The 55,203-nt window shown below is 69.3% G+C and carries 56 protein-coding genes, 1 pseudogene and 1 riboswitch (1 of these 58 only partly in view); of the genes and pseudogenes, 21 read left to right on the plus strand and 36 right to left on the minus strand.

Features of this window, described 5'->3' with window-relative positions; genetic code table 11:
• Positions 1–86: 86 nt before the first annotated feature.
• Complete coding sequence (locus tag E7T09_RS21235; RefSeq protein WP_136391213.1) at positions 87–887, minus strand: polyphosphate kinase 2 family protein; 801 nt, start codon at positions 885–887, stop codon at positions 87–89.
• Complete coding sequence (locus E7T09_RS21240) at positions 884–2,215, minus strand: pyruvate carboxyltransferase (RefSeq protein WP_136391214.1); 1,332 nt, start codon at positions 2,213–2,215, stop codon at positions 884–886. The genes E7T09_RS21235 and E7T09_RS21240 overlap by 4 nt, the downstream gene beginning before the upstream one ends.
• Positions 2,216–2,283: 68 nt before the next feature.
• Between E7T09_RS21240 and E7T09_RS21245 the strand changes: the two genes are divergently transcribed.
• A complete protein-coding gene (locus tag E7T09_RS21245) occupies positions 2,284–3,489 on the plus strand; it encodes a citrate/2-methylcitrate synthase (RefSeq protein ID WP_136391215.1) in 1,206 nt (401 codons plus the stop codon).
• 8 nt (positions 3,490–3,497) lie between these two features.
• Here E7T09_RS21245 and E7T09_RS21250 read toward each other — a convergent pair whose 3' ends face one another.
• Positions 3,498–4,712 carry an MFS transporter gene (locus tag E7T09_RS21250; protein ID WP_136391216.1) on the minus strand — a complete coding sequence of 405 codons (1,215 nt, stop codon included), beginning with the start codon at positions 4,710–4,712 and terminating at the stop codon, positions 3,498–3,500.
• 84 nt (positions 4,713–4,796) lie between these two features.
• Here E7T09_RS21250 and E7T09_RS21255 point away from each other — a divergent pair, with 84 nt between their 5' ends.
• Together E7T09_RS21255 and E7T09_RS21260 are read left to right on the plus strand one after the other, a co-directional pair.
• On the plus strand, positions 4,797–5,882 hold the full coding sequence (locus tag E7T09_RS21255) for a substrate-binding domain-containing protein (protein WP_136391217.1): 1,086 nt from the start codon (positions 4,797–4,799) through the stop codon (positions 5,880–5,882).
• Positions 5,883–6,008: 126 nt separating this feature from the next.
• Positions 6,009–7,199, plus strand: coding sequence for a diguanylate cyclase (locus E7T09_RS21260; protein WP_136391218.1), 1,191 nt, complete (start codon positions 6,009–6,011; stop codon positions 7,197–7,199).
• An 11-nt stretch (positions 7,200–7,210) separates the two neighbouring features.
• Here the strand turns inward: E7T09_RS21260 and E7T09_RS21265 are convergent, their stop codons facing one another.
• Entirely contained in the window at positions 7,211–8,395 is a 1,185-nt protein-coding gene (locus E7T09_RS21265) for a M20 family metallopeptidase (protein ID WP_136391219.1), read from the minus strand.
• Positions 8,396–8,478: 83 nt separating this feature from the next.
• Between E7T09_RS21265 and E7T09_RS21270 the strand changes: the two genes are divergently transcribed.
• From E7T09_RS21270 to E7T09_RS21285, 4 genes are all read left to right on the plus strand, one after another.
• Positions 8,479–8,712 (plus strand): hypothetical protein, encoded by a 234-nt coding sequence (locus E7T09_RS21270; protein ID WP_136391220.1) that lies wholly within the window; start codon positions 8,479–8,481, stop codon positions 8,710–8,712.
• Between the two features lie 37 nt (positions 8,713–8,749).
• Positions 8,750–8,968 carry a hypothetical protein gene (locus E7T09_RS21275; protein ID WP_136391221.1) on the plus strand — a complete coding sequence of 73 codons (219 nt, stop codon included), beginning with the start codon at positions 8,750–8,752 and terminating at the stop codon, positions 8,966–8,968.
• Between the two features lie 64 nt (positions 8,969–9,032).
• A complete protein-coding gene (locus E7T09_RS21280) occupies positions 9,033–10,142 on the plus strand; it encodes a Gfo/Idh/MocA family protein (RefSeq protein ID WP_136391222.1) in 1,110 nt (369 codons plus the stop codon).
• Between the two features lie 52 nt (positions 10,143–10,194).
• Positions 10,195–11,394: an FAD-binding oxidoreductase gene (locus E7T09_RS21285; protein ID WP_136391223.1), complete on the plus strand. Its 1,200-nt coding sequence runs from the start codon at positions 10,195–10,197 to the stop codon at positions 11,392–11,394.
• 18 nt (positions 11,395–11,412) lie between these two features.
• Here E7T09_RS21285 and sugE read toward each other — a convergent pair whose 3' ends face one another.
• The 4 genes from sugE to E7T09_RS21305 all read right to left on the minus strand — a co-directional run bounded on the left by sugE (position 11,413) and on the right by E7T09_RS21305 (position 14,242).
• Positions 11,413–11,733: a quaternary ammonium compound efflux SMR transporter SugE gene (sugE, locus tag E7T09_RS21290; RefSeq protein WP_136391224.1), complete on the minus strand. Its 321-nt coding sequence runs from the start codon at positions 11,731–11,733 to the stop codon at positions 11,413–11,415.
• Positions 11,734–11,742: 9 nt separating this feature from the next.
• Positions 11,743–11,808: riboswitch (guanidine-III (ykkC-III) riboswitch) on the minus strand.
• 67 nt (positions 11,809–11,875) lie between these two features.
• The gene (locus tag E7T09_RS21295) at positions 11,876–12,427 is read right to left on the minus strand and encodes a hypothetical protein (RefSeq protein ID WP_136391225.1); all 552 of its coding nucleotides are present in this window, start codon (positions 12,425–12,427) and stop codon (positions 11,876–11,878) included.
• A complete protein-coding gene (locus tag E7T09_RS21300) occupies positions 12,424–12,924 on the minus strand; it encodes a hypothetical protein (protein WP_136391226.1) in 501 nt (166 codons plus the stop codon). The genes E7T09_RS21295 and E7T09_RS21300 overlap by 4 nt, the downstream gene beginning before the upstream one ends.
• A gap of 88 nt (positions 12,925–13,012) precedes the next feature.
• Positions 13,013–14,242, minus strand: coding sequence for a serine hydrolase (locus tag E7T09_RS21305; protein WP_136391227.1), 1,230 nt, complete (start codon positions 14,240–14,242; stop codon positions 13,013–13,015).
• Positions 14,243–14,342: 100 nt separating this feature from the next.
• Here E7T09_RS21305 and E7T09_RS21310 point away from each other — a divergent pair, with 100 nt between their 5' ends.
• Positions 14,343–15,731 (plus strand): MFS transporter, encoded by a 1,389-nt coding sequence (locus tag E7T09_RS21310; protein ID WP_240741928.1) that lies wholly within the window; start codon positions 14,343–14,345, stop codon positions 15,729–15,731.
• Between the two features lie 31 nt (positions 15,732–15,762).
• On the opposite strand, the gene E7T09_RS21315 is transcribed toward E7T09_RS21310, so the two are convergent.
• From E7T09_RS21315 to E7T09_RS21340, 6 genes are all read right to left on the minus strand, one after another.
• On the minus strand, positions 15,763–16,470 hold the full coding sequence (locus E7T09_RS21315) for an ABC transporter ATP-binding protein (protein WP_136391229.1): 708 nt from the start codon (positions 16,468–16,470) through the stop codon (positions 15,763–15,765).
• Positions 16,463–17,290 carry an ABC transporter ATP-binding protein gene (locus E7T09_RS21320; protein ID WP_136391230.1) on the minus strand — a complete coding sequence of 276 codons (828 nt, stop codon included), beginning with the start codon at positions 17,288–17,290 and terminating at the stop codon, positions 16,463–16,465. The genes E7T09_RS21315 and E7T09_RS21320 overlap by 8 nt, the downstream gene beginning before the upstream one ends.
• Complete coding sequence (locus E7T09_RS21325; RefSeq protein ID WP_136391231.1) at positions 17,283–18,299, minus strand: branched-chain amino acid ABC transporter permease; 1,017 nt, start codon at positions 18,297–18,299, stop codon at positions 17,283–17,285. The genes E7T09_RS21320 and E7T09_RS21325 overlap by 8 nt, the downstream gene beginning before the upstream one ends.
• Positions 18,296–19,156, minus strand: a complete 861-nt coding sequence (locus E7T09_RS21330) for a branched-chain amino acid ABC transporter permease (protein WP_136391232.1) — start codon at positions 19,154–19,156, stop codon at positions 18,296–18,298. The genes E7T09_RS21325 and E7T09_RS21330 overlap by 4 nt, the downstream gene beginning before the upstream one ends.
• A 69-nt stretch (positions 19,157–19,225) precedes the next feature.
• Complete coding sequence (locus E7T09_RS21335; RefSeq protein WP_136391233.1) at positions 19,226–20,362, minus strand: ABC transporter substrate-binding protein; 1,137 nt, start codon at positions 20,360–20,362, stop codon at positions 19,226–19,228.
• 352 nt (positions 20,363–20,714) lie between these two features.
• Positions 20,715–21,212, minus strand: a complete 498-nt coding sequence (locus E7T09_RS21340; protein WP_136391234.1) for a DinB family protein — start codon at positions 21,210–21,212, stop codon at positions 20,715–20,717.
• Positions 21,213–21,394: 182 nt separating this feature from the next.
• Between E7T09_RS21340 and E7T09_RS21345 the strand changes: the two genes are divergently transcribed.
• Positions 21,395–21,838, plus strand: coding sequence for an acyl-CoA thioesterase (locus tag E7T09_RS21345; protein ID WP_136391235.1), 444 nt, complete (start codon positions 21,395–21,397; stop codon positions 21,836–21,838).
• Positions 21,835–22,443, plus strand: a complete 609-nt coding sequence (locus E7T09_RS21350; RefSeq protein WP_240741929.1) for a histidine phosphatase family protein — start codon at positions 21,835–21,837, stop codon at positions 22,441–22,443. The genes E7T09_RS21345 and E7T09_RS21350 overlap by 4 nt, the downstream gene beginning before the upstream one ends.
• 79 nt (positions 22,444–22,522) lie before the next feature.
• Here E7T09_RS21350 and E7T09_RS21355 read toward each other — a convergent pair whose 3' ends face one another.
• The 3 genes from E7T09_RS21355 to murI form a co-directional block, all read right to left on the minus strand.
• A complete protein-coding gene (locus E7T09_RS21355; protein ID WP_136391236.1) occupies positions 22,523–22,882 on the minus strand; it encodes a DoxX family protein in 360 nt (119 codons plus the stop codon).
• Positions 22,883–22,961: 79 nt separating this feature from the next.
• Positions 22,962–23,711: a ribonuclease PH gene (rph, locus tag E7T09_RS21360; protein ID WP_136391237.1), complete on the minus strand. Its 750-nt coding sequence runs from the start codon at positions 23,709–23,711 to the stop codon at positions 22,962–22,964.
• Entirely contained in the window at positions 23,708–24,550 is an 843-nt protein-coding gene (murI, locus tag E7T09_RS21365; protein WP_136391238.1) for a glutamate racemase, read from the minus strand. The genes rph and murI overlap by 4 nt, the downstream gene beginning before the upstream one ends.
• A 57-nt stretch (positions 24,551–24,607) precedes the next feature.
• On the opposite strand from murI, the gene E7T09_RS21370 reads away from it, so the two are divergent.
• Positions 24,608–25,399: a sulfite exporter TauE/SafE family protein gene (locus tag E7T09_RS21370; RefSeq protein ID WP_168734978.1), complete on the plus strand. Its 792-nt coding sequence runs from the start codon at positions 24,608–24,610 to the stop codon at positions 25,397–25,399.
• Between the two features lie 18 nt (positions 25,400–25,417).
• Here E7T09_RS21370 and E7T09_RS21375 read toward each other — a convergent pair whose 3' ends face one another.
• Positions 25,418–26,341 carry an NADP-dependent oxidoreductase gene (locus E7T09_RS21375; RefSeq protein ID WP_136391240.1) on the minus strand — a complete coding sequence of 308 codons (924 nt, stop codon included), beginning with the start codon at positions 26,339–26,341 and terminating at the stop codon, positions 25,418–25,420.
• A gap of 178 nt (positions 26,342–26,519) precedes the next feature.
• On the opposite strand from E7T09_RS21375, the gene E7T09_RS21380 reads away from it, so the two are divergent.
• The 3 genes from E7T09_RS21380 to E7T09_RS21390 all read left to right on the plus strand — a co-directional run bounded on the left by E7T09_RS21380 (position 26,520) and on the right by E7T09_RS21390 (position 28,500).
• Positions 26,520–27,374 carry an alpha/beta fold hydrolase gene (locus E7T09_RS21380; protein ID WP_136391241.1) on the plus strand — a complete coding sequence of 285 codons (855 nt, stop codon included), beginning with the start codon at positions 26,520–26,522 and terminating at the stop codon, positions 27,372–27,374.
• Positions 27,371–27,766, plus strand: a complete 396-nt coding sequence (locus E7T09_RS21385; RefSeq protein WP_136391242.1) for a VOC family protein — start codon at positions 27,371–27,373, stop codon at positions 27,764–27,766. The genes E7T09_RS21380 and E7T09_RS21385 overlap by 4 nt, the downstream gene beginning before the upstream one ends.
• A gap of 257 nt (positions 27,767–28,023) precedes the next feature.
• Positions 28,024–28,500, plus strand: a complete 477-nt coding sequence (locus tag E7T09_RS21390; protein ID WP_136391243.1) for a hypothetical protein — start codon at positions 28,024–28,026, stop codon at positions 28,498–28,500.
• A 235-nt stretch (positions 28,501–28,735) separates the two neighbouring features.
• Here E7T09_RS21390 and E7T09_RS21395 read toward each other — a convergent pair whose 3' ends face one another.
• Complete coding sequence (locus E7T09_RS21395; RefSeq protein ID WP_136391244.1) at positions 28,736–29,941, minus strand: PLP-dependent aminotransferase family protein; 1,206 nt, start codon at positions 29,939–29,941, stop codon at positions 28,736–28,738.
• A 103-nt stretch (positions 29,942–30,044) separates the two neighbouring features.
• Between E7T09_RS21395 and fba the strand changes: the two genes are divergently transcribed.
• From fba to E7T09_RS21415, 4 genes are all read left to right on the plus strand, one after another.
• The gene (fba, locus tag E7T09_RS21400; RefSeq protein ID WP_136391245.1) at positions 30,045–30,962 is read left to right on the plus strand and encodes a class II fructose-1,6-bisphosphate aldolase; all 918 of its coding nucleotides are present in this window, start codon (positions 30,045–30,047) and stop codon (positions 30,960–30,962) included.
• Positions 30,963–31,064: 102 nt separating this feature from the next.
• Positions 31,065–31,775: a hypothetical protein gene (locus E7T09_RS21405; RefSeq protein ID WP_136391246.1), complete on the plus strand. Its 711-nt coding sequence runs from the start codon at positions 31,065–31,067 to the stop codon at positions 31,773–31,775.
• A 166-nt stretch (positions 31,776–31,941) separates the two neighbouring features.
• Positions 31,942–34,755, plus strand: a complete 2,814-nt coding sequence (locus tag E7T09_RS22395; protein WP_136391247.1) for a S8 family serine peptidase — start codon at positions 31,942–31,944, stop codon at positions 34,753–34,755.
• A 118-nt stretch (positions 34,756–34,873) separates the two neighbouring features.
• Positions 34,874–35,287 carry a CBS domain-containing protein gene (locus E7T09_RS21415; protein WP_136391248.1) on the plus strand — a complete coding sequence of 138 codons (414 nt, stop codon included), beginning with the start codon at positions 34,874–34,876 and terminating at the stop codon, positions 35,285–35,287.
• A gap of 58 nt (positions 35,288–35,345) precedes the next feature.
• Here the strand turns inward: E7T09_RS21415 and E7T09_RS21420 are convergent, their stop codons facing one another.
• The 11 genes and pseudogenes from E7T09_RS21420 to aguB all read right to left on the minus strand — a co-directional run bounded on the left by E7T09_RS21420 (position 35,346) and on the right by aguB (position 47,886).
• Positions 35,346–36,269 (minus strand): DnaJ C-terminal domain-containing protein, encoded by a 924-nt coding sequence (locus E7T09_RS21420; RefSeq protein ID WP_136391249.1) that lies wholly within the window; start codon positions 36,267–36,269, stop codon positions 35,346–35,348.
• Between the two features lie 554 nt (positions 36,270–36,823).
• Positions 36,824–37,033 (minus strand): annotated as a pseudogene (locus tag E7T09_RS22620) (VF530 family DNA-binding protein); the annotation flags it as partial.
• A gap of 4 nt (positions 37,034–37,037) precedes the next feature.
• Positions 37,038–37,673, minus strand: a complete 636-nt coding sequence (locus E7T09_RS21430) for a nucleotide exchange factor GrpE (protein ID WP_240741930.1) — start codon at positions 37,671–37,673, stop codon at positions 37,038–37,040.
• 126 nt (positions 37,674–37,799) lie between these two features.
• Positions 37,800–39,680, minus strand: coding sequence for a molecular chaperone DnaK (dnaK, locus tag E7T09_RS21435; RefSeq protein WP_136391252.1), 1,881 nt, complete (start codon positions 39,678–39,680; stop codon positions 37,800–37,802).
• A 184-nt stretch (positions 39,681–39,864) separates the two neighbouring features.
• Positions 39,865–41,328 carry a beta-N-acetylhexosaminidase gene (nagZ, locus tag E7T09_RS21440; protein WP_240741931.1) on the minus strand — a complete coding sequence of 488 codons (1,464 nt, stop codon included), beginning with the start codon at positions 41,326–41,328 and terminating at the stop codon, positions 39,865–39,867.
• An 8-nt stretch (positions 41,329–41,336) separates the two neighbouring features.
• A complete protein-coding gene (locus E7T09_RS21445; RefSeq protein WP_240741932.1) occupies positions 41,337–42,371 on the minus strand; it encodes an SIS domain-containing protein in 1,035 nt (344 codons plus the stop codon).
• Positions 42,368–43,249 (minus strand): carbohydrate ABC transporter permease, encoded by an 882-nt coding sequence (locus E7T09_RS21450; RefSeq protein ID WP_136391254.1) that lies wholly within the window; start codon positions 43,247–43,249, stop codon positions 42,368–42,370. Before E7T09_RS21450 ends, E7T09_RS21445 begins: the two co-directional genes overlap by 4 nt.
• Complete coding sequence (locus E7T09_RS21455) at positions 43,246–44,154, minus strand: carbohydrate ABC transporter permease (RefSeq protein ID WP_136391255.1); 909 nt, start codon at positions 44,152–44,154, stop codon at positions 43,246–43,248. The genes E7T09_RS21450 and E7T09_RS21455 overlap by 4 nt, the downstream gene beginning before the upstream one ends.
• Before the next feature lie 239 nt (positions 44,155–44,393).
• On the minus strand, positions 44,394–45,647 hold the full coding sequence (locus tag E7T09_RS21460; protein ID WP_136391256.1) for a sugar ABC transporter substrate-binding protein: 1,254 nt from the start codon (positions 45,645–45,647) through the stop codon (positions 44,394–44,396).
• Between the two features lie 140 nt (positions 45,648–45,787).
• Positions 45,788–46,648, minus strand: coding sequence for a MurR/RpiR family transcriptional regulator (locus E7T09_RS21465; RefSeq protein WP_136391257.1), 861 nt, complete (start codon positions 46,646–46,648; stop codon positions 45,788–45,790).
• Between the two features lie 344 nt (positions 46,649–46,992).
• Positions 46,993–47,886 carry an N-carbamoylputrescine amidase gene (aguB, locus tag E7T09_RS21470; RefSeq protein ID WP_136391258.1) on the minus strand — a complete coding sequence of 298 codons (894 nt, stop codon included), beginning with the start codon at positions 47,884–47,886 and terminating at the stop codon, positions 46,993–46,995.
• 74 nt (positions 47,887–47,960) lie between these two features.
• Between aguB and E7T09_RS21475 the strand changes: the two genes are divergently transcribed.
• Genes E7T09_RS21475 through E7T09_RS21485 form a run of 3 tightly spaced genes read left to right on the plus strand, consistent with a single transcriptional unit; the run spans position 47,961 to position 49,439 of the window.
• Positions 47,961–48,356, plus strand: coding sequence for a hypothetical protein (locus E7T09_RS21475; protein WP_136391259.1), 396 nt, complete (start codon positions 47,961–47,963; stop codon positions 48,354–48,356).
• Positions 48,357–48,381: 25 nt separating this feature from the next.
• Positions 48,382–49,164, plus strand: coding sequence for a heavy metal-binding domain-containing protein (locus E7T09_RS21480; protein WP_136391260.1), 783 nt, complete (start codon positions 48,382–48,384; stop codon positions 49,162–49,164).
• Between the two features lie 29 nt (positions 49,165–49,193).
• On the plus strand, positions 49,194–49,439 hold the full coding sequence (locus tag E7T09_RS21485; RefSeq protein ID WP_136391261.1) for a hypothetical protein: 246 nt from the start codon (positions 49,194–49,196) through the stop codon (positions 49,437–49,439).
• Between the two features lie 53 nt (positions 49,440–49,492).
• Here E7T09_RS21485 and E7T09_RS21490 read toward each other — a convergent pair whose 3' ends face one another.
• The 6 genes from E7T09_RS21490 to E7T09_RS21515 form a co-directional block, all read right to left on the minus strand.
• On the minus strand, positions 49,493–50,743 hold the full coding sequence (locus E7T09_RS21490; protein WP_136391262.1) for a 26S protease regulatory subunit: 1,251 nt from the start codon (positions 50,741–50,743) through the stop codon (positions 49,493–49,495).
• A gap of 44 nt (positions 50,744–50,787) precedes the next feature.
• Positions 50,788–51,843: a lipopolysaccharide assembly protein LapB gene (locus tag E7T09_RS21495; protein WP_136391263.1), complete on the minus strand. Its 1,056-nt coding sequence runs from the start codon at positions 51,841–51,843 to the stop codon at positions 50,788–50,790.
• Positions 51,844–51,923: 80 nt separating this feature from the next.
• Positions 51,924–52,526 carry a DNA-binding response regulator gene (locus E7T09_RS21500; protein ID WP_136391312.1) on the minus strand — a complete coding sequence of 201 codons (603 nt, stop codon included), beginning with the start codon at positions 52,524–52,526 and terminating at the stop codon, positions 51,924–51,926.
• Between the two features lie 31 nt (positions 52,527–52,557).
• Positions 52,558–53,685: a sensor histidine kinase gene (locus tag E7T09_RS21505; protein ID WP_136391264.1), complete on the minus strand. Its 1,128-nt coding sequence runs from the start codon at positions 53,683–53,685 to the stop codon at positions 52,558–52,560.
• 59 nt (positions 53,686–53,744) lie between these two features.
• Positions 53,745–54,572, minus strand: a complete 828-nt coding sequence (locus E7T09_RS21510; RefSeq protein WP_136391265.1) for an ABC transporter permease — start codon at positions 54,570–54,572, stop codon at positions 53,745–53,747.
• On the minus strand, positions 54,569–55,203 hold the 3' portion of the coding sequence (locus E7T09_RS21515) for an ABC transporter ATP-binding protein (RefSeq protein ID WP_136391266.1). Its footprint extends 292 nt past the window's final position; only the last 635 of its 927 coding nucleotides appear in the window; its start codon lies off the right edge, out of view; the stop codon is at positions 54,569–54,571. Before E7T09_RS21515 ends, E7T09_RS21510 begins: the two co-directional genes overlap by 4 nt.

Genomic DNA, 55,203 nt, shown 5'->3' on the forward strand with positions numbered 1-55,203 from the left:
CCAAGGTAGATGTCGCGAGTTCGAATCTCGTCTCCCGCTCCACCCCCCCACCCCATCTCGTAAGAGGTGGGGTGATTTCATGTGCCCTACTTGATCCGAATTTCAGCCGGATCGAACGTGATCTTCGGATATTTCGGGTTCATGTCCATCAGGGTATCGAGCAGGATCTGGCTGATGACCAGGTCGCGGTACCACTTGTGGTCGGCCGGAATGACATACCACGGAGCGTCGCTGGTGCTTGTGGTCAAGGCGTCCTGATAGGCGCTCGTGAACTGTGACCAGTGGTCGCGATCCTTCAAATCGCCGGGGTTGAATTTCCAGTGTTTGCCCGGTTCGTCCAGCCGATCCTGCAAGCGCTGTTTCTGTTCGTCGGGGCTGATGTGCAGATAAAACTTCAGGATGCGGGTGCCATTGCCGCTGAGGAGGGCCTCGAAGTGCCTGATGTGCTGCAGGCGGGCCTTGGCTGTCTTGCCGTCAATCATGTCGTACACGCGCGTGACCAGCACATCCTCGTAGTGGCTGCGGTTGAAGACGCCGATCATGCCCTTGCCGGGCGCCTGGGCGTGGATGCGCCACAGGAAATCGTGCGCGAGTTCCTCCTCGTTCGGCACCTTGAAACTGGAGATGTGCAGGCCATTGGGATTGAACGAGCCGACCACGTGTTTCACGACGCCGTCCTTACCGCCGGCATCCCGCGCCTGCAGGACGATCAACAGCGACTGCTGGCGCTCGGCGTACAGGCGTTCCTGCCAGTCGAAAAGCTTGTCCTGCAATTCCTTGGTGAGCAGCTTGGCGTCCTTCTCGTCCAGGCCGCCATCCTCGTCTGTCGCCCACTGGGCGAGCTTGATCTTCTTGCCTTCCTTCACGCGGTACGCGTCGGTTTTCATTCCCTGGAGGCTACCACCCCGGCTGTGACGGCGTGGACGCGCTCAGCGAGTTCTTCCCACTCGATGGCCGTCTGCCGGCCCGCGTCGAATTCGGCATTGAGGGCCGCGTGCAGGGAGCGCAGTCCCGGGTTGTCCTTGCTGACCTTAATGCCGGTCTGCTGCCTGATCAGGAAGACCAGGCCCGCGAGCCCGCTGTCCCGGGTCAGCGACAGGTCGAGTGGGCGCCCGAGCAGGCTGGGCACGTCGAACGGCGCGTACATGGGCCAAAACTTGTTCAGGCCGTCCGCGTGGATGCCCGCCCTGGTTCTGTGCGCGTCGCGGCCATACAGCGGATACTTGGTGGGCACGCCCTGACCCAGCGCCTCGTAGAGGTCGGCCAGGGCGTTCAGGGCCGTGAAGTCCGGCGGGTCGATCAGGCCCAGGCCGGTCAGGTGCAGCAGCACCCCTTCCAGCGGGGCATTGCCCGTGCGTTCGCCCTTGCCGAGCAGGGTGCCGTTGATCGTGGTGCAGCCTGCCAGGACGGCCGCCAGGGAATTCGCCACGACGAGATGCGTATCGTTGTGGGGGTGGAATTCCAGCCGCTCGCCTGGAATGCCCGCGTCCAGCAGGGCGCGCACCTGAGCGGGCACGCTGCGGGGCCACGCCGCGCCCTCCCACGGCAGGCCCAGGCCCATGGTGTCGCAGATGCGGAATTTGGGCGCTTGTGCCTCCGGATACGCAGCCGCGAGGGCCTGCACGGCGGCCACGAAGGGCAGGACGAACTCGCGGGGGGCGCGGGTGGCATCTTCCAGATGCAGGCGTGGCCGCAGACCGGCGTCGAGAACCGCGTGTACGGCGTCCAGATAGGTGCGGGCTGCCTGGGCGCGGCCACCCGGCGTGAACTTGTGGAAGGTGTGGTAATCGCTGGCGCTGGCCAGCATGCCGGTTTCCTGCACGCCCAGTCCGGCCACCAGCTCGGCATCCCCCCGGGTCGCGCGGATCCAGGTGGTTGGCTCGACGGGATGCCCGCTGCGCCAGCGTTCCAGGGCACCCTCCAGGATGGCGCGGTCGGCGGGGCGGTACACGAAGAACTCGGCCTGCCGGATCGCCCCGGTGCTTCCGGTGAAGGCGCCCATCCGCTCGTAGATGGCGAGGCCGACCTCGGTGGTGAGCGGCAGGCCGCCCTGCTGGCCGTCGCGGTGAGTGGTCTCGGTCGTCCACGCGCGGGCGGGGAGCGTGGCGGGCCGCTCGTCCCAGATGATCTGCGGGAAGGCGTCGGGTGGAAAGGCGGCCGGGAACAGGTTGGGCAGCGCACTGTCCGGGACGGGCGGAACAGGATGGGAAGTCATGCAGGCATGCTGACCCCGTATACATGTATCGTCAATCTTGATTGGAGAATCAATGTTACGCTGGAGTGGTGACCGACGTGACCTTCCTCACGGCCTCCGAGGCGACCGCGCGGCTGGGCGTGAAGGCGGCCACCCTGTACGCTTACGTCTCGCGTGGCCTGATCCGCAGCGAGGCCGGGCCAAGCGGCACGCGTGAGCGCCGGTACCACGCCGGGGACGTGCAGACCCTGCTGGCCCGGCAGGGTCTGCGCCGTGACCCGGAAGGAGGCGTTCAGGACGCGGTGGGCGGCGCACTGGACTGGGGCACTCCCGTGCTCGACAGCGCCCTGACCCGGATCGCGGACAGTCGCCTGACCTACCGAGGCCACGACGCCCTGGCCCTGGCCGAGACCCTGGGCGTGGAGCAGGTGGCCGCCCTGCTGTGGGCCGACGATCCCGACGCCTGGGCGGCCCTGCCCCTGCGCGCCCGCCTGAACCTCAGTGCCCACCCGCGGGCCGGAACACCTCTGGAAGCGTTCGCATACGCCCTGACGCACGCGGGTGCCCATGACCTGACGGCGCTCGATGTCCGCCCGCAGGCCGGGCCAGTGCAGGCCGCCCGCGTCCTGAATCTGCTGTACGCCACGCTGGAACGGCACGAGGGCGTCCCGCCTGCGCCGGATCTTCCGCTCCATGCCCGGCTGGCCCGCGCGTGGGGCGTGCCCGGTCAGGCCGATCTGCTGCGCCGCGCCCTGGTGCTGCTCGCCGACCACGAGCTGAACGTCAGCACCTTCACGGCGCGGGTGGCCGCGAGCGGCGGGGCCAGCCTGCACCATGTGACCCTGGCCGCCCTGGGAGCCTTGCAGGGGCCGAAACACGGTCTGGCTGCCCTCGCCGCCGCCGACCTGCTCACCCATGCAGAGAGGAGTGGCGCCCGCACCGCCCTGCGAGAGGCCACGCGCCGTCACGGCCACCCGCCGGGTTTCGGGCACCGCCTCTACCCAGCTGGCGATCCACGCGCGAAAGCGCTGCTGGACGTCTTGGAGACTCAGGAGGAGCCGGGCGAGGTCGTCCGCACAGCTGGCGCAGTCCGCCTGATGATGGTGCAGGAGACGGGCGAGCAGGCCAACGTCGATCTGGCCCTGGCCGCGCTGGTCATGGCCCTGGGGCAGCCCCCGGAGGCGGCGGTGACCCTCTTCGCGCTGGCCCGCGCTGTCGGCTGGCTGGCGCACGCGCTGGAAACGCTGGGCAGCGGCCGCCTGATCCGGCCCCGCGCGCGGTATGTGGGCCGCTGAAAGTCAGGTCAGTCGGCGGCCACCGGACGTGCCCCGGACGGCGTGCCCCGGACCAGGGCGAAGGCCTTGCCGCCCAGCAGAGCCACCAGTGCAGCCCCCGCCAGGGCGATGCCCAGCGCGGCCGGGAGGCCCACGTGCCGCGCCACGAACCCGATCACGGGCGGCCCCAGCAGGAAGCCGCCGTAGCCGATGGCGGCCACCAGCGCGATCCCCCGTCCGGCCAGGGCGTGTCCGGCCGTGCCGTACATAACGGGCACCACGTTGCTCAGGCCGATGCCCGAGAGCGCGAAGCCCAGGGTGGCGGGCACTGGGTCGCGCCACAGCAGGGCCAGCCCCATGCCCAGGGCGGTCGTGAGCGCTCCGACCCGCACGATGCGCTCGTCACCCAGGCGTGCCCGGCCCATGTCCCCGAACCAGCGGCCGAGGGTCATGGTGGCCACGAAGGCCGTGTAGCCGATCCCGGCCGCGCCACCCGCCAGCCCCAGCACATCCCGGAAGTACAGGGCGGTCCAGTCGTAGTTCGCGGCCTCGGAGAGCATGCCCAGGAAGCACATGGCGCCCAGCAGCAGCACGGCCACGCTGAACAGCGGGGCGGGCTTGGCGGGTGTGCCGTCGTGGTGGTGGGTGGGCGCGGCGGGCGGATCCGGGATCAGGAAGCGCATGGCGTACAGTCCGGCGGCGACCGTTCCGACCACCACGATCAGCGCGTGCGTGAGCATGGGCACGCGTCCGATCAGCAGGGTGCCCAGCGCCGCGCCCAGCAGGCCGCCGAGGCTGAAGTACGCGTGCAGGCGGCTGATGATCGGGCGCCCCAGGGCCTGTTCGACGGTGACGCCCTGCGCGTTCATGGCGACGTCCATCACGCCGTTCGCGGCCCCCAGCAGCGCGAGGCCGAGGATCAGAGTCCACAGGTTCACAGCCAGCAGGGGCAGCAGCAGCGAGAGCAGGAACAGGACGGTGGCCACGCGCGTGACCCGGTCGCTGCCCCAGCGCGACGTCCAGCGCCCCACCTGGCTCATGGCCAGCACGCCGCCGACACCGCTGGCCAGCAGGGCCAGACCGATCTGCGAGGCGTCCAGGTGCAGGTCGTCGCGGACGCCGGGGATGTTCACGGCCCAGGTGGCGAAGACCATGCCGTTCACCAGGAAGATCGCCCCGACGGCGCGGCGGGCGGCCTCGGCCTGCATCCGAGAGGCGGGAGTGGTGGACAGCGCGGTCGTCATGGGTACCTCACGGAGCGGGGAAGGAAGAGGAGATCACTGGACTGAATCGTTTCAGATCCGCTGTCCATACGGTAGCATTCCGGTATGCCCCCCGCCAAGCCATCTGCGCCGTCGACCGCACCCCCGCCCCGGGGGGGACGGATCACGCTCCGCGAGGTGGCCCGCGCCCTGGGTGTGTCGGTCGCCACCGTGAGCAACGCCTATAACCGGCCCGATCAGCTCTCCGAGGAACTGCGGGAGCGCATCCTGGAGACCGCCCGCACCCTCGGCTACCGTGGCCCCGATCCCCTGGCGCGCAGCCTGCGCCGGGGCCGGACCGGCGTGATCGGCGTGGTGTACGACGCGCCGCTGGAATACGCCTTCGCCGACCCGGCCGCCGCCCTGTTCCTCGGCAGCGTCACTCACGCCATTCAGGACCGGGCGCTCAACCTGCTGCTGCTCGCCAGCCCGGAGGATGTCATGCCGGTGCGGAGTGCCAGCGTGGACGCCTTCATCGTGTACTGCGCCGCCGAGAACAGCGACCTGCTGCGCGCGGTGCTCGACCGGGGCCTGCCGACCGTCCTGGTCGACCAGTACGCCCACCCGCAGGCCGTGCAGATCGGCATCGACGACGCCGGTGGCGCGCGCGAGGCCGCCCGGCACCTGCGCGACCTGGGGCACGAGCACATCGGCATCGTGTGTCTGGAACTCGGCCCAGAACGCCACAGCGGGCCGGTCACGCCCGAGCGTGAGCGCGCCGTCTCGTACCGCACGACCGCCGAACGCCTGCACGGGTACCGCTCCGGGGCCCAGGGGGCCGTGCTGTACCCCGTCGAGACCGAACAGAACACCCCGCAGGAGGGCGAGACCCGCGCGCTGGAGCTGCTCGCCGCCCACCCGGACATCACCGGCCTGCTGTGCATGAGCGACGTGCTTGCCCAGGGCGCCCTGCGCGCCGCCAAAACGCTGGGACGAAGCGTGCCGGACGACCTGAGCATCATCGGCTACGACGACCTGCCCAGCAGCACCACCTTCAACCTGACGACCGTGTGGCAGCCCACCACCGACAAGGGCCGTCACGTGGGCGAGGCGCTCCTGGATCTGCTGAGCGGCTCCGCTGCCGAGAACGTCACCCTCCCCACCCGGCTGGTGGTGCGGGGCACCACCGCGCCCGGCCCCAGAACCCGCTGACGCCCGCTGGATGCCCGACGGCAGGGAAGAAAGGTGTCAGATCCTCCCCGGTACGCTGGGCGTGGAGGGCTGTCATCCATTCCCGACCCCGGAGCCGGCCCTGCTCAGGTCATCCGGAGGCCGCCCATGACAGCACCCGAGCGACGACGGGCCAGCGCGCCCCCCATTCCCCGCCCAGGGGTGGCCAGCGACGCCGCGCTCGATGACCTGCGCCGCCGCCTGTACATCGGGATCAGCGTCTTGGGCATCGGGATCCAGGCGGCCATGTGGATCCTGAACCTGCATCGCGACGCGCCGGATCCAGTCACCACCTACACGAACCCGCTGTTCACGGTGCTGTCGTCCTGGGTGATCTGGTGGATGGCCCGCCGCCGGCCGGTCGAGATCGTGAACTGGGTGGGCCTCTCGGCCTGCGGGCTGGTGATCATCCTGCGCGCCGTGATCACGCCCCTGATGGGCGGCGCCGACCTGACCACTTCGTTGCAGGATCTGTACTGGCTGTTGGTCATCGTGTCGATCATCGCCTTCCTGACCGTCGACTACCGCCGCGCCATGCTCGTGACGGCGGGCTTCTACGTGTCGGGCACGCTGTTGCCCTGGGGCGTGCTGCTGCTGGACGGCGCGACACTCTCTGCTCCTGCTCGGCTGGCGCAGGGGCAACTGCTGTGCGGCATCGTCCTGATCACGCTGTGCAGCCTGGCGTGGTACCGCGAGCACTTCCAGCGCGGCCGGGAGGAACTGCAGCTCACGCAGCGGCTGGCCTCGACGGACGCCCTGACCGGCCTGCACAACCGTCATGCCCTGTACCCCCTGATCGAGGCCGTCCTGCACGCTGACCATGGCGAGGCCAGCGGAACGGAGGGCCGGTCAGGGAACCTGCGAGGCAGCCTGCTCTTGATCGACATCGATCACTTCAAGCGCATCAACGACCGCCTGGGCCACAACGTGGGCGACGACGTCCTGCGGCTGGTGGCCGTCACCCTGAAGCACCACCTGCGCGGCGACGACATCGTGGGCCGCTGGGGAGGCGAGGAATACCTGGTGGCGCTGCCCGGCGTGACCTACCAGGACGCGCTGGTCGTTGCGGAACGCCTGCGCCACGGCGTTCAGCGCTCCGGGTACCCGGCCGGTGTGGACGTGACCATCAGTGTGGGCCTGACCGAACTGCGCGGCGGCGACACCCTGAGGGGCAGCGTGGCCCGCGCCGACACGGCCCTGTATGAGGCCAAGCGCCAGGGCCGCAACCGCGTGCAGCACGTCCAGGACACGCCCCCCGTCCCGGCCCAGGGCTGGCCGACGACCGCCTCGGGCGATTGAGGCTCAGGCGTTCAGGTGCCCTGCGGGCCGGTCAACTTCAGAGCCGCCGCGTGCAGCATCCGCACGCCGGTCTCCAGGCTGGTTTCATCCAGCGTGAAGCGCGGGTGGTGGTGCGGCCAGCGGCTGTCGGCGTCGTCGCTGCCGGAACCCACGTTGAAGTACGCGCCCGGCGCCTTCTCCAGGTAGGCGCTGAAGTCCTCGCCGCCCATGGTGGGTTTCGCGTCCTGGAAGTGCTCCGCGCCCACGGTCTCCAGCGCGATGTCCTTGAGCTGCGCCGCGACCCAGTCCGTGTTGATCAGCGGGCGGTACCCGAACTCGTAGCGCAGGTCGTAGGTCGCGCCGTGCGCCTCGCAGACCCCCTTGACCACCCGCTCAATGAGCTTCGGGGCCTGCTCGCGCAGGGCCGGGTCGAAGGTGCGCACGGTGCCCATCAGCTGCGCGGTGTCGGGGATGACGTTGTGCGTGGTGCCGCTGCGGAAGTACGTGATGCTGATCACCAGCGCGTCCTGCGCGCCCACATGCCGGCTCACGACATGCTGGAGGTTCGTGACGACCTGCGCGCCCACCGCGATCGGGTCGACCGCCTCTTCCGGGTGAGCGCCGTGCCCGCCGCGCCCCTTGATGGTCAGTTCCAGCATGTCCGGCGCCGCCATGAACGCGCCGGGCTTGACCGCCACCATTCCGGCCGGCAGCTGGCTGTTCAGGTGCAGGCCCGTGACCACGTCCACGCCGTCCATCAGGTCGGTCTCCATGACGAGTTCCTCGGCGCCGCCCGGCCCGATCTCCTCGGCGTGCTGGAAGATCATGCGGACTTCACCGGGAACGTCCTGGGGGTGCTCGGACAGCAGTTTCGCAGTGCCCAGCAGGATCGCAGTATGCCCGTCATGGCCGCAGGCATGCATGACCCCCTCGTTCTTCGACGCGAACTCGAAGGTGTTCTCCTCGTGGATGGGCAACGCGTCGATGTCCGCGCGCAGCAGCACGGTGCGGCCCGGCTTTCCGCCCTTTAAGGTCGCCAGCACGCTCGTCGCAGTCGGCCGGGTGACCGTCAGGCCCGGCATCTTCTTCAGCTCGGCTTCAATGAACGCGGCCGTCTGGTGCTCGTGGAAGCCCACCTCGGGGTTCATGTGCAGGTGCCGTCGCCATGCCACCAGCTGCTCGCGCAGGCTGCTGATCCTGTCCTGGGTTGCCGTCATGCCCCAGCCTAGCGCCTGACCTGCGCGCCCGTCCGCCGCGCTGGCCCCAGTCCGACCACGCGGGACGTGCCACACTCGGGCCCATGACCGACGCCCGCGAACAGGCCGCCGCCGACGCCACTGACGCCGCGCAGGAACTGGAGGTCGCCGCCCGGCACCTGCGCACGGCCGCCGCCCACCTGCGCGCGGGCGAGGTGCCCCGCTACGCCGCCCACCTGCTTGCCGGGCGCGGCCACCTGCTGAACGCGTCGTCCACGCTGGACGCCCTGGCGGTCGCACACGCCGCCCGCAGCCACCCGGAACCACTGATCGAGTGACGGGAACCCTGCCCGACGACCCCTCGTATTCCCCGACATGAAGACGTCACGCACCGCCGCGAGGAGCGGCACCCTCGGCAAGATCCTCGTGTACGCGCCAATCGTGCTGGAAGTCCTGAATCTAGTACGCCGCTCGCAGGCCGCCAAGCGCGGCCGCTACGCCAAGGCCCGTCGGCGCGACCGCGCCCTGGACGGCCTGCTGGGCTTCGCCACGCGCGCCGTGGGCGGCAAGACGCGCAAGCGCGGCTGGTTCTGAACCACAAGAAGCCCTTAAGCGCGCGCTGACCACTTCCCGGTCGGCTCGCGCTTAACGTGGGCGGATGCCCCGCAAACCGCCGATCAAGCTGCCCACGCCCGAATCCCGCCGCGTCGGTTTTGCCATCGTCGGCCTGGGCAAACTGAGTGTGGAGCAGCTCATCCCAGCCGTGCGCACCAGCCAGGAAGGTTACGTGGCCGCGCTGGTTACCAGCGAGCCGGACAAGGGCGTGGAATTCGCCCGGGCGCTCGGCCTGAAGGACAGCGACGTGTACACCTACGAGGGCTTCGAGGGCCTCGCAGACCGCGCCGACGTGGAGGCCGTGTACATCGTGCTGCCGAACAGCCTGCACCGCGAGTTCATCACGCGCGCCGCGAAGATGGGCAAGCATGTCCTGAGCGAGAAACCGCTGGGCATGAACGCGAAGGACGCGCAGAAGATCGTCCAGGCCTGCCACAAGGCCGGCGTGCTCCTGATGACCGCGTACCGCTGCCAGTACAGCCCGCACCACTGGGCCGCCCGCGACGCCGTGCAGGGCGCGCAGCTCGGCGCGGTGAAGCTGCTGGACTCGATTCACGTGCAGGTCGAGGACGACCCCACCGTCTGGCGTCTCCAGAAGGAACTCGCCGGGGGCGGGCCGCTGCCGGACGTGGGCATCTACAGCGTGAACACGCTGCGCTTCGTGACCGGCCAGGAACCCGAGTGGGTGTTCGCCACGCTGCACCAGCCGAAAAAGGACAAACGCTTCCGGGAAGTCGAGGAGTCCGTGTCGTTCATGTTGGGCTTCCCGGATGGCGTGACGGCCAACGTGCACACCAGTTACGGCGCGTTCAAGACCGACACCCTGCGCGTCATGGGCGACCGGGGCAACCTGCTGATGGATCCGGCCTTCACGTACGAGGGCCTGAAGCTCTCCATCGAGACCAAAGACGGCACCATGACGCCCAGCTTTCCCGCGTACGACCAGTTCGGCCTGGAGTTCGACCATTTCGCCCAGCGTGTCCGGGATGGCAAACAGCCCTGGACGCCGGGCGAGGAGGCCGTGCAGGATCACGTGATCATGGACGCCATCTACGAGAGCGCCCACACCGGCAAGGTCATCCAGTTGAAGGCGGTGAAGAAGAAGGACGCCTTCCGGGGCACGCGACCCACGCTGCCCAGCGCCGAGGGCTGACCTGTAGCATTCCGCGCACCGGCCCTCCCACGCGGCCCGTAGAGTCGACCCTATGGATTTACGCTCGGGACGGGCTTTCTGGCCCCTGACCAATGGTCTCATGCACACCTACCCGCCCCTGCACGCCGATGAGCGGGCGGACGTGCTGGTCATCGGGGCCGGCATCACCGGGGCGCTGCTGGCCGACGCGCTGAGAGCAGCCGGATTCGACACGGTCGTCCTCGACCGGCGGGACGCCGCCACCGGCAGCACCAGCGCGAGCACGGCCCTGTTGCAGTACGAGATCGACACGAACCTCGTCGACCTGATTCCCATGATCGGGCAGTCGGGCGCCGAGCGCGCGTACCAGTTGTGCCGCGACTCCATCGACGCCATCCGCGCCCTGACGGCCACCCTGCCGGACGACTGCGGCTTCAAGGAGCGCGGCAGCCTGTACTACGCCAGCAACCGCAAGGACGCCCGCGTGCTGGAGCGCGAGCGTGCAGCGCGCCAGGCCGCTGGTCTGAAGGTCGACCTGCTCGACCACCGGGATCTCAAGGCCCGCTACGGCATCAGCGCGCCGAACGCCCTGTTCAGCCCGGACGGCGCCGAGGTCGATCCGTACCGCCTCGCACAGCACCTGCTGTGGCGGGCGCAGGAACGCGGGGCGCGCGTGTACGACCGCACCACCGTGGAGCGGCTCGACGAGGGCCGCACCGACTTCACGGCACACACGGATCGCGGAGCGAAGGTTCACGCGAAGTACGTGATCGTCGCCACCGGCTACGAGGCCGAAACCTTCCTCGGCCGGCGGCTCGCGCAGCTGAAGAACTCGTACGCCCTGGCGACCGAGCCGGTGGGCCGCGAGCCCTGGACTGGGGCGTGCCTGATCTGGGAGACGGCCCGCCCGTACCTGTACGCCCGCACCACCGCCGACGGCCGCGTGGTGGTGGGCGGCGAGGACGATCCTTTCAACAGTCCTGCCAAGCGAGAGCGTTCCCTGCCCGCCAAGCAGCGCCGCCTGGAGAGAAAACTGGAACGGCTGCTGCCGGATCTGGAGCTGGAGGTCGCCTTCGCATGGGCCGGAACCTTCGGTGAAACGAAGGACGGTCTGGCGTACATCGGGCCGAAGACCACGGGCTCGCGCCTGCTGTTCGCGCTCGGCTACGGCGGGAACGGCATCACGTACTCCGTCCAGGCGGCGCGGATGCTCACCGCATATGTGCAGGGGCGGCCCGATCCGGACATGGAGATCTTTAGCCTGAACCGCTGAGCCTGGGGCTGATGGCTCTCAGTGCCCGCTGGTGACCTTCAGGCCGATGATCGCCACGACCATAAGGGTCAGGAAGGCCAGCCGGGCCGGAGTCACGGCCTCCTGAAAGAGCACGATGCCCAGAAGGGCGGCTCCGACCGCACCGATCCCCACCCACACGCCGTACGCCGTGCCGATGGGCAGGGTCTTCACGGCCAGTCCCAGCAGCGCGACACTGCCCAGCATGCTCAGACCAGTCAGGAGCGTGGGCAGCGGACGGGTGAATCCCGCCGTGTACTTCAGGCCAATGGCCCAGCCGACTTCCAGCAGGCCCGCGACAACCAGGATGATCCATGCCATAGAGCACCTCCTGCGCCGTCTTGTCGTGACCGGGTACGGCGGTGCTCTCGTCCGGGCAGCCCCTGGGGCCACGGGAACCAGTGTGCCAGGGCCGGAGCTGAGCAGGGTAAGCAACGTGTCAAGGCCTGCCTACACTCCGGGTTCAGTCCCGGCGGTACACCTTGAAGCGCGCGGCGAGGTCGAAGGTCGTGCAGGCGGCCTCGCCGGCGCGCAGGGGAGACGCGCACACGGTGAGCCTGCCGCCCGTACTGATCATGTCCGGCGTGAAGCCCACGGCCACCTGATCCAGCCGGCCGAAGCTGCCGCTCAATTCCACCGCTCCGTAATCGGCCGAGGTCACCGCGCGGTGCAGGGGGTCGACGCCGGGGTTCACCAGCGGCGCGATCGGCAGCCAGCGGCCCTGGCCCCGGCTGTCCGTGGCGTGCAGCGTGGCCGACACGCGTGGGATCAGGAAGAAGGTGCGCTTTCCGGGCCAGCGTTGCCGGAGGGCCAGGGGAAGCCGCAGCGTGCACTGCGGGTACGTTTCGTCGGCCAGCAGGAAATTCTGGCGCACGGACTTGAAGTACGTGTCCGCGCAGCTCAGCGTGATCTTCTCGCGCGGCACCTCGACCGTCGTGCTGACCGGCGCGGGCGCGGGTGCCTGGGCGAAGGAAGGTGACAGGCTCAGAACCAGCAGTGCGGCCGCTCTTTTCATGGCGCCTCCAGCAGATCCACGCCGACGTGGTCGTCAGCGGGCGAGTACGTGCAGGTGAAGTCCAGTAGACGGCCATCCGGGCGGCCCAGTTGCCCATCCCAGCGCTTGCCGTCGGCCGTGGCCGTGATGCCGGCGGCCGCGTCGGTCAGGGCGGGAAAGCGCAACTCGTCGGCCGGCCAGGGGAGTGTCGCCGCGACCGCCACTCGGCAGCGGGAGACGAGTCCGGCCGTGGTGATTCCTCCCAGGGCGTCATCGAGAACAGGCGCGGGCGTGACGGGCCGCAGGGCCAGCACCACCGCGATCACGATGACCGGCACGAACGGCACTGCCCAGCGAACGGGCCACCACGCGGGGCGTGGACTCAGGGCGGCACGCACCTCGCGGCGGTAGGCGAGGGCCGCCAGATCCTGCCGGGTTCGCTCGCTGGCGGCCTGCCGGGCCTGGAGGGCCGCCACCTCCTCCGCCTCGATCCGGCGGCGTTCCTCCTCGCTGAGCATACTCAGGAGAGTACGAGCCTCACCGGAGCCGAGCGTCCACTAAAAGGGGGAGATGCTGGCGGTGCCACGCCTGCGACCTCGGCGGCCGTCAGGCCAGCGTAGACCGCAGCGTGGGGCTTTCCGTCAGAGCGGAGTACACGAAGGTACGCAGGTCATCGCGCACCCGATCCGGCGACAGGAGCAGCTGCGTCATGAAGATCACGGCCAGATCCTCGGTCGGATCGACCCAGAAGTACGTGCCAGCCGCGCCTCCCCAGTAGAAGTCGCCGGCGTTCCCGAGCCGCAGGCTCCGGGCCGGGTCGAGGGTGACGGCAAAGCCCAGTCCGAAGCCCACGCCCGCCGAGCCGGTCTCGGACGCGGCGATGGCGGAGCGGGCCAGGCTGGCGATGTCCGCGCCGCCGGGCAGGTGGTTGCGGGTCATGAGTTCCAGCGTCTTCGGGCCGACCAGCCGCGCGCCGTCCAGTTCACCGCCGCGCAGCAACATGCGACAGAAGCGCAGGTAGTCGGCGGCCGTGGAGACCAGGCCACCGCCCCCCGAGACGAAGTGCGGTGGCGCCAGGTACGGACTGGTGGCCCGGGGGTCGTAGAGCACACGTCCCTGGGGAGTCAGCGCGTAGCACGGCATGAAGCGCCCGGCCTTGGCTGCGGGCACGAAGAAGTCCGTGTCCACCATGCCCAGCGGCTCCAGGATGCGCTCCCGCACGAAGTCCTCGAACGGCTGTCCCGCAACCCTACCGACCACGGCGCCCAGGACGTCGGTGGCGAAGGAGTAATGCCACGCCTCGCCGGGCGCGTACTCCAGCGGCAGGTCGGCCAGCGCGGTGATCATGCCGTCCAGCGTGGTGGTCGTGCCCAGGCCCAGGGTGCGGTACGCCGCGTCGAGGCGTCCACCCTGCTGGATGTGGTAGCTCAGGCCCGCCGTGTGCCGCAGCAGATCGACCATCAGCATGGGCCGGCGCGGCGGCTCGGTCGTGAAGCGGCCCAGCTCGCCGCCCGTCCACACGCCCAGCTCCGTCCACTCGGGAATCACGCTGCTGACGGGATCGCCCAGCGCGACCCGGCCCTCCTCGACCAGCATCATGAAGGCCAGACTCGTGATGGGCTTGGTCATGGAATAGATCCGGAAGATGGCGTCGCCCTGCAGGGGCACCCCGGCCTCCACGTCTGCGAACCCCTGCACGTTCTGGTGCACGATCTCCCCCCGGCGGTACACCAGGGTCAGGGCGTTGGGGAGGATGCCCGTGTCGAGGTACGCGGCCTTCACGTGCGCTTCCCAGGCGTTCAGGCGCTCTGACGAGATTCCGGCGGTCGTGGTCATGGGCGGTCTCCTTGAAGGTGGTCTGCCGCTGAGGATACACAGCGGCAGGACGTGGCCGGTGCGGTGTCGGACCACTTCCGGATGTGCGAGCATGGCGGTCATGAGTCGCGCCCTGAGCCCCTCGCCGGAGGCGCACCACCCGGCCCCACCCCTTGCCCCACGAACCCTAGGCGTGGGCCTGATCCTGGTCGTCATGATCGTGGCCTTCGAGTCCATGGCCGTCGGCACGGTCATGCCGCGCGTGGCCTCCGACCTCAACGGGCTGGCGTTGTTCGGGTGGGCGTCCAGCGCCTTCCTGCTCTCCAGCCTGCTCGGCGCCGTGGCCAGCGGCGTGCTCGCCGACCGGCGGGGGCTGGCGCCGGGCACGGTGGTGTCGCTCGCGCTGTTCGCCGTGGGCCTGCTGGTGGGCGGTACGGCGTCCTCGATGCCGGTCTTCGTGCTGGGACGGCTCATCCAGGGCCTGGGTGCGGGTGGGCTGGGCGCCCTGCCGTGGGCGGTCATCACCACGCGCTACCCGGAGACCGCGCGGCCCCGCATGCTGGCGGCCATGTCGAGCGCGTGGCTGCTGCCGGTGCTGGTAGGACCGCTGATCGCCAGCGTGATCGCGGATCAGTGGTCGTGGCGGCCGGTGTTCTGGGGGCTGGTGCCCCTGCTGCTGCTGGCCGCGCCGCTGTGCGTGCTGCCGCTGCTGGCCCGCCATGGCTCGGAGGGGGCCACGCGGGCACAGACCCCGGGGTCGAAGCGTCAGTTGTGGCCCGCGCTGGGCCTGTTGGCCTCGGCAGGCGCCCTGATCGAGGGCCTGCGCCGCCCGGAGGCCGCCGCCCTGATCGTGGCCGGACTGGGCCTGATCGGCCTGCTCCTCGCGGCCCGGCCGCTGTTCCCGGCAGGCCTGTGGCGGCTGGCGCCGGGCCTGCCACGCCTGCTGGCCCTGCGGGGGCTGCTGGCCTTCGCGTTCATGGGTTCCGGCACCTTCCTGCCGCTGGCCCTGCACGACCTGCGCGGCCTGAGCCTGAGCGGGGCGGGCGTGGTGCTCAGCGTCGGCGGGGCCACGTGGACAGCCGGCTCGTGGATCCAGGCGCAGCTCGAGCGGCGCTGGAACGGCGCGTATCGGAGCCTCACCACCCGTGGGGCCCTGGCCTGCGTGGCGCTGGGCCTGAGTGTCACGGCCCTGAGCACCCTGGGGATCACGCCGCTGTGGTGCGTGTACGTGGGCCAGGTGCTGGGCTGCCTGGGCATGGGCATCGGCTACAACGGCATCAGCTTGAATGCCCTGGCCAGCGTGCCCGCCGCCGAGGCCGGACGCCTGTCCGGGCAGCTGGCGAACATCGAGACGCTGATGGTCGCCCTGTCCGCCGGGATCGGCGGGGCGCTGATCGCGCGCGTGCAGCCCATGCAGGGCGCCTTCACGCTCGCCTTCGGCATAACGCTGCTGGCGGCGCTGACCGCCGCAGTGGCGGCTCTCCGGCTGCGACTGGCGGCTCCCGAATAGCGGGCCGTGCGGCCCCAGCAGTGAGCTGGCACTACACGCCCAGGTACGCGCTCCGCACGCGGTCGTCGTTCATCAGGTCGGCAGAGGTGCCCTGAAGCGAGATCGTCCCGCTCTCCAGCACGTAGCCCCGGTGGGCGATGCCCAGCGCCGCGAAGGCGTTCTGCTCGGCCAGCAGGACGCTCACCCCGGCCTCGTTCACGCGCTGCACGGTCTGGAACACCTGCTCGACCACCAGCGGTGCGAGGCCCAGTGAGGGCTCGTCCAGTAGCAGCAGCTGGGGCCGGGCCATCAGCGCGCGGGCGATGGCGACCATCTGCTGCTGCCCACCCGACAGGCTGCCCGCCGGGTCATGGCGTTTCTCGACCAGAATCGGGAAGAGGTCGAACACGCGCTGTAATTCGCGCTGTGTGCCCGCCGGGTCTTTCCGGTGGACATACGCGCCCAGACGCAGGTTCTTCTCCACGCTCAGCTCCGGGAACAGCAGCCGCCCTTCCGGGCACTGCGCCACGCCGTGCGCGACGTTGAACTCGGGGCGGCCACCGGTCAGCGGCGTGCCGTTCCAGTGGGCCGTGCCCGAGGCCGGGCGCTGGAGGCCCGAGAGCGTGCGGAAGAGCGTGCTCTTGCCCGCGCCGTTCGCGCCGAGCAGCACCACGATCTCGCCGGGCTTCACGCTCAGGTTCACGTCGTGCAGGGCGGTGAAGGCCCCGTAGTTCACGCGCAGGTTCTGGATCTCAAGCATGGCGGGCTCCCGCTCCCTGGCCCAGCTGTCCGCCGTGTGCGTGGCTGCCCAGGTACGCCTCGATCACGGCCGCATCGCGGCTGACCTCGGCGGGCGTGCCCTGCGCGATCAGCTGCCCGTGGTGCAGCACCAGAATGCGGTTCGCGAGGCCCATCACCAGGCTCATCTTGTGTTCGACCAGCGCCACAGACAGGCCGCCTTGCACCAGCTCGCGGATCAGGGCCATCAGGCGCACCGTCTCGTCGGGGTTCATGCCTGCGGCCGGTTCGTCCAGCAGCAGCAGCGTGGGGTCGCTGGCGAGCGCCATGGCGATGCCCACGCGCTTCTGCCCTTCCTGCGTGAGGGCTCCGGCGGGTCGGTGCGCCTGCGCGGCCAGCCCGACACGTTCCAGGGCCTGCATCGCCCCGGCGCGACTGGCCTCCTCGTCGTGCTTCTCGCGGCCGGTGCGCAGCAGGGCATCGATCAGCCCGGCCCGTGTACGCACCCGGTGGCCGATCATGACGCCCTCGAGCACGCTGAGTTCCTTATAGATGGTGGTCGTCTGGAAGGTGCGGGCGATGCCGCGAGAGACGACCTGATGCGTCTTCAGGCGCGTGACATCCTCGCCCCGGAAGCGGATCTGGCCCGCCGTGGGCACGTAGAAGCCCGAGATCAGGTTGAAGAAGGTGCTCTTGCCCGCGCCGTTCGGTCCGATGATCGCGGTGATCTGCCCGGACGGGATGCTGGCCGTCACGTCTTTCACGGCATCCAGGCCGCCGAAGCGGATGCCCAGACCCTGGACGTCCAGCAGGCCGTGTGGGTCGAGCGCTGCCTCAGGCATGCTGATCCCCCACCTCGTGTCCGGCCTCCGCGCGGTTCTCCGGGCCGGTCTCGGGAGCCGCGCCGCTGCGCCGGGCGCGCACCCTCTCCCACAGGCCCACCAGGCCGTGCGGCGCGAACATCACCAGCAGCACCAGCAGCGGCCCGAACACGATGTACTGGTAGTCCTGGAGGCCCTTGAGCCCCTGCGACAGACCGTACATCAGGCCCGTGCCCACCAGCGGCCCGGCCAGGGTGCCCAGGCCGCCCACCAGCAGGTACAGCAGCACCGTGAAGGTCGTGACCGGCCCGGTGATCGCGGACCCCAGGAAGCCCACGTACACGGCATACAACCCGCCCGCGAAGCCCGCGATGGCGGTCGAGAGCATCATGGCGCGCAGCTTGTGCGAGTACACGTCGATGCCGGCGCTGCGCGCCAGATCCTCGCCGCCGCGGATGGCGAGCAGGGAACGGCCGAACACGCTGCCGCGCGTGCGGGCCACCACGACCACCGTGACGGCCAGCGCGAGCAGCGCCAGGAGGTAGTACCCGCCCGCCAGTCTCAGCCCGACGGCCTGCGACATGGCCGACAGCCCACCTGGAGCGGCCACCCCGTTCAGGCCGTCGTTCCCGCCGGTCAGGGCGTCCCACTTGTTGATGATCAGGGCGATGATCACGCCCACGCCCAGCGTGAAGATCGAGAAGGCGTCCCCGCGCGTGCGGAAGGCCACCAGCCCCAGCAGCAGGCCGCCCGCCGCGCACAGCAGCACGCCCGCCGGCCATGCCAGCCAGAAACTCCACCCGGCCCTGAGCGTCAGGATGCCGACCGTGTACGCCCCGATCCCGAAGAAGCCCGCGTGTGCCAGCGGCAGCAGGCCCGCGAAGCCCAGCATGACGTTCAGGCCGTAGGCGACCATGGCCCAGATCATGATGTTGACGGCCACGTCCAGTACGTAACCGCTCGGCCGCAGGAACGGCACGAGGGCCGCCACCACGAACAGCGCGGCCCAGATCCACGCGCCGCGCTTCATGTGCCCTTCCGGAACAGGCCCTGCGGCCGGATGGCCAGCACCACGACCAGCATCGCGAAGCCGATCACGTCCGCGAAGTCCAGGTTGATGTAAAAGCCGCCGAACACCTCCGCGAGGGCCAGCAGAAAGGCGCCCACGATGGCGCCCGGCACGCTGCCCATGCCGCCCAGGATGATGATGGCGAACACCTTGAGGTTCATGACCTCGCCCATGCTGGGGGCCACCGAGTTGATCGGCGCGATGAGGGCCGCCGCGATGGCCGCCAGCCCGCCCGAGATCGCGAAGGTCAGCATGCCCACGCGGTTCGTGTTGATCCCGACCAGGCGCGCTCCCTCACGGTTCTGGCTCATGGCCTCGATGGTCGCGCCGGTCAGGGTGCGCTTGAGGAAGAAGTTCAGTCCCAGCATGGCGAGCACGCTCGCCGCGATCACGATCAGGCGCTGCCACGTGACGATCACGCCGCCGAGGGTCACGATGCCCGGAATGGGCTCCGGGATGCGCTTGAAGTCCGGCCCCCAGATGAGCTGCACGGCCGCCTCCAGGAAGAACAGCACCCCGATCGCCGCGATCATCGGATGGACATGCGGCGCGTTTCGCAGCGGGTAGAAGATCACCCGTTCGAGCAGCGCGGCCAGCAGCGCCACCCCCAGGCCCGCCAGCAGCAGCGCGGGCACGTAGCCCACGCCCAGCCGGTCGAGCGACGCGTACGCGAGGTACGCGCCCAGCATGTACAGGCCGCCGTGCGCGAAGTTCGGCACGCGCATCACGCCGTACACCAGCGTCAGGCCCAGCGCCACCAGGGCGTACACGCCGCTCAGCGCGAGCGCGTTGAAGAGTTGTTGCAGGAAGGTCGTCAAGGGAGGACTCCAGGGGTGGGCAGGTAGGACAACGCGCCCCGCATGGTGACGGGGCGCGGCAGGGCGCGCTTACTTGAAGGTCGTCGTCAGCCGCAGGCGGGTGTACTGGCCGCCCTTGACGCTCGCCACCACGAAGGCGGCGTCGGCATGGCCGCCGGCCGTCACGCCGTTGAGTTTGAACACGGTCTTGCTCTGCGGCAGGGCCTTGGCCGCCGCGTCGAGCTGCGCGCGGATCGCCGTGGGGTCGTCGGTCTTGCCCGCCAGTTCCATGGCCTTGGCGATCACGTTGATGCCCATGTAGTTCAGGGCGGCCTCACTGGTGGGGATCTTCTTGTACAGCTTCTGGTACTGGGCCACGAACAGCTGCGTCCCGGCGAATTCCTTGACGGGCAGCACGCCCACGCTGCCGTCCAGGTACGAGCGGGGCACGACCTGATCCATCTGCTCGAACTTCGCCTGATCCATCACGATGAAGCCGCCCTTGAACCCCTGTTCGCGCGCGGCCTTCACGACCAGCGCGGTCGGCTGGCTGGGGCCGCCGATGAACATCACGTCGGGCTTCTCGGCCAGCGCCTTGGTCACGGCGCTGCTGTAATCGACGGTGGTGTTGTAGTCCACGCCGTTGTTCCCGCCGACGGTGCCGCCCTGCTTGGTCCATTCGCCGCTGATCGCTTCCGTCCACTGCTTGCCGTAGGCGCTGGTGGTGCCGACCAGGGCCAGCTTCTTGCCGAAGGCCTTCATCTGCGTGGCCACGAAGGGTTGCAGGTAGTTGTCGTAGCGGGGCGGCAGCATGAAGGTCAGGGGGTTGTTCGACGCGAGGATCTTCGGCTCGCTGGAGTACGCCACCAGCAGGAACTTGGGATCGCCGGTCGTCATGGGCTGCACGGTCAGGATGCCCCCGGCGTGCGGCACCACGATGATGCTGATGCCCTGACTGGTCAGGCGCTTGACGTTGGTGGCCGTCTCGTTCGGCAGGTAGCGGTCGTCGAGGGCCACGAGCTTGAAGGTCACCTTCTCGCCCGCCACCTGAAGGCCGGTCTTGTTGATCTCGTTGATGGCCATGTCCAGGCCGCTCTGCACGTCCTTGCCGTAGAAGGCCGCCGCGCCCGACAGGGGGCCGGAGTAGCCGATGTTCACGACCTTGTCGGCCAGGGCAGAGGACACGCTCAGGAGGACCAGGGCAGACAGCAGGTGGAGTCGTTTCATAAGTGGCCTCCGGTGTCCAGGGCATCGGCACAGCCGAACGACTCCTTGGACGGGGTACAAGTTGTGGGTACTGCGCATGGTCGCATGGGCGTGAGGGGGTGTCAATCACCCGCCCAGGGCCCTAGGGTGTTCAGCCCGGCCTTGGCACCTTCCCCAGCACGGAAGCCGATCCGCCGTTCACCCACGCCCGGAAGCTGCCCGGATCGTGCAGGAAAAAGCCCCACATCCAGTGGGGCTGCCCGTCCGCCTTCACCCGGGCGGGGTGCATTGTTGGGGTGAACACAACTTATCAGGCGAATGTGAACTTGATGTCAGGCAGTGAACAGTTCGCGGCCGTCGCCGCCGGCGGATGTCACCACGTGTCGCCGCCACCCGGCGGCGGCCACGCGCCGATCATGCGGCGAAGCATGATCGCCTGCCCGACGTGTACGGCGTTGTGGAGGGCGTGCAGGCACAGTTCGTACCCCAGCGTGTCCCGCCCCCGTACGACGCGCGACAGGTCATCCTCGCGGGCCACGCGCCGCAGTTCGGTCAGTCCCTCCAGAAAACCCCGGAGCAGCTCATCCCACCCGTCCGGCGTGGTGGACGGCCAGCCGCCTTCGGCATGTTCGGGCACCACGCCGCGTTCGCCGTGGGCCAGGGCCAGGGTGTAGCGCTGCCAGAAGCGCAGGTGCCCGAGCAGATCGGCAATGGAATGCGGCGCGCCCTCCACGCGGCGGCAGGCGTCGTCCGGCCTCAGATCCAGGAACGCGCGGCTGGGCGGCACGAAGGCGCTGCCCTCGTCCAGCAGGGCTTCCAGGGCGTCGGACGGAGGGCCGAACCGCAGGGTGTCCGGGAAGGGAACGCTCATGGGCACATCGTAAGCACTTGCGTCGTGACAGAGGCGACGTCGTGGCCGGGCCACCCCGGCCCTTCGCCGCGCCTGTACACTCACGACCGTGTCGGGGTTCGCGGGGCCGCACGGATGCGGGCCGCTGGGGCCTCGACCACCCGTGCCCGGAGGGGCCGTAAGGGTGGAAGAGGGGTGGAGAGATGGATCAGAATAAGGGAAAAGCGCCCCGCAGCCGGGCGCGCATGCTGGAACTGGTGTTCCCGAAGGACACGAATTACCACGGCACGGCCTTCGGCGGCTGGGTGCTGTCGCTGATGGACAAGGCGGCCAGCGTCGCGGCCGTGCGGCATGCCAGCGGGAACGTGGTCACCGCGCGCATGGACGGCGTGGACTTCCACGTGCCGATCCGCGTGGGGGACGCCGTGGCCCTGGACGCGCAGGTGGTACGGGTGGGGCGCACCAGCATGACCATCCGCGTGGACGTGTACCGCGAGCACATGCCGACCGGGGATCAGGAACTCGCCACGACCGGCACCTTTGTGTTCGTCGCCCTGGACGAGCAGGGCAAGCCCCGGCCCGTGCCGCCCCTGCCGGACGGGCAGGACACCCGCAGCGCCGACCCGGATCCCGAGGCGCGCCCGTGAGCCTGCACCTGACCCTGGTGCGGCATGGAGCCACGGACTGGAACGGAGCGGGGCGCTGGCAGGGCTGGACGGATACGCCGCTGGGCGCGGTGGGCGAGGCACAGGCCCGGCGACTGGCGGCGCGGCTGGCGGGCCGAACCTACGACGCGGTGTACAGCAGCGATCTGGTGCGCGCCGCCCGGACGGCCGAGTTGGGCGTGCCGGGCGCGGCCATCCGCGTGGATGACCGCCTGCGGGAACTGCGCTTCGGCAAGTACGAGGGGGCCGGCACGGACGACGTCCTGCACGACCCGGACTACCACGACTGGCAGCGCGACCCCTGGAACCTCCCCGCGCCCGGCGGTGGCGAGAGTCTGGCTGGGGTCGCCGCCCGCCTGCACGCCTGGGCACAGGATCTGCCGGATGGCCGGGTGATCGCGTTCTCGCACGGGGCAGCCATCCGGGCGCTGCTGTGCGTGCTGTTCGACTGGCCAACCCTGCCGGTGCCCGGCTACGTGCTGCCGTTCCCGTACGTGCTGGCCCACACGGGCCTGACCCACCTGACCCGCACCGGGGGCCGCTGGACGCTCGTCACGTACAACGACCACGCCCACCTGGAGGAGTGACCGGGTACCGGACATACACCGTCAGATCCCGCGCACCGGACAGTCCTCGTCCGTGCGCGGGCTCCGGCCAGCCGGCTGGTCAGTCCTGACTGGTCACGTAGAGCAGGGCGCCGAACAGTGCGAGGTTCTTGAAGAACTGCACCTGCTGCTGCTGGCGCTCCTTGCCCTGCTTGTCCCAGAAGGGGTGGCCGATCACGGTCGTGGGGATCAGGCTGGTGGCCAGGGCCGTACCCATCACGCGCGGCAGGATGCCCACCGCCATCAGCGCGCCCGCCCCGAGCATCACGCCGGAATTGATCTTCACGGCCAGTTCCGGCTCCGGTACCTCGGCCCCACGCGCCGCCCGGACGATCGGTTCCGGTTCCTGTAGGTGCTCGATGCCCTGTTTGATGAACAAGCTCGACAGCAGTGCCCGCCCGATGAATCCCGTGATGCTCATGCCAGACCTCCTTGGAATGCCGTGAAGTGTAGCGCAGCGGCCCCACCCACTTGAACTGCTGGCCCGGAGCGGCCGTGGATCAGGAGATCCCCTGAATCACGGCCAGCTGCCGGGTCAGGTCGGCCATGATGTCCTGCACGGCCAGCGTGCCGGCCTCCAGCAGCCGCACATACTCGGCGTACGTGATCGGGCCGTCCTCCGCGCCCCCCTGCACCTCGATGATCAGGCCCGTGTCGGTGGCGACCACGTTCAGGTCGGCCCGCGCTACCTTGTCCTCGACGTAATCGAGATCCACGCGCAGCTCATCGCCGATCAAGCCGACGCTGATGGCGCCCACGTTGTGCACGATCGGCCAGTCGGTCAGTTTGCCCTGCTGCACCAGCCGGTCGCAGAAGTCGTGCAGCGCCGCATGCCCGGCCAGGATGCTCGCCACACGCGTGCCGCCGTCGGCGACCAGCACGTCGCAGTCGATGTAGATGGTCTGGTTGCGAAAGGGCCGCAGATCCATGCTCGACCGCAGTGCGCGGCCCAGCAGGCGCTGGATCTCATGGCGGCGGCCGTTCTGGAGGTTGCGCTCCCTGGCCTGCCGGTCCTCGGTGGCGCGGGGCAGCATGGCGTACTCGGCGGTCAGCCAGCCCTCCTTGCGGCCGCGCATGTGCGGCGCGGGCTTGTCCTCCAGGGTCACGGTCGCGAGGATCTCGGTGCGGCCCATGCACAGGTGTGCGCTGCCGGGCGCGTGCGGATTCACGCCGCGCTTGACGCTCATGGGGCGGGGCGTGAGGGAGTCCCGGCCCTCGCGGACGGGGTTCTTGCTGTTCGGTGTGGTCATGTGTGGATGGACTCGATTCTCAGCGGCTCCGGGGCCGCTGCGGTGAAGTGCTCCCCACTATGCCCGGTTTCGGCCGTCAGGGTGGTGATGACCGGCCGGACGGCCCCCACGTCCCCCGTCACGAGGTACGTGACCTGGCCCGGCGTCTGCCCGGCGCGCAGCAGGCCGCCCTGTTCCAGCACGTGGCGGGTGTGCCGCGCGACGCCCTCGCCGCTGTCCACCAGCGTGAAGGTGTCCCCGAACTCCGCGCGGATGGCGGGGGCCAGGAAGGGGTAGTGCGTGCAGCCCAGCACGAGCTGATCCACACCCGCGTCCTTCAGGGGCGTCAGCGTGGTCCGCAGTTCACGGCGTGTTTCCTCGCTGCCCGCCTGCCCGGCCTCGACCAGCGGCACGAGCCGGAGGTTCACCACGCCCTCCACGCTCACGCCCAGCGGCGCCGCATGGTCGCGGATCACGTCCCGCATCAGCTGGCCCTTCAGGGTCACGGGGGTCGCCAGCACCGCGATCTTCCCGCTGCGGGTGGCGAGCGCGGCGGGCTTCACGGCGGGCACCAGTCCGATCACCGGAAAGGGAAAGCGGGAGCGCACCCGCGACAGACTGAACGCCGCCGCCGTGTTGCACGCCACCACGACCGCCTTCACGCCGCGTGCCTGCAGGGCGGCCACGGCGCGTTCGGTCAGGTCGATCACGTCGTCCTCGCTGCGCTCGCCGTAGGGCACGTGCGCGGTGTCGCCCAGGTACAGGACATCCTCGAAGGGCAGCACCCGGCGCAGCTCGGCCAGGATGCTCAGGCCGCCCACGCCACTGTCGAACACACCCACCGGAGCCGAGGAAGACATCACGCGGATGATAGGCCCAGAACGAGAGGCCCAATGCCGCGCTACGGTGAACCCCACATGCCCGACACCGGTTTTCTCGGCCTCGATCCCTGGCGCTGGCTGCTGGCCGGACTGGCCGCCCTCCTGATCGGGTTCTCGAAGACCGGTCTGCCCGGCGCGGGCATCCTGGCCGTGCCCGTGATGGCCTGGGTGTTCGGCGCGCGCCTCTCGGTGGGCGCGACCCTGCCGCTGCTGCTGGTGGGCGACGTGTTCGCGGTGCTCGCCTACCGCGCCTACGCGGACTGGCCGCAGTTGCGCCGCCTGCTGCCCTGGGTGGGTCTGGGGCTGCTGGCCGGCACGCTGCTCCTGTGGGTGCTGGGCCGCGTGAACCTGAAGGCCGACCCGCTGGGGCCGGTGATCGGCGGGATCATCCTGGCGCTGCTGGGGCTGACCCTGCTGCAACGCACGGGCCGCCTGCGCTGGCAGCCGGGTTCCAGCCTGGGCACCGGGCTCATCGGCGTGCTGGGGGGATTGACCACCATGATCAGCAACGCGGCGGGGCCGGTCATGGGCATCTTCATGACCTCACTGGGCTACAGCAAGCAGCAGCTGATGGGCACGAACGCGTGGACGTTCTTCCTGTTCAACCTGAGCAAGATTCCGCTGCTGGCACTGCTCACCTGGGACAACGCCGCGCACCCGCTGGTGACGGCGGGCAGCCTGGAAGTGAACGTCCTGCTGGCCCCGTTGGTCGTGCTGGGCGCGTGGCTGGGCCGCGCGTTCCTGCCCCGCGTGCCCGAGGGAGCCTTCACCACGCTGCTGCTCGTGCTGGCGGGCGTGGCGGCCGTGAAACTGCTGCTCCCGACCTGAGCCTGCATAGGCCGGGCGTTAGCGTCCCGAGCCGCGCACCACCAGCTTGCCCCGGACATGCCCCGCCTCGCTCATGGCCTGCGCGTCCGGGAGCTGATCGAACGCGAAGGTGTGGTCAATGTGCGTGGTCAGTTTGCCCTGGGCGGCCAGATCGATGACCCGCTGCAGGGTATCGGCCTTCAGGCCACCGGGATCACCGCCGGACACCGGAATCCCCAGCGCGGGGGCGTCAAAGTCCGCGATGGTGATGATGCGGTCCGGGCCGCCCCGCAGCGCGATGGCGTCGTTCAGGAAGCCGTGCCCGGCGACATCGAACACCGCGTCCACGCCCTGTGGGGCCAGTGCCCGGATGCGGTCGAGGGCCCCCTCGCCGTAGGTCACGGGCTCGGCGCCCAGACTGCGGACATACTCCGCGTTCGCGGCGCTGGCGGTGCCGATGACCCTCGCTCCGTCCTGCACCAGCAGCTGCACCGCGATGGTGCCCACGCCACCGGCGGCGCCGTTCACCACGACCGTCTCACCGGACTGGATCTTCAGCGGGGCCAGGGCGCGCTGCGCGGTTTCGGCAGCGAGCGGCAGGGTAACCGCCTGCTCGAAGGTCAGCTGTGGCGGGATCCGGATCAGGGCGGCGGGCCGGGCCAGGGCAGCCTCGGCGTAGGCGCCGCTGTCGACGAAGCCGGCCACACGATCCCCCAACGCGAAGTCCGTGACCCCCTCGCCGACCTGATCGACGGTGCCCGCGACCTCACTGCCCAGGATCGCCGGGAAGGTGATGGGCATGAACTGTTGCATCCAGCCCAGGCGGATCTTGAATTCCAGCGGGTTGATCCCGATGGCCTCGATCCGGACGCGCACCTGACCGGGGCCGGCCTGTGGATTGGGGACATCCTGCACCGAGAAGTTCTCTGTGCCGCCGAAGCCGGTCAGAACCGTCGCTTTCATGGGGTCTCCTGCACTGCCGTGGGGAAGGCGGATGCTCAGGTCGAGTCGGCCTGCGCTGCCCGCAGTATGGGCCGGATGCCGGCCGAGGTGCCGGCGAGCGAAGGCTTGTTCCTCGAATCATATTCGTGTTAGAACAGAATCACGCCAAGCGATATCGCCAGATGACGAATGGAGGGCCATGATCGACGAGCTGAACCTGACGCTGCCAGACGGCCGCACCCTGCACGTGTACGACACCGGCCCCCGGGCCGCCTTCCCCGTGATCTGGCACCACGGCACCCCGAACATCGGCTCGCCGCCCGAACCCCTGTTCACCGCCGCCGCGCGGCTGGGCCTGCGCCTGATCGGCTACGACCGGCCTGGCTACGGCGGCAGTTCCCCTCGCAGGAACCGTTCCGTCGCCTCGGCCGCCGCCGATGTGGCCGCCCTGGCCGACACGCTGGAGCTGCACCACATTGCCGTGCTGGGCCACTCCGGCGGCGGCCCGCACGCCCTCTCCTGCGCCGCCCTGCTGCCAGAGCGGGTGGTCGCCGCCATCAGCGTGGCCGGGCTGGCGCCGTACGGCGCGGCCGACCTCGACTGGTACGCGGGCATGCACTCGCCCGCCGCCCTGGAAGCGGCCGCCGCCAGACGCGCCACCAAGGAGGCGTTCGAGGCGACGGAGCCGCCCTTCGACCCCGAGGTGTTCACCCCTGCCGACCACGCCGCCCTGAACGGTCCGTGGAGCTGGCTGAACAGCGTCGTCGGCCCCGCCCTGCAGGCTGGCCCCGCCCCGCTGATCGACGACGACCTCGCCTATGTCTGTCCATGGGGCTTCGACCCCCATGGCATCCGCGTGCCCACGCTGCTGCTCCACGGCCAGCTCGACCGCATGGTGCCCGCCACCCACAGCGAATGGCTCGCCCATGTCATCCCGAATTCCGACCTTCGACTCATGCCCGGCGACGGGCACATCTCCGTCCTGAATCACGCCGAAGCTGCGCTGGAGTGGCTGCGGAGTCAGCTCAACCACCCCACAGGAGACCGACCATGAGTGACATCCCGACCGCGTGGCCGCGTGGCCTCACCGCCATCACCCTGTTCACCGAGGATCTGCCCGCCACGAAAGCGTTCTACCAGGAGGTCTTCGGCCTGCCCGTGGTGCACGAGAACGCGGACTCGGCCGTGTTCCTGTTCGGGAACACCATGCTGAACCTCCTGACCATCGCCAACGCGCCGGAACTGGTCGAGCCGGCGGCCGTCGCCCCCCAGGATGCCGGAGCCCGCGCGGTCTTCACCCTGACCGTGGACGACGTCGACGCGATGTGCGCCGAACTCGCGGCGCGCGGCGTCACCTTCATCAACGGCCCGATGGATCGCCCCTGGGGCATCCGCACCGCCAGCTTCCGCGACCCGAGCGGCCAGATCTGGGAGATCGCCAAGTAGAGCGGTAAGACCGGAAGACACAGAGTTCACGCCTGTCGGCTGGTTTGCCGACAGGGCGCTGCTTTGCCATCTCTCCAGTTTCGCTGCCACTCGGCTGGCTGACCGTCAAGGGTTTGCCGGAACTTGGGGTCAGGTGTTCACGACCCCCACGCCCGAAACCGCAATGTCCCTGGGGACAACTCTCAGTGACCGCACATGCCTGCTCCTTAGCCTCGGTCAGAACGACATCGAACGAAAACACTCACCTGGAGGCAGGAATGACCATCAGCAGATGGATGTTGAGCAGTGCGATCGTCAGTCTGACGGGAGTGGCCGGAGCGCAGGCAGCGTGTGTCAAAGCGCCGACCTACGCTTACAACGGCCTGGTGAAGATTGAGTACCCGAGCAGCAACGGAGGCGCTCAGGTGCAGCGGGCCTGTGACGTGGGCGCGCAGCAGCTGGCGGCGGACGTGATGGCGACGGGCAAGGCCAACGGCGTTCCCGTACGCTGGGTCGAGGTGTACGGCGTGCGCCGCTGGGGCTCGGTGTTCCACGATCTGATCTACAAGACGCGCGCCCAGGGCTACCAGCAGGTGGCGTTCAGCAAGTACAACGCCCTGCCCCGCACCCGCATGAGCAACAAGGAAGAACTCGTGTACGCGAACGGATCGGGCAAGTATGTCGCCATGTTCTCGTACACCGAGGGCACCAGCACCGCCAACACCGCCGACGTGTTCGTGCTGTACGGCAACTGAACAACGGCCACTCTGCGTGTGATGTTCCAGCGAGCTTCGACGCTGAGCACCGACTTCGACCCACCGACAGTACTACCGGGCAGGGAATGTCACCCATCGCCCCCGCTGGCCGTTACCGGCGCTTCAGTAGGATTCATGTGGAGAATCGAGCGCGGCCCTCAACTGAGGGCCGCGCTCAATGCTTCCTTAGGAATGTCCGCCTGTGTTTACGGCTCACACGGGTAACCGACGGTCTTCAGTTCAGCGCTTCCCGAATAGTGTCTCCCAGGGCCTTGATCCCCTTTTCAATCTGATCGGGCGTGGCGGTGCAGTAGCTCAGGCGCATGGTGTTCTCGCCGCCGCCCAGGGCGTAGAAGGGACTGCCGGGCACGTACGCGACCTTGCGTTCGACCGCACGCGGCAGCATGGCCTGGGTGTCGATCCCCTCCGGCAGCGTGACCCACAGGAACATGCCGCCCTCCGGCACCGTGTGCTGGGTATCGCCGGGGAAATCGGTGGCGATGCGGGCCATCATGTGCTGGGCGCGCTCGCCGTAGGCCTTCTTCACGGTCTCGATCTGAGCGGGCAGGATGGGCAGCAGTTCGGTCACGATCATCTGGTTCAGCGTGGGCGTGTGCAGATCCGCGCCCTGCTTGGCCATGATCAGCTTCTGGATGATCGGGCGGGCCGCCTGCACCCACGCGTCGCGCAGGCCGGGCACCAGGGTCTTGGAGAAGGAACTGCTGTAGATGATGTGGTTCTGGTCGACGCTTCCCGCAAGTTCCAGGCCCAGCGAGTACAGGCTGGGCAGCGCCTCGCCGGTGAAGCGCAGCGCGCCGTAGGGATCGTCCTCAATGACCAGGACGCCGTGCTGCGCGGTGAGTTCCACGAGTCGCTTGCGGCGTTCCAGATTCAGGGTGCGGCCGGTCGGGTTCTGGAAGTTCGGCACGGCGTACAGGAGCTTGGCCCGCGTGGTCTTCAGAATGTCTTCCAGGGCGTCCACGTCGATGCCGCCCTCGTCGGTGGGCAGCTGCACGTAGTTCGGCAGGTACGGCTGGAAGGACTGGAGCGCGCCCAGGTACGTGGGGGCTTCCACCAGCACCGTGTCGCCCTCGGAGATCAGGATCTTGCCGAGCAGGTCCAGGCCCTGCTGGCTGCCGGTCAGGATCTGCACGTTCTGCGCGGGAATACCGGCCTGCTGCCCGATCCACTCGCGCAGCGGCGGGTGGCCCTCGGTCGTGGAGTACTGCAGTGCGGCCGGACCGTACCTGTCCAGCGCGGCGGTCGTGGCGGCGCGCACGGCATCCAGCGGGAACAGTTCCGGGGCGGGCAGGCCCCCGGCGAAGCTGATCACGTCCGGCTGCTGGGTGACCTTCAGGATCTCGCGAATGGCGCTGGCCGTCATGCCGCGCACGCGCGTGGCGAAGGCCGCCTGGAAGTTGAAGGAGGTCGCGTTGGTCATGCCCGCCATGCTACGCCGCGTGCCCGGCTGGCATCAGACTGGACGTGCCTTGTTGGCCGGTTCGGGTGGACGCGTAAACTGGGAACGCTCAAGGAGGCAACACATGCTCGTCACTGGTAACGACATCCTGGTTCCCGCCCGCGCCGGCAAGTACGGTGTCGGCTCGTTCAACACCAACAACATGGAGATCACGCAGGCGATCATCCACACCGCCGAGAAACTCCGCAGCCCCGTGATGGTGCAGATGTCCGAGGGCGCCATCAAGTACGGCGGGCAGGATCTGGCGAACATCGTGATCGACCTCGCCAAGCGGGCCACGGTGCCCGTCGCGCTGCACCTCGACCACGGCAGCAGTTACGCCTCGGCGCTGAATGCCATCAAGATGGGCTTCACCAGCATCATGATCGACGCGTCGCACCACAACTTCGAGGAGAACGTCCACGAGACCCGGCGTGTCGTGGAGGCCGCGCACGCCATGGGCATCAGCGTGGAGGCGGAACTCGGGCGTCTGGGCGGCATCGAGGAGCACATCGTCGTGGACGAGAAGGACGCCTTCCTGACCGATCCCGACGAAGCCGTGCAGTTCGTCGAGCAGACCGGCACCGATTACCTGGCCATCGCCATCGGCACCAGCCACGGGGCCTTCAAGGGCAAGGGCCGACCGTACATCGACCAGGCGCGCATCACGAAGATCGGCGAGATGCTCAGCATTCCGCTCGTGGCGCATGGTTCCAGCGGCGTGCCCCAGGAGATCGTGGAACGCTTCCGCAAGGCCGGCGGCGAGATCGGCGAGGCGGCCGGCATTGCCGACGACGATCTGCGCGAGGCGTGCCAGCACGGCATCGCCAAGGTGAACGTGGACACGGATCTGCGGCTGGCGAGCACGGTGGGGATCCGCGAGGCCCTGGCGGCGAATGCCAAGGAATTCGACCCGCGCAAGATCTTCGGCCCGGCCCGCGACGTGATGGCCCAGGTGATCGAGCACAAGATGCGCGTGCTGGGCAGCGTCGGCAAGGCCTGAGCTGACCGCATGGCGGGGGGAGAAGATGCCCCCGAAGTCCCCTCCCAGGGGGCATCCAACTCGCTGAGAATTCTCACCCGGCCGCCTTATGCTCGCTGTTGCATGAGGGCGGCCTTTTTCCTGTATCCACTGCTGCTGAGCGGGCTGAGTTCGGCCGCGCAGGGCGATCTGCTGCCGCCCAGCCTGGGCAGCGGCTGGCAGGCCCGGCTGTCGTCCATGCTGCCCGCCCCCGGACAGACGGTCGATGTGATGCAGCGCAAGGCTGGGATCTCCGTGGTGGATCTGCAGGTCAGGGTCGCGCAGGCGCAGGGCAGCCCCGAGGCCCTGAACAAGGTACTGTCGGATGTGCAGAGCGGCATCAAGCCCACCTACGATCCCCGCCTCGGCTTCTCCAAGGACGAGTTCGCGCGCTATCTGGTGTTCGAGACGACCCTGGCGAAAAGTGGCAAGAGCCTGCACCTGCCGGTCACCCGCGATGCGGGCCGGGTGTCCTTCGGCGATGCCGATGGTCTCAAGGGGGTGCTCAAGGGCGTGTACATCGACCTGAAGACCGGCGAGATGCACGGCCCGGAAGGCTACTCGGCGCGGCCCGTGAACGTGGCCCCCACCCTCGACCAGGACAGCGGTCTGAAGGTCATCACCGGATTCCTGTGGAAGGTCATCGGGAACGATGCGCGTGCCGGGAACGGCGTGCGCGGCACCCTGAACCTGCTGCAGCTTGACGACGGGCAGATCATCCTGAGTTACAAGCGCACCAGCATGATCAAGAACGTCCTGAACCAGGGCGAGGTCATCCTCAGCTACACCCGCTGATTCCCTCGCTGTCGAGCAGGAAGCCTGCCCTCCGGTGGGTCTTAGCGCCCGGACGGCTGAAGTGACGGCACACCCCCCATCAGTCTGATGACCCCCTGACCTCAGCTCAAGGGTTCCTCACGTGACATTCAGGGCGGGTCACGCGCCGCCCGCTACGCTGGCGTTCATGAGAATCCCAGCTACACGAAGGCACGTCTTCCGACCTGGAGCGTTGCTGCTCGGTGCCGCCCTCCTGACGGCCAGCGTCTCCACGGCGGGCGCGGCCGGTCTGTCACCCACCCTGCTGGAACGCGCCAAGAAGGGCGACCAGACACAGGTCGGCGTGATCGTGCGCTTCGCTTTCGGCAACGACGAACGCGGCCGCGCCCAGCTCAAGAACCTGCGCGGGCAGCTCGTGAGCCGCCTGAACCAGTTCGGGGCGGCAGCGGGCTTTATCAACCAGGCCATCAAGTCCGGCAAGGCCACGCAGCTGTGGCTCGACCAGAGCATCTACCTGCCACTGACGCCCGTGCAGGCCCGCGCTCTGGCCGCGCTGCCCTTCGTGACGGACGTATTCGAGAACTTCAAGGTGCAGATTCCTGCCCCACAGCGGGCCAAGGCGCTGAGCGCCTCGGCGGCGGCGGCCGGGGAACCGTGGCACCTCGCGAAGATCGGCGCGCCGCAGGCGTGGGCGGCCGGATTCAAGGGCCAGGGTGTCCGGATCGGGCACCTGGACTCCGGGATCGACGCCAGCCACTCGCAGCTGGCCGGAAAACTGCTGTCCTTCGCGGAATTCAACGAATCCGGCGACCGCGTGAACAGCCAGCCGCACGACACGACCGAGCACGGCACGCACACGGCCGGCCTGCTGGTCGGGAACACCGTGGGCGTCGCCCCGGACGCGAAGATCATCAGCGCCCTGGTGCTGCCGAACAACGAGGGCACCTTTGCGCAGGTGATCGCCGGCATGCAGTATGTGATCGACCCGGACAACAACGCCGACACGAACGACGGCGCGAACGTCGTGAACATGAGCCTCGGCATTCCCGGCACCTACGACGAATTCATCGTGCCCGTGCAGAACATGCTCAAGGCCGGGATCGTGCCCGTCTTCGCCATCGGGAACTTCGGCCCGGCGGGCGGCACGACCGGCAGCCCAGGGAACCTTCCCGACGCCATCGGCGTGGGCGCCGTGGATCAGAACGGGCAGGTCGCCAGCTTCAGCTCGCGCGGCCCGGTCACGTGGAACAGCGGCATCAAGGGCACCTTCATCAAGCCGGACATCGCCGCGCCCGGCGTGGACATCACCAGTTCCTTCCCCGGCAACAAGTACGGCGCGCTCAGCGGTTCCTCGCAGGCCAGCCCGATCACGGCGGGCGCCGTGGCGGTCATGCTCTCGGCCAAGCCCGGCACGTCCGTGGAGGCCATCAAGAACGCGCTGTACTCCAGCGCCAGCAACGCGGGCAGCAAGAACAACAACGTCGGCTACGGCCTGATCAGTCTGCCAGGCGCGCTCGGCAAGCTGGGCGTGAACGTCAGCGCGCCCGCGCCCGCCCCGGCTCCGGCTCCGGCGCCCGCCCCCGCCCCGGCTCCGGCTCCGGCGCCCGCCCCCGCCCCGGCTCCTGCGCCCAAGCCCACCCCGACGCCCGCCCCCACCCCGACCCCTGCGCCTACTCCCGCCCCCACGCCAGCACCGACTCCAGCGCCGTCCAAGCAGCCAACCGGCCCCGCCGGCTATGACCTGTGCGCGGTCGAGGGGCAGCAGTGCAAGTTCAGCGGGCAGCGTCAGGCCGCGTTCGGCACCGAGGGCAAGTACCTGACCGGCACGGCCACGGACGGCTTCAACTGCAGCGTCTCGGCCTGGGGCAGCGACCCAGCCCCCGGCCTGACCAAGGGCTGCTTCATCAAGCCTGCGAGCGGCCAGCCCGCCCCCGCCCCAGCGCCTGCTCCGACCCCCGCCCCCACTCCGGCCCCCACGCCCGCACCGTCGAAACAGCCCACCGGCCCGGCCGGCTATGACCTCTGCGCCCTGGACGGCCAGACCTGCAAATTCAGCGGCCAGCGCCAAGCGGCCTTCGGCACCGACGGCAAGTACCTGACGGGCACCGGCACCGACGGCTTTGCGTGCAGCGTCGCCGCGTGGGGCCGTGACCCGGCGCCCGGTCTCGCCAAGGGCTGCTTCATCAAGCCCGTCAGCGGTCAGCCCGCGCCAGCCCCGGCCCCTGCTCCTGCGCCAGTTCCCGCTCCCGGCGGCACCACGGGCGGCAAACCCACCGTCCTCCTGATTGACGACGACATGGGCCAGGGTGCCGACGTGACGAACGCCCTGCGGGACGCCATCAAGGCGAACGCGGCCAGCGGTGGGGCCTTCGTGTTCAACACCCAGACCCAGGGCGCGGTGCCCCTGAGCGAACTCCAGCGGGCCGACATCGTCATCTGGGCGACCGGGGAGGCCTACCAGAACACCATCACGCCCGCTGACCAGAACACGCTGCGCCAGTACCTCGCCCGTGGCGGACGCCTGATCGTGACCGGGCAGGACATCGGCTACGACATCGGCACCAGCGACTTCTACCGCGGCACCCTGAAGACCACCCTGCTGGCCGATTCCAGCGGCATCGCGAAGTTCGTGACGCGTGGCATGCTGGGCAGCGCCTCGTACACCCTGAACGCGGGCGGCAGCGCCATGGATCAGTACTACCCGGACGTGATCGCGGATCTGAATGGCAGTTACGTGGCCGCGTCGTACGGCAGCGCGAACGCCACCGCGCAGAGCGTGAAGGCGCAGAGCATCCGCCAGGATGGCAACGGCGCCCGCGCGAACGCCAAGGCCCAGGCCCAGCGCATCAGCGCGCAGGAAGCCCGCGACAACGCCGGCGCGATCGTCGTGAACGATGCGGGCAGCTACCGCACCATCACCATGGGCTTCGGCCTGGAAGGGCTCGCGCCCGCCCAGCAGTCCAGCCTGCTCAAGGTCGCCTTCAACTGGCTGATGAAGTAAGGGCGCCTTGGAAAGCGGGGGAGGGCCCATCCGGGTTCCTCCCCCGCTTCGCGCTTTCCCAGGCTGCCTTGACCGTCCTGCCATCCGCCGGTGCGTCCACCTGGTCAGACTGCGGCACATGACGAAGCTCTCGGACATCATGACCATGCAGCTCACGACCACCGACGCCGGAGCGACCCTCAAGGAAGTGGCCACGCTGATGGCCCAGGAGGACATCGGCAGCGTCCTGATCATGGACGGCGACGACCTGCGCGGCATCATCACGGATCGGGACATCGTCGTGCGCGCCGTGGCCTTCGGGCACGACTTCGGCACGCCCGTGACCGACTACACGACGGAGGGCGTGTACAGCATGGACGCCGACACGGACGTGCAGGACGCCGCGCGCGAGATGGCGGGCCGTCAGATCAAGCGCCTGCCCGTCACGCGGGGCGGTAAGGTCGTGGGGATCGTGAGCCTCGCTGATCTGGCCAACCTGGAAGGCAGCACCGCCGACAAGACCGCGCTGGAAGGCATCAGCAAACCGACCTGAACAGGATAGAAAAGACCGCCCTAGCGTAATGCTAGGGCGGTCTTTCGGATGCTCTTCGTCAGTGCGCCAGTTCCCGCAACTGCTGGTACAGCTCCTTTTCCCGGTCGCTGAGGGTTTTGGGCACCGTCACGTTCAGGCGCACGTACAGGTCGCCGCGCGAGCCGTCCTTCCTCGGCCAGCCCTGCCCGCGCAGCCGCATGCGCCGCCCGCCACTGCTGCCCGCCGGGACGCTCAGGTGCCCCGCGCCGCCGCTGATGGTCTGCACCTTCACGTCCCCGCCCAGCGCCGCCACGGGCGCCGGCACGTCCACGCTGGTGGTCAGGTGGTCGCCGTCCAGCTCGAAGCGGGCGTCCTCCAGCACGCGGATGGTCAGCAGGACGTCCCCGCCGCCGGGTCCCTGCCCGGCCAGCCGCAGCCGCGCGCCGTCACGGGTGCCCGCCGGGACGCGCAGGCTGAGCCTCTTGCCGTCCACGTTGATGACCTCGTCACTGCCCGCGAAGGCTTCCTCCAGCGTGACCTGCAATTCGCCCTCCACGTTCTGCACGAACCGCCTCCCGCCGCCCAGCCCACCGCCGCCCAGCAGGTCTTCGAGGTTCACCTGCTGACCCGCCGGGTTCCGGAACCCACCGCCCGCGCCGCGCCCGCCCATGCCGAACAGGCCCTGGAAGAAGTCGCTGAACTGGCTGGGATCGAAGCCCGAGAAATCCCCGCCCTGGAAACCGCCGCCTGCGCCCGCGCCGCCACCGTACCCAGGGGGCACCTGCCCGGTATGTCCGAACTGGTCGTACACCTTGCGTTTTTCCGGATCGCTCAGCGCGGCGTAGGCCTCACCGATCTCCTTGAAGCGCTCGGCGGACTTCTCGTCTCCGGCGTTCTTGTCCGGGTGGTACTGCTTGGCCAGCTTACGGTACGCCGACTTGATATCCGCCTCGGACGCGCTGCGGGCCACGCCCAGGACGTCGTAGTAATCCTTGTAGGCCATGTGGTTCCTCCTTCCTGCGGGTCCGTCCGTGGTCAGGCGACAGGCGGGTGCAGCTTGTTCACGAACGCTCTGAGCCCGTATGCCTGCGCGATACCCAGCGCCGTGTTGCCGCGCGCGTCGGCCCGTGAAGGCTCGGCGCCGTGCGTCAACAGTAGGTCGAGCACGTCCGTGCGGGGCGCGCGGCGCTTGTCCCGGTAGGCCTGCCCTTCCACGTCCACCGTGTGCAGCAGCGGCAGCCAGAAGCGTGGGTCGTTCGCGTCCGCGCCCCGGCTCAGCACTTCGCGGATCAGGGCGGGCGGCGCGTCCCGGTCGATGGCGAGGTTCAGCAGCGGCAGCGGCGCGTGATCCGGCCAGAACGCCACGTCCTCGATCCTCTCCAGCAGCGGCAGCAGCACCTTGACCAGGGTGTCGCCGGTCGGTGGCAGGTGCCGCAGCGCCCACCCCAGCGCGCCATGCACGCGGTTCTGGCTCATGGTGCCCGAGCCGAGCATGCGGGCAAACTCCTCCAGCTCCCCATGCTTCAGCGCCAGCGTCAGCGGGTTGCCGTCCTCCCGCCGTGCGAGCCGCCGGTACTCCTCCTCGACCTGTTCCCGCGCCCACGGCGTCTTGCGCAGGAACTTGAGGCTGCTCGTTACGCTCGGATCACTCTGGAAGCAGCGCACGGGGATGCGGCGGGCCAGTTCCCCCCAGCCGTACTCGGCGTGCAATTTCTCCACGATGGAGTGGAGGGTCACACCGTGCAGAAGGTCGCGGCCCGCCGTCATGGCCTCAGCCCTTCTTGCTCACGACCACGCGGGCCGGGCGCACCAGGCGGTCTCCCATGCGGAAGCCCAGCTGGTACACCTGCACGATCACGTCGTCCTCGTCGCCCGGTACGGCCTGCAACGCCTCGTGCCACTGCGGGTCGAAGTGCTCGCCCACCTTCCCGGTCGCCTCCAGGCCCAGGCCGGAGAACACGCCCAGCACCTTGCCCTGCACGGCCTGCATGCCCGGCACCAGCTTCGCTGGGTCGTCGCTGACCATGCTCAGGGCGCGGTCGATGTCGTCGTACACCGGCATCAGCGCCTCGGCAGCCTTGCTGATGCCCTGACCCTGCGCGGACGCCACGTCCTGCTGCGTGCGCGTGCGGTAACTCTCGAAGTCGGTGGCCAGCCGGCTCAGTCTCAGGCGCAGGTCGTTGTTCTCCTGCTCCAGCTCGTCGGCCTTCTGGAGCTTCGCCATCATCTCCTGCACCTGCCCGAACATGTTCTCGTCCATGCCGGGGAAGGCCGTGTCCACGTCCTCCTCCAGGTTGTCCGTCTCGGTGTCCGGCACGTCCAGGGTCTGCGCCTCGGCGTCGATGGTCTTCAGGTCGGTGTCGGTGGGGTCGGTGGGCACCCCGTGTTTGGTGTGGTCATCAGTCATGGGTTTACCTCGGCGTCGGAACATTGCGCTCAGCATAGGCGGCGGGCGGCGTTCCCGGCAGAAAACGGGAGAGGGGGCGCGCGGCCGTCCTCTCCCTGGGAATGTCACTGGCTGGTGTGGAGGACGTTACTCGGCGGGTTTGAAGTCCGCGTCGATCACGTCGTCGTCGGCCTTGGGCGGAGCCTGCTGGCCACCGTCGGGCTGGGCGCCCTGCTGCGCGGCGGTCATGAAGGTGCGGAGTTCCTCTTCCAGCTTCTTCTGCGCACTCTCGATCCTGGCATCGTCGTCGAGGCGCACGGCTTCCTCGGCCTCGTCGGCAGCGGCCTTGAGGCTGTCCTTGGCGCTCTGGGCGGCCCCTTCGTTCTCCTCGATCTGCCCGAGGGCCTGGACGCGCAGCGAGTCGAGGTTGTTGCGCTTCTCGACCTTCTCGCGGCGCTTCTTGTCGGCGTCGGCGTTCTGCTCGGCTTCCTTCACCATGCGCTCGACGTCACCCTTGTCGAGGGTGGTGGTGTTCTCGATGCGGATGCTGGATTCCTTGCCGCTGGTCTTTTCCTTGGCGGTCACGTGCAGGATGCCGTTCGCGTCGATGTCGAAGGTCACTTCGATCTGGGCCTGACCGGCGCGCATGGGGGGAATCCCCTCCAGCTTGAAGCGGCCCAGGCTCTTGTTGTCGGCGGCCATGGGGCGCTCGCCCTGCAACACCACGATTTCCACGCCCGGCTGGTTGTTCTCGGCGGTGGTGTAAATCTCGGTCTTCTTGGCGGGCACGGTGGTGTTGCGGGTGATCATGGGGGCGATCATGCCGCCCTTGACCTCCACGCCCAGCGTGAGCGGCGTGACGTCCACCAGCACGATGTCGCCCAGCGCCGAGTCACCCTGGATGATGCCGGCCTGCACGGCCGCGCCCAGCGCCACCGCTTCGTCAGGGTTCACGGACTCGTTGGGCGTCTTGCCGACGATCTCCTGCACGATGCGCTTCACGGCCGGAATCCGGGTGGAACCGCCGACCAGGATCACTTCGTCGATCTTGCTGGCGTCCAGTTTCGCGTCGCTGAGGGCCTGTTCGACGGGCTTGCGCACGCGGCGCAGCAGGTCTCCGGTCAGTTCCTCGAACTTCGCGCGTGTCAGGGTGCGCTCCAGGTGCATGGGAGTGCGCGTTTCCGGGTCGAAGGTGATGAACGGCAGCGAGATGCTGGTCTCGGTCGCGTTGGACAGCTCGATCTTGGCCTTCTCGGCCGCTTCGATCAGGCGCTGGAGGGCCTGCTTGTCCTTGCGGAGGTCGAACTTGTGGTCCTTCTCGAACTCGCCCGCGAGCCAGTCCACGATGCGGTGGTCGAAGTCCGCGCCGCCCAGGTGCGTGTCACCGGCGGTGGATTTCACCTCGAACACGCCGTCGCCCAGTTCCAGGATGGTCACGTCGAAGGTGCCGCCCCCCAGGTCGAAGACCAGCACGGTCTCGTTGCCCTTGCGTTCCAGGCCGTAGGCCAGCGCGGCGGCGGTGGGTTCGTTGATGACGCGCAGGACGTTCAGGCCTGCAATCTCGCCGGCCTGCTTGGTCGCTTCACGCTGGCTGTTGTCGAAGTATGCGGGCACGGTGATCACAGCGTCGGTGATCTTCTGGCCCAGTTTGTTGCTGGCGTCCGTGACCAGCTTGCGCAGCACCTCGGCGCTGACCTGCTCGGGCGCGAGGTCCTTGCCGTCCACGGTGATGCGCACGGATCCACCGGGGCCTTCCTTGACGGTGAAGGGGCTGCGCGCGGCTTCTTCCTTGACCTCGTCCCAGCGGCGGCCGATGAAGCGCTTGACCTCGAACAGGGTGGCGGCGGGGTTCAGGGCAGCCTGACGGCGGGCGATCTGCCCGACAAGGCGTTCGTCACCCTTGTAGGCGACGACCGAGGGTGTGGTGCGCGCGCCCTCGGCGTTGACGATGACTTCGGGGCGACCGCCTTCCATAACGGCGATCACGGAGTTGGTGGTACCAAGATCGATTCCGACAGCTTTGGCCATGGGTTGACTCCTTACAGGGTAAGATTCTGCCGCCTTTCGGGCAGCAGTTCTGAACTCCGCACATCATAGGGCTACAGTTCTTGGGAGTCAATAGACTTGAGTGCATTACGCTCAAGTCTGGCGCAAGGGTCAACGGACGGTGAATCCCCGAGAAAGCTTGGACGTTCTGGCGGCTCGCGGCCGTTCAGTCGGACAGCGCCGCCGCCAGCGCCCGCAGGTTCGCCGGCCGGAACCCGTGCGTAACCACGGCCGGGAGCGGCACGGCCTGCACCGCGTCCGGCGACCACAGCGCCACATGCAGGGCCTGGCGGGCCTCCAGCGCCAGCGCTTCGGCCAGGGTTCGCGTGCTCTGGGGCACCCCCCAGCGGCCCGTCGTCGCCAGGAGAACCGGGACATCCGGGTGTGCGTTCAATGCGGTCTGAGCCACTGCCAGGTCATCCGACGCTGCGAAGGCGAGTCTGGGAAACACCTCGCGCAGGGCCTCGGCCAGCGCCTCGCCGCTCAGACTATTGCCATATGGGCCGCCCACGTCCGGCTGCGCGGGAGCCAGCAGCAGGACAGGCCGGGTGGGGTCGAGGTGAACGCGCCCGCCGTGCCACGTGAGCATCCGCTGCGCCCACTGGTCAATGGCCTGTCCATCGTCGGTTCTCTGTCCAGCCGTGTATGGACGCGGCGTGCCGGGGAACCGGGCCAGCGCCCGATCGAGCCTCGCGGCGGCCTCGGCCACGCGCGATTCCGTCAGTGTGCCGTTCCGCAATGCCTCGTGCAGCGCCCGCGCGTGGACGTCGTGCAAGTTGGCGTCCCCGTGCCCGCACACCAGCACGGCGTCCGCCCCGGCGATCAGGGCGAGGCCCGCGCCCTGGCCGTCGGGGTAGCGGTCGGCCACGGCCTTCATGTCCATGGCGTCGGTCACGATCACGCCGTCGAACCCCCACTCCCGGCGCAACAGCCCCGTCAGCAGGGCGGGGGAGAGGGTCGCGGGACGGTCGGCGTCCAGCGCCGGGTACAGGATGTGCGCGGTCATGATGCTGCCCAGCCCGGCCTGCACGGCCGCGCGGAACGGCACCCACTCGACGGCCTCCAGCGCCGCGCGGGACTTGTCCACGACCGGCAGCGCCAGGTGGCTGTCCACGCGCGTATCCCCGTGGCCGGGGAAGTGCTTCACGGCGCTCAGCACGCCCGAGTCCTCGCTGCCGCGTGCCCACGCGACGCCCAGGGCCGCCACGCGCGCCGGATCGGCGCCGAACGACCGCTCCCCGATGACCGGGTTCAGCGGATCGACGTTCACGTCCACGCTGGGGGCGTAATTCCAGTTGATCCCCAGCTCCAGCAGGCCGCGCGCCGCGATCTGCCCGGCCCGGTACGCCGCCTCCGGGTCGTCGAGTACCCCCAGGCCCTGCGGCGTGGGGGGCTGCGGCACGTCCAGCCGCCGCAACACCGCGCCGCCCTCCTGATCCGTGGCGATCAGCACATCCCGGCCCAGGGCGTCGCGGAGGTCCGCCACGAGGCGCGCGGTGCGCTCCGGGGTGGTGATGTTGCGCGCGAACAGACACACGCCGCCCACCGGATGGTTCCGCAGCCAGCGGGCCTCGGTGGGGGACAGGTCAGGCCCGGCGAGGTCGATGATCAGGGTGCGTTCCGGTTTCATGTCCGGCATCATCGCGTCCTCGTGACCTTCGACAATCTGGGCGGCGCATCCGGATTCTGGCCGCGTGCAGTGGCCGCGTGGGCGATCAGCAACTGGGCAGCCAGCGCCGAGGTCGCCGGGTCGGTCAGCGCGTGTCCGGTGGGCGGCGTGGGCACCACGGCATCCATGCCGTGCAGGGGCGCGCCGATGGACAGCACCTGGGCCCCGTACCCGTGCAGGTCTTCGTACGTCGCGGCGGTCAGGGGAGCGGTGGCGTCGCGCGCCTGGAAGCACACGGCCAGGGTGCCCGGCTCGGCCAGCCGCGCGGGGCCATGGGCGAACTCGGCCGTCGAGAACGCGAGCGCGCCCACACCCGCCGTCTCCTGCAGTTTCAGGGCCGCCTCGGCGGCCACGCCCCCGTGCAGGCCACGCCCCAGCACCAGCGGGCGGTCGTTCGCGGCCAGGGTCAGGGCCGCCGACCTCGCCAGCGCTTCGCCGTGGATGACCTCACGCAGGGCGTCCGGCAGGCGGGCCAAGGCACCGGCCAGCGCGGAGTCCGGGCGCAGGGCGTGCAGCAGCCGCGCCCCCAGCGTCAGGGCCGCCAGGTAGGACTTCGTGGCGGCCACGGCGCGTTCCTCGCCGGCGTGCAGGGGCAGCGCCAGATCGGCCACGCGCGCCAGGGGGCTGCCTTCCACGTTCACCAGGGCGACCGTCAGCGCTCCACCCTGGCGCGCCCGCCGCAGGCTCTCCACCAGATCCGGACTGCCGCCCGACTGGCTTACCGCGAGCACCAGCGCGCCCCGGTACTCCACGTCCGCGCCGTATACGCCCGCCACACTGGGGGCGGCGCTCACCACGGGCAGGCGCAAGTGCGTCTCCAGGCCGTAACGCAGGGTGGTCGCCGCGTGATCTGAGGAGCCGCGCGCCAGCGTGACCACGAAGGATGGCGCGAAGGCCAGGATGGCCCGCGCGACGTCCTCGACCTGCGAGCGGTCGGCCGCCTGCCGTTCCACGACCTCGGGAGCTTCCCGCGCTTCCACCAGCATCAGCGGTTCCGCGTTCACTTCACCGCTCCTTCCAGGCCGCGCAGGAACAGCCGCTGCGCCAGCAGGAACACGATCAGTACCGGCAGCATCATGAACAACGACCCGGCGGCGATGTTGAAGGGATCGTAGTTGAACTGCCCCTTGAGCTTCAGCACGGCCACGCTCAGCGGGACTTTCTCCGGCGCGCCCGACAGCACGACCATGGGCCAGAAGTACGCGTTCCAGGTGGTGACCAGCGTGAAGATCCCCAGCGCCGCGAGGCTCGGGCGGGTCAGGGGCAGCATGATGCGCGTCAGGATCAGCAGCTCGCTGGCTCCGTCCAGCCGGGCGGCTTCCAGCAGCGCCGAGGGGATCGACAGGAACGCCTGCCGCATCAGGAAGATCCCGAAGGCCCCGGCGATCGTCGGGATGACCACGCCCAGGTGCGTGCCGAGCAGGTGCAGGTTCTTCAGCGTCAGCGTGTTCACGATGAAGTTGGTTTCGCTGGGCAGCACCAGGGTCGCCACGATGGCCGAGAAGATCAGGTTGCGGCCTGGAAAGCGGAAACGGGCCAGCGGGTATGCCGCGAGCGCCGACACGACCAGCGTCCCGATCACCGTCATGACCGTGATGGACACCGAGTTCCACAGGTACGCGCCCAGGTGGAATGTGTTGAACACGTCCACGAAGTTGTGCAGCGTGATCCGGCGAGGAAAGAGGCTCTGCGGGAAGGCGTAGATGGACACGCCCGCCGTCTTGTCCGTCAGGGCGATCGCCAGCGTCCACACGAACGGGAAGATGGCGAAGATCAGGATGGCGATCAGCAGCAAGTAGCGCAGGGCCAGCCGCAGGGGCCGCCGCCAGCTCACGCGGGAGCGCGTCCGGACGGCTGTGCCCGTCGTCGTGGCGGCGCTCACGAGCCCTCCGCCGCGTCGTCCGTGCGGAACAGCCGGAAGTTCACGGCCGAGATCAGCAGCGCCACCACCGCGATCACCAGGCCAGCCGCGCTCGCCAGTCCGTAGTTGAAGTCGAAGCCCTGGAAGGCCTTGGCGTACACGTACATCAGCGCCGTGTAGGTGCTGTTCAGCGGCCCGCCGTTGGTGAGCACCAGCACCTCCTCCAGCACCCGCAGCGCGGCGATGGTCGAGAGCAGCGTGCACAGCAGGATGGTCGGGCGCATCAGCGGCACGGTCACTCGCCAGAACCGCTGCCAGGGCGAGGCGCCGTCCAACACGGCCGCCTCCTCCAGCTCCTGCGGGATGGTCTGGAGGCCCGCCAGGTACAGCACCATGTAGTAGCCGAAACCGCGCCAGAACGTCACCAACATCACCGCGAAGAACGCCCACGTCTCGGAGTTCAGCCACCCGATGGCCTTCTGCGGCGTGGTCAGGTGCAGCGACGTCAGCACCCAGTTCAGAACGCCCTCGCGGTTGAACACCCACTCGAACATGACCGCCGCCAGCGACACCGACGTCACCACCGGCACGTAGTACGCCGCGCGGAACCACGTCATGCCCGGCAGTTCCTTGTTCACCAGCACGGCCACGGCCAGCGACGCGAGTTGCAGCACCGGCACCACCAGCAGGTAGCGCACCGAGTTCCAGATGGCCGTGTGGAACAACGGATCGCCCGCCAGCGTGCGGAAGTTGTCCAGCCCCGTGAACTTCGGCCCCAGCCCCTGCGCGAAGCGCGCGCCGGTGTACTCCGTGAAGCCCAGGTACGCGCCGTACACCAGCGGATAGAACGTGAACACCGCCAGCAGGATCAGCGCCGGGGCCAGGAAGGTGTACGACATCAGCGTCTGACGCCAGGGAATACGCATGGTGGGAAACTCCTTAGGGCGAACGGGGGCGGTGGTGTGCCAGGATTCGCTCCCGAATGCGGGAAGCCCGGCGCGGCGGAAGTCAAATGCGCTTCTCGTGTTGTGTGAGAAGGCCCGCCCAGGCTTCAGGCGGGCCTCCGGATGCTGTCGGGCTGGGCAGCGGCGCTCCGTTCCGGGCAAGGGGGACAGCGCCCCTTCCCCTGCACTCCGGCCGCTGCCTGCGGCGGTGCGTGCCGCCCTTACTTCTTCATGTTCGCGTTCCAGTAGGTGACCGAGTCGGTCAGGGCCTGCTGGGGGGTCTTCTTGCCGAGCAGCGCGGCCTCGATGTTGTCGTTGAAGTTCTTGTACAGGTCGTCGCTGTTGCCCGGCGCCTTGTAGCCGGGGTTGATGTAACGGCCCGACGCACCCACCAGGGCGGTGGCCTTGGCGACGGGATCGGAGCTGGTGGTCTTGAACTGCGTGCTGCTCTGCGCGCCCACTGTGGTGGGCACGACCGGCACGACCTTGGCGAAGGCAAGCTGGTTGGCGTTGTTCGTGAAGTACGCGGCGAGCTTGGCGGCGGCGGCCGGGTTCTTGCTGGCGGTGGGCACGACCAGGGCCATGCTGCCGCCCGTCTGCACGTTCGCCTTGCCCAGAGGCGCGCCGGTCACGACGGTGCTGGCGTACAGGTTGGGGTTGGTGTCTTTGATGCGCGTCAGGGCCTGCGGGCCGCCGATGATCATGGCCACGCGGTTCTGCGCGTACAGTTCGGTGGCGAGCTGGAAGGCCTCGCGGCGCACGGCGTCCTCGGGCACGTACCCGCCCTTGTACAGGTCGACGAACTGCCCCAGCAGCGCGGCGTGGGCGGGGCTGTCGAAGGCGGCCTTGCCGTCGGCGGCGTAGATGGGCAGGCCCTCGGCGTAGAAGTAGCCCAGGAACGACGCGGTGTTCGGGTCTTTCAGGGCGGGCACCCAGGCGTACGCGCCGGTCTTGTCCTTCACGATCTTCGCGTCGGCGATCAGTTCACTGGTGGTGCGGGGCGCGCGGGTCAGGCCCGCCTTCTTGAACAGGTCCGGGTTGTACAGCAGCACGCCCTCGTTCAGCCAGCCGTACCACGGGTACGCGTAGACCTTGCCGCCGGACGTGAAGTTCGCGAGGCTCTGCGGGTAGAAGGTCGCCTTCAGGGTGGCGGCGCTGGTCAGGTCGCTCGCGGCGCGCAGGAAGCCGTTCTGCGCAGCCTTCTGCGTCTCGTCGATGTTCAGGTTCACCACGTCGGGCGCGTTGCCCAGGTTCACGCTGCTGATGAAGTCCTGCACCATCGAGTCCTGCTTGTCGGCCCAGTTGACCTTGATGTCCGGGTTGGCCTTCTCGAACGCGGCGATGGTGTCCTTGATGTAGCCGTCGAACTTGGGGCTGAGGTACCACGTCCAGAAGGTCACGGTGGTCTGGGCCTGCGCGGAGGTCACGGCGGAGAGGCCGAGGGCGAGGGTCAGGGCAGTCAGGGTACGTTTCATGGAGTTCCTCCTTGAGGACGGGGCGGGCGGCTGGAAGCGGGCGGACGTGGATTGCGGGCGGGCCGGTGGGGCCAGTGAAGAACGGGGGTACAGCGGCGTGGCCAGAGGCGCAGAGGGTGGAGGCATTCCCCGCACCGCCCTCAGTACTTCTTCTCGACGACGCTCTCGGCGGTCACGCGCAGCATGGCGGCGGCCTCCGGGCGGCGGGCGAGCAGGGCGGCGTACAGCACTTCCAGCACCAGCGTCTGCGACGCGAGCGTGTCCAGCACGGAATCGGTCAGGGGTTCCTCCTGCGTGGACGTGAACAGCACCGCCTTCGCGTAGCGGGTGATGGGCGAACTGGCGCGGTGCGTGATGGCGACGGTGTAATGCCCGTGGCCCTGTGCGAGCCGCAGGTGCTGCACGGTGTCGATGGTGCTGCCGGAACTGGACAGGGCGATGACCACGCCGCCGCGCGGCAGGGTGGAGATGCTGACCGCCGACTGGTGCGGATCGGTATACGCGGTGGCGGTGATCCCGATGCGCAGCAGTCGGTGCGCGAAGAGCTGCGCGACCAGGCCGGAGTTGCCCTGCCCTGTGAGATCTACGCGCGGCGCGCGGGCCAGCGCGGCGGCCACGTCCTCCATGACCACCGGGTCGAGGAGGCGGCCGGTGTCCTCCAGCGTGCGGCAGGTCTGCTTCACGACCTGCGCGGCCTGCCCGGCCAGGTCGCCGGGGTGGGCAGGAGTGTGGGATTCCCGGCCGGCGACGTCGGACGCCAGCGCGATCTTGAAGGCGTGGAAGCCCGCGAAGTCGAGTTTGTGGCACAGCCGCGTGATGGTCGCCTCGCCCACCCCGACCGAGGTGGCGAGTTCGGTGATGGTCTGGTGCATGACGGTCTCGGCGTGTGTCACGACGTGCTCGGCGACGCGTTGCAGGGAGGGCGAGAGGGCGTGGGCATGTAGGCGGATACGGCTGATGACGCCCTGGGCCGGTGCGGGACGGGAAGCGGTCTGACTCATTGACCCTCCGGGCCAACAGCGGGGCGAGGTGTTCGGAACGTGATGTCTGTGTGAAGCGTGTTGAGACATCTTAAACACTGAAAATTATTTTTGTCAATACCAACGGGGGTTGAAAATTTCATCCGGCTCGGACGGCGGCACTGAAGGATTCACGCTGTGACAGCAGGCAGAGCGCACCGAGCCTGATGCCGGCCAAGGGGCGATGCTGAAAATGACTTCCCTGGAACCGTCGCAGACGGATTCTGACTTTCGTCGCGCTTTCCAGTTGCGCCCCATCCGGGGCGGCACCAGACGGCCGCGGCTGACGCTCAGCCAGAAGCGTCAGCCGCGATCACGGATGGAGCTCAGCCGCGCCGGGTCACTCCGTCGGTGGTCAGCAGTGCGCCGTACAGGTCCGGGCGCCGGTCGCGGAAAAAGCCCATGCCCGCGCGGAACTTCCGGGCCTCCGCGAGGTTCAGGTCGTGCGTGAGCGGCCCTTCCTCGGTGTCACCGAACTCGGCCACCAGTTCCCCGGTGTAGTCGGAGATGAACGAGTGCCCGTAGTACGTCTGCGACAGCCCACCCACGACCTCCGTGCCGATGCGGTTCGCCGCGCCCACATACGAGGAATTGCTGACCGCGTGTCCCACCATGGCCCGCTGCCACATCTGGTGGCTGTTCGGCGATTCCACGCCCTCCGGCTCGCTGCCGATGGCTGTGGGGTACAGCAGGAAGTCCGCGCCCTGGAGCATCATGATCCGCGCGGTTTCCGGGTACCACTGATCCCAGCAGATGCCCACGCCGACGCGGCCGAAGCGGGTGGCCCACACCTTGAAGCCGGTGTCGCCCGGCGCGAAGTAGTATTTCTCCTCGTAGCCGGGGCCGTCCGGGATGTGCGTCTTGCGGTAGTTGCCGAGCACGCTGCCGTCGGCGTCGAGGCACACCAGCGAGTTGTAGTGCGCCTGCCCCGCCGCCTCGAAGTACGACAGCGGCAGCACCACGCCCAGCTCGCGGGCCAGATTCTGGAAGCGCCCGATGAACGGATGGCCGTCCAGCGGGTGGCTCAAGGCGAAGTACTCCTCGCGTTCCACCTGACAGAAGTACAGGTTCTCGAACAGTTCCGGCAGCAGGATCACCTGCGCGCCCTGCCGGGCGGCGTCCCGCACGTGCGCCTCGGCCCGCGCCACGTTGTCGTCCAGCTGGTCCGTCACGTGCATCTGCACGACGGCGAGCTTCACGGTTCCAGGAGTGCGTGTCATGGCCCGAGGCTACAGGCTGACGCCCCCACACACCAGGCGCGGCGACCCCTTCACGGGCTTGGTACAGTCACGGCATGTCCGATTTCCCAGGGCCGCACGACGTGGATGCCGACCTGGCGCTCGACGTGTTCGCGGCGCAACTCCGGCTGGAACACCGGGACGCCACCGAACAGGCCGAGGCCATCGCGGCGCGGTTGCAGGCGCTGCTGCCGCACCTGACGACCCGCACCAACCAGGGAAGCTGGCTGCTCCGGAGCACCGCCCTGAAAAGCCTGCGCGTCGTGCTGGGCGCCGACCACTACGAACTCCTGGTCGACGGCCCGCACGTCCACTACCGCACGGCCCATCATGTCGGCGGCATCGACCTGTCGCACCAGGACTGGCCGCAGGATCAGTGGATCGCGCAGCTGAAAGCCTCACTGGCGAACCTCTCCGGCCAGCTCGGCAGCCACACCGGATCGACCCTGTAAGCCCACCCCCCTCCCGGAGGTCACGATGCCCCTCAGCCAGGAAACCACGCAACGCCTCGACGACAGCAGACGCGACCTGTTCACCAGCGACCTCAGCGTGTCCGAATTCCTGCTGCTGGAGGAACTCGGCTACCAGCCCCTGGGCCTGGCGATGGGCACCAGCGTGTATCACCTCGGCCTGCAACAGGCCCGCTGGCGCGAGAGCCTCGAACTGACCACCCTGACGCAGGCCATGTACAACGCCCGGCACCTCGCCATGAACCGCATGATCGAGGAAGCGAAGTACCTCGGGGCCGATGGCATCGTGGGCATGCGCCTCGATATCGGCGGCGGGAACCTGGGTCTGGAATCCAGCCTCGCGGAATTCATCGCGGTCGGCACCGCCGTGCGCCTGCCCGCCGGGGAGACGCCCCAGGGCGGCACGCCCTTTACCAGCGACCTGTCCGGCCAGGATCTCTACAAACTGCACCGCGCCGGGTACCGCCCGGTCAGTCTGGTCATGGGTACCTGCGTGTACCACGTGGCGCACCAGGGATTTTTGCAGAGCCTGAGCACGCTGGGCCAGAACGTCGAGATGACGAATTACACCCAGGCGATCTACCACGCCCGCGAACTGGCCATGACGCGCATGCAGGCCGAGGCCCGCCAGGCCGGAGCGACCGGCATCGTGGGCGTGCAGGTCAGCGAACACAGCCGCATCTGGGACAACCACGTGTTCGAATTCCTGGCCGTCGGCACCGGCGTGCGGCGGGTGCAGGGGGCCACCCCCGCGCTCCAGACCACCCTGAACCTCAGCCTGGACGAGTAGCGCGGGATAGACGCGGGTATCCTGCGCGCATGACTCTGCTGCTGGGCTGGATCGGCGCGGCCTGCCTGCTCGTGGGTGGCGTGGGCTGGGGCGCGCAGGTGGCCCGGCAGGGAGTGACAGGCCGGATGCTGCTGCTGACCGTGGCCCTGGGTGTCCTTGGCCTGACCCTGACCGCCCGCGCCTTCCTGGCCGGGAGTGACCTGCCGCTGATCCTGGGGGCGGTGGGCGCGCTCGCCGGCTCCGCACTGATGGTGTTCACGCCACGGCGCGAGTAGGTGAAATCACGAGCAGACGCCAGATCCGGACTGAGGGCGAGACCCCCCAGCAATCACAGCATCCGGCGGGCGCGCATGTAGGCGACCAGCTCGTCGTAGGTGCCCCCCTCGTTGGCGAACTGGGCGACGTTGCGGGCCGTCTCGAACCACGGGCCGGTGCTGGGTTTCACGTCGCGCAGCACGCGCGTCAGATCCTTCGGCCCGATCGGGCGGGCCGTGCCGCTGCGGATCGAGTCCTCCAGCGCCAGCTCGGCGGCCGAATCGACCACGTGGGCCAGGTCGGCGCCGGAATACCCTTCGGTCTGTGTGGCCAGGACGGCGGTGTCCACGCCCGCGTGAGGGCGGTGGCGGAGGTTCAGGTCGAGCAGGGCGCGGCGGGCCTCCTGATCCGGCGGGATGACCAGCACCGTCCGGTCGAGGCGGCCGGGGCGACGCAGGGCTGGATCGACGTCCCAGGGGCTGTTGGTGGCGGCCAGCACGAACACGCCGTCGTTGGAGGTCGTGGCGCCGTCCAGTTCGCCCAGCAGCTGGTTGACCACGTTCGCGCCGCTGTGCCGCATCTGGCTGCGCCGGCGGCCCAGCGCGTCGATCTCATCGAGGAACAGCACGCATGGAGCGCGGCGGCGGGCCTCCTCGAAGATGGCGTGCAGGTTGCGTTCGCTCTGCCCGATGTACATGTCCAGCACTTCCGACAGGCCCACCGCCAGGAACCGCGCGTCCAGTTCGCCCGCCACCGCTCGCGCCACGAACGTCTTGCCGCAGCCGGGCGGGCCGTACATCAGCAGGCCGCCGCGCAGGGACTTGCCGTACAGGCGGGTCAGTTCGGGGTTGCGCATGGGCGCCAGCAGGGCGCGTTCCAGCCGCAGTTTCACCTCCTGCATGCCCGCTACGTCGGCAAAGGTCACGCGGGGCAGCACCGCTTCCAGCAGATCCGACGCTTCTGGCGGCTCCAGCCCATCGTCCGCCGGGAGCGGCGCGGTGCGGGGCATGTCCACGGCGTCGGCGCTCACCGAGGGCTGGGCGGGTCGCCCGGACGGAGCCTGCACGCCGGTCAGGGCATTGTGAAGCTGCTGGTAGCCGGCGGCCCGCGCCGCGTCGCCGACCTCCTCGGCAGACCACGCGGCCAGCCGCAGGGCTTCGAGCTGGGCCGGCTGGGCGGCCAGGACGGTCGTGGCGTGGGTCAGGGCGTCGGCAGCACGGTGCGCCTGGAGCAGCAGGGACGCCAGGTGCAGGCGCAGGGCGTGGTTGTCCGGACTGGCCTCGAGCGCCAGTTCCAGGCCGCTGATCACGGCGTCGTCTACCACCGGGGGTTCCTCATGCGTGACCACTGTACCGTTCCTGTTTCACGCTACCGCCGCCGGAAGGTGCGCCCGGTCGCCAGCCTGACGATCAGGGCGAGCCCCAGCCCCAGGAGCAGCACGCTGACCAGCATGCCGCTGACCAGGGCCAGCTGCGCGTTCAGGAGGCCCACGATGCCGAGCAAGACGATCCCCACGAAAGTCCGCGTCGCAAAGATTTCGCGGCGCATGGGCCGGACGAGCGAGACCGCCGCGCGCAGTTCCGGCGGCAGGCGTCGGTAGCGCCAGCCGTTCCGGACCATGATGCCCAGCGCCAGTACGGGAATGAGCAGAAGGCCGCCGTGCGGGATGAGGGCCAGTCGCCAGATCCAGCCGCCGCGTGCCAGTGGCCGGGGCAGGTGGGCATGGCAGAGCGCCGAGAAGTACGCGCGGGCCGCCGGGTCACCCGGAGCCAGGCGAACCGCGCTCAGGGCGGTGCGCAGCGCCGTGTGGGCCTCGCTCTGCCGCAATTGCGCCCACGCCAGCACGCCCAGGCCCGGCACGGACTCCGGTTCCAGCGCCAGCACCTGCCCGGCCAGCCGCTGCGCTTCCGGCGCGTTCCGGCGCTTCAGGGCCAGTTCCGCCAGCGTCACCAGGGCGTAGGTGTTCTGCGGTTCCAGTTCCAATGCCCGGCGCAGCAGCGTCTCAGCCTCGGCGGTGCCCCCGGTCTGGAGCAGCAACTGGGCCAGCGTGATCGGATACCCCGCCCGGAACGGATCCAGCCGGATGGCCCCGCGCAGGACGTCCTGCGCCTGCCGTGCCCGCCGACGCGCTGCGCCCCAGCGGGGATTGTTGCCCAGCACATGGGTATTCCACAGGGCCAGGGCATACAAGAACTGCCCCCGGCTGCTGTGCGGCTCCAGCTGCACGGCCCGCTCGGCGGCCTGGAGGGCCTGCGGGTACGCGGCTGCATCGTGGTGCGCCTCGCTCAGCGCCGTCCACAGCTGCGCGTTCTCGGGATCGGCCGCCAGCAGCGGGGCCAGCAGCCGCAGCGCCTCCGCCGGACGGCCCACCTCCAGGGCGGCGCGCACCCTCGACATGTTCACGTCCGTCTCCAGGGCGGTCATCCGAAGCCCACTCTAGGGGACGGGGCGAACGGGCGCCGGTGCCTCTCAGCCCAGCTGGACGAAAGCGCCCGCGTCTGAACCTACAGCCAGCCCTTTTCCCGCGCGGTGCGGGCGGCCTCCACGCGGTTCTCCGCGCCGAGTTTCCCGATGGCCTCCGAGAGGTAATTGCGCACGGTGCCCTCCGACAATCCCAGCGTAACGGCAATCGCGGCGGTGCTCGCTCCACCCTCGGCCGCGCGCAGCACCTGCCGCTCCCGATCCGTCAGGGGATCGCTCGCGCCCCAGGCCTCGGCGGCGAGGTGCGGGTCGATGGCGCGGCCTCCCGCGTGCACGCGGCGGATGGCGTCCGCGAGTTCGCTGGCCGGGGCATCCTTGAGCAGGTAGCCGCGCGCCCCGACGTCCAGCGCGCGGCGCAGGTAGCCGCCCCGGCCGAAGGTCGTGACGATCACCACCCGCGTGTCCGGCATCAGCTGGGCCACGCGGGCGGCGAGGTCGAGGCCGCTCAGGCGCGGCATCTCGATGTCCGTGACGAGCACGTCGGGCCTGAGCGCCTGCACCTTCTCCCACGCCGCCTCACCGTCCGGCGCGCCGCCCACAACCTCCAGGTCATCTTCCAGCGACAGCAGCGCCGACAGGGCGCCCAGCACCAGCGCCTGATCCTCGGCCAGCAGGACGCGGATCACACGGGCCTCGATCCTCGGCACTCCGTTCCCCTCACGCGGTCACCAGGGCTGTGCCCGCTGCGCCGCTGTCCTCGCCGGGCAGCGTGGCGCTCAGCGTGGTGCCGCGCGTGCCGTCGCGCTCCAGGGTGCCGCCGAGGGCCCGCAGGCGTTCGCGCATCCCGGTCAGGCCGCTGCCCTCGCTGCCCGTGCCGCCCACGCCGTCGTCGCGGATCACGAGCCGCCAGCCGCGCCCGTGCGGCGTCAGGCTGACCTGCACCTCGTGGGCATGGGCGTGCCGGACGACGTTCGTGATCGCCTCGCGCAGCAGCATGGCAGCGGCCTGCTCGGTGGCGGGCGGTAGCGGCGGCAGGACATGGGTGACCGTGAGGTTCACGCCGGCCGTGTCCAGCGCGACCTTCGCGCGGGCGAGTTCGGCATTCAGGCCGCTGCCCCGGTAGCCGCTGACGGCGGCGCGCACCTCCGAGAGCGCCTCGCGCGAGATGCGCTCGACCTCGCGGATCTCGGCGGCGGCGCGAACCGGGTCGCGTTCCGCGAGTTTGCCCGCCAGTTCGCTTTTCAGCACGATCACGCTGAGGGTATGGCCCAGCAGGTCGTGCAGGTCGCGGGCGATGCGTTCGCGTTCCGCGTCGGCGGCGAGGCGTTCCTTCTCGGCCTGCACCTGCACGAGCCGGGCGTCGGCGATGTTGCGCCGGAACGAGGCGTGGTTGGCGTACGCGGCGACCAGCGTGAACACCATGTTCGGCGCGAGCCACGCCAGATCGTCCAGGCCGTAGCGCCCCTGCCAGAAGGGCGCCACCATGATCGCCACGTTCAGGAAGGCCAGCCACAGCGCCGCTCCCACCCGCGCCTGGAACCCGATGATGCTGCCGCCGTAGATCAGGAAGGCCGTAGCCGTGCCCCCGATCACGGGCGCCAGCACAACGTACGCTAGCAGGGCGTAGACCCAGCCCGCCACGGCCCAGCGCGTGGCGTGACCGGGCGTCCGGACGAAAAACACCCGCGCGTACACGGCCACGAAGCCCGCCATGACGCTCCAGAACAGCGCCCAGTGCGCCAGGGGGCGCGGGTGGTCGAAGAACCCGATCACTGGATAGGCCAGGAACACCAGCCACAGCAGCGGGAACCATGCCCACACGGTTCTGCGCTGCGCTCCCCTCATGTCCACCAGGGTACCCTCCCCGCATGTGTCAGCGGGGAGGTCGGTGTGGCGGGCGCGGGTCACTGCTCGCGGGCCTCGTCCTTACGAAAACCCCACGCGGCCAGCGCGCCGAACACGAGCGTGAAGGCGGCCAGCGCCAGCCAGTGCGTGGCCTCGCCGGACGTCTGACCGACGACCGTGCCACGCGCGACCGCGCCCAGGTGGTACGCGGGCAGGTACGGCGCGAGCTTCTGCACGAAGGCCGGCATCTGATCCAGCGGCGTGAACAGGCCCGACGCGAAGGACATCAGCACGCTCACGAGGTTCGCGGTGATCTGCGCGCCGGTCGGCGTGACCAGGAAGCCGATGCACAGGCCCAACGCGATCAGCGGAATGATGCCCAGCAGCAGCTTGCCCAGCAGCAGCAGCGCCAGGCCCACCGGAATGGTCACGCCGCCGGTGAAGTGCGCGAAGGTGTACAGCACGGCCAGGCTCAGGGCGCTGAAGCACAGCGCGGCCAGCAGCTTCCCGGCGAAGTACAGCGCCGTGGGCATGGGCGACGCGCGCAGCAGCCGCAGCCACCCGCCCGTGCGTTCCAGCGCCACGGCCGACCCGAACGAGAACATCGACAGCGAGAGCAGCGAGTACGCGCCGAAGTTCACCAGGATCAGCGGCCCGACCTTGAACCCCTGATCCGTCGTCTCGTTCACGGCGCTCAGGCCGAACAGCGAGAAGAAGATGACCGGAAAGCCGATGGTGCCCACCGCGAACATCGGGTTGCGCAGCATGCGCCGCAGCTCCGCCAGGGCCAGGGTGCCCAGCGCCGGCAGCAGCGGCGCGCGGCGGGCGGAGGGGGCGGGCGTGGGCAGGCTGACGGTCTGGGCAGGCTGGACAGTGCGGGAGGTCATGCGGTCACTTCCTTGGTGGCAGAGGAGCTGGTCTGGGCAGGAGGCGTGGCGGTCAAGTTCAGGAAGGCGTCCTCCAGGCTGGCGCGGCTGACCTCCAGTTCCGTGAAGGGCGTGCCCTGGCGGATCAGGGCGGTCAGCAGCGCCTCGGGCGTGCGGGTGCGCAGATCCGCGTGCCCGTGGGCATCCACCTCGGCCGAGTCCACCCCCGGCAGGCGGTGCAGCTCGGCCAGCACGAGGTCGCTCGTGAAGCGCACTCGCGCGCCGCCCGCCTGGGAACGCAGCTGTTCCGGCGTGCCGTCGGCCAGCACCGCGCCCGCGTTCATCACGATCACGCGGTCGGCGGCGCGCTCGGCTTCCTCCAGGTAGTGCGTGGTGAGCAGGATCGTGCGGCCCGCGTCCTTCAGTTCCGTCACGGCCACCCAGAACGCCTGCCGGCTCTGCGCGTCCATGCCGGTCGTCGGCTCGTCGATCAGCAGCACCTCCGGGTTGCCCACCACGGCCAGCGCGAAGGCCAGCCGCCGCTTCTGCCCGCCGGACAGCGCGCCCGCCCGCCGCCCGGCCACGCTCCCCAGGTCGGCGAGCGCCAGGGCCTGGGACGCGGCCAGCGGGGCGGGGTAGAAGCGCGCGAACA

This window comes from Deinococcus sp. KSM4-11 (genome assembly GCF_004801415.1).
In the GTDB taxonomy this organism is placed as follows: Bacteria; Deinococcota; Deinococci; order Deinococcales; family Deinococcaceae; genus Deinococcus.

Coding starts and splice junctions, on each gene's coding strand:
- E7T09_RS21235 (WP_136391213.1), bottom strand. CDS start 887: ATGAAAACCGACGCGTACCGCGTGAAGGAAGGCAAGAAGATCAAGCTC.
- E7T09_RS21240 (WP_136391214.1), bottom strand. CDS start 2,215: ATGACTTCCCATCCTGTTCCGCCCGTCCCGGACAGTGCGCTGCCCAAC.
- E7T09_RS21250 (WP_136391216.1), bottom strand. CDS start 4,712: ATGACGACCGCGCTGTCCACCACTCCCGCCTCTCGGATGCAGGCCGAG.
- E7T09_RS21255 (WP_136391217.1), top strand. CDS start 4,797: ATGCCCCCCGCCAAGCCATCTGCGCCGTCGACCGCACCCCCGCCCCGG.
- E7T09_RS21260 (WP_136391218.1), top strand. CDS start 6,009: ATGACAGCACCCGAGCGACGACGGGCCAGCGCGCCCCCCATTCCCCGC.
- E7T09_RS21265 (WP_136391219.1), bottom strand. CDS start 8,395: ATGACGGCAACCCAGGACAGGATCAGCAGCCTGCGCGAGCAGCTGGTG.
- E7T09_RS21270 (WP_136391220.1), top strand. CDS start 8,479: ATGACCGACGCCCGCGAACAGGCCGCCGCCGACGCCACTGACGCCGCG.
- E7T09_RS21275 (WP_136391221.1), top strand. CDS start 8,750: ATGAAGACGTCACGCACCGCCGCGAGGAGCGGCACCCTCGGCAAGATC.
- E7T09_RS21280 (WP_136391222.1), top strand. CDS start 9,033: ATGCCCCGCAAACCGCCGATCAAGCTGCCCACGCCCGAATCCCGCCGC.
- E7T09_RS21285 (WP_136391223.1), top strand. CDS start 10,195: ATGGATTTACGCTCGGGACGGGCTTTCTGGCCCCTGACCAATGGTCTC.
- sugE (WP_136391224.1), bottom strand. CDS start 11,733: ATGGCATGGATCATCCTGGTTGTCGCGGGCCTGCTGGAAGTCGGCTGG.
- E7T09_RS21295 (WP_136391225.1), bottom strand. CDS start 12,427: ATGAAAAGAGCGGCCGCACTGCTGGTTCTGAGCCTGTCACCTTCCTTC.
- E7T09_RS21300 (WP_136391226.1), bottom strand. CDS start 12,924: ATGCTCAGCGAGGAGGAACGCCGCCGGATCGAGGCGGAGGAGGTGGCG.
- E7T09_RS21305 (WP_136391227.1), bottom strand. CDS start 14,242: ATGACCACGACCGCCGGAATCTCGTCAGAGCGCCTGAACGCCTGGGAA.
- E7T09_RS21310 (WP_240741928.1), top strand. CDS start 14,343: ATGAGTCGCGCCCTGAGCCCCTCGCCGGAGGCGCACCACCCGGCCCCA.
- E7T09_RS21315 (WP_136391229.1), bottom strand. CDS start 16,470: ATGCTTGAGATCCAGAACCTGCGCGTGAACTACGGGGCCTTCACCGCC.
- E7T09_RS21320 (WP_136391230.1), bottom strand. CDS start 17,290: ATGCCTGAGGCAGCGCTCGACCCACACGGCCTGCTGGACGTCCAGGGT.
- E7T09_RS21325 (WP_136391231.1), bottom strand. CDS start 18,299: ATGAAGCGCGGCGCGTGGATCTGGGCCGCGCTGTTCGTGGTGGCGGCC.
- E7T09_RS21335 (WP_136391233.1), bottom strand. CDS start 20,362: ATGAAACGACTCCACCTGCTGTCTGCCCTGGTCCTCCTGAGCGTGTCC.
- E7T09_RS21340 (WP_136391234.1), bottom strand. CDS start 21,212: ATGAGCGTTCCCTTCCCGGACACCCTGCGGTTCGGCCCTCCGTCCGAC.
- E7T09_RS21345 (WP_136391235.1), top strand. CDS start 21,395: ATGGATCAGAATAAGGGAAAAGCGCCCCGCAGCCGGGCGCGCATGCTG.
- E7T09_RS21355 (WP_136391236.1), bottom strand. CDS start 22,882: ATGAGCATCACGGGATTCATCGGGCGGGCACTGCTGTCGAGCTTGTTC.
- rph (WP_136391237.1), bottom strand. CDS start 23,711: ATGACCACACCGAACAGCAAGAACCCCGTCCGCGAGGGCCGGGACTCC.
- murI (WP_136391238.1), bottom strand. CDS start 24,550: ATGTCTTCCTCGGCTCCGGTGGGTGTGTTCGACAGTGGCGTGGGCGGC.
- E7T09_RS21370 (WP_168734978.1), top strand. CDS start 24,608: ATGCCCGACACCGGTTTTCTCGGCCTCGATCCCTGGCGCTGGCTGCTG.
- E7T09_RS21375 (WP_136391240.1), bottom strand. CDS start 26,341: ATGAAAGCGACGGTTCTGACCGGCTTCGGCGGCACAGAGAACTTCTCG.
- E7T09_RS21380 (WP_136391241.1), top strand. CDS start 26,520: ATGATCGACGAGCTGAACCTGACGCTGCCAGACGGCCGCACCCTGCAC.
- E7T09_RS21385 (WP_136391242.1), top strand. CDS start 27,371: ATGAGTGACATCCCGACCGCGTGGCCGCGTGGCCTCACCGCCATCACC.
- E7T09_RS21390 (WP_136391243.1), top strand. CDS start 28,024: ATGACCATCAGCAGATGGATGTTGAGCAGTGCGATCGTCAGTCTGACG.
- E7T09_RS21395 (WP_136391244.1), bottom strand. CDS start 29,941: ATGACCAACGCGACCTCCTTCAACTTCCAGGCGGCCTTCGCCACGCGC.
- fba (WP_136391245.1), top strand. CDS start 30,045: ATGCTCGTCACTGGTAACGACATCCTGGTTCCCGCCCGCGCCGGCAAG.
- E7T09_RS21405 (WP_136391246.1), top strand. CDS start 31,065: ATGAGGGCGGCCTTTTTCCTGTATCCACTGCTGCTGAGCGGGCTGAGT.
- E7T09_RS22395 (WP_136391247.1), top strand. CDS start 31,942: ATGAGAATCCCAGCTACACGAAGGCACGTCTTCCGACCTGGAGCGTTG.
- E7T09_RS21415 (WP_136391248.1), top strand. CDS start 34,874: ATGACGAAGCTCTCGGACATCATGACCATGCAGCTCACGACCACCGAC.
- E7T09_RS21420 (WP_136391249.1), bottom strand. CDS start 36,269: ATGGCCTACAAGGATTACTACGACGTCCTGGGCGTGGCCCGCAGCGCG.
- E7T09_RS21430 (WP_240741930.1), bottom strand. CDS start 37,673: ATGACTGATGACCACACCAAACACGGGGTGCCCACCGACCCCACCGAC.
- dnaK (WP_136391252.1), bottom strand. CDS start 39,680: ATGGCCAAAGCTGTCGGAATCGATCTTGGTACCACCAACTCCGTGATC.
- nagZ (WP_240741931.1), bottom strand. CDS start 41,328: ATGAAACCGGAACGCACCCTGATCATCGACCTCGCCGGGCCTGACCTG.
- E7T09_RS21455 (WP_136391255.1), bottom strand. CDS start 44,154: ATGCGTATTCCCTGGCGTCAGACGCTGATGTCGTACACCTTCCTGGCC.
- E7T09_RS21460 (WP_136391256.1), bottom strand. CDS start 45,647: ATGAAACGTACCCTGACTGCCCTGACCCTCGCCCTCGGCCTCTCCGCC.
- E7T09_RS21465 (WP_136391257.1), bottom strand. CDS start 46,648: ATGAGTCAGACCGCTTCCCGTCCCGCACCGGCCCAGGGCGTCATCAGC.
- aguB (WP_136391258.1), bottom strand. CDS start 47,886: ATGACACGCACTCCTGGAACCGTGAAGCTCGCCGTCGTGCAGATGCAC.
- E7T09_RS21475 (WP_136391259.1), top strand. CDS start 47,961: ATGTCCGATTTCCCAGGGCCGCACGACGTGGATGCCGACCTGGCGCTC.
- E7T09_RS21480 (WP_136391260.1), top strand. CDS start 48,382: ATGCCCCTCAGCCAGGAAACCACGCAACGCCTCGACGACAGCAGACGC.
- E7T09_RS21485 (WP_136391261.1), top strand. CDS start 49,194: ATGACTCTGCTGCTGGGCTGGATCGGCGCGGCCTGCCTGCTCGTGGGT.
- E7T09_RS21495 (WP_136391263.1), bottom strand. CDS start 51,843: ATGACCGCCCTGGAGACGGACGTGAACATGTCGAGGGTGCGCGCCGCC.
- E7T09_RS21505 (WP_136391264.1), bottom strand. CDS start 53,685: ATGAGGGGAGCGCAGCGCAGAACCGTGTGGGCATGGTTCCCGCTGCTG.
- E7T09_RS21510 (WP_136391265.1), bottom strand. CDS start 54,572: ATGACCTCCCGCACTGTCCAGCCTGCCCAGACCGTCAGCCTGCCCACG.